This window comes from Croceitalea vernalis, from assembly GCF_031846405.1.
Lineage (GTDB): Bacteria > Bacteroidota > Bacteroidia > Flavobacteriales > Flavobacteriaceae > Croceitalea > Croceitalea vernalis.
The window spans coordinates 1-57,671 of the sequence record NZ_JAVRHU010000004.1; the positions used below are offsets into that span (position 1 = coordinate 1).

The 57,671-nt window shown below is 34.4% G+C and carries 56 protein-coding genes (1 of these 56 running past the window's edge); 32 read left to right on the plus strand and 24 right to left on the minus strand.

Going from position 1 to position 57,671, the window contains the following annotated elements:
* Positions 1–892 (plus strand): T9SS type A sorting domain-containing protein (locus RM520_RS12975; RefSeq protein ID WP_311388287.1); only part of this gene is annotated, 892 nt, incomplete at its 5' end.
* A gap of 282 nt (positions 893–1,174) precedes the next feature.
* Here RM520_RS12975 and RM520_RS12980 read toward each other — a convergent pair.
* Positions 1,175–4,597, minus strand: a complete 3,423-nt coding sequence (locus RM520_RS12980; protein ID WP_311388288.1) for a fasciclin domain-containing protein — start codon at positions 4,595–4,597, stop codon at positions 1,175–1,177.
* A gap of 87 nt (positions 4,598–4,684) precedes the next feature.
* On the minus strand, positions 4,685–6,088 hold the full coding sequence (locus RM520_RS12985) for a fasciclin domain-containing protein (RefSeq protein WP_311388289.1): 1,404 nt from the start codon (positions 6,086–6,088) through the stop codon (positions 4,685–4,687).
* Between the two features lie 361 nt (positions 6,089–6,449).
* Between RM520_RS12985 and mnmA the strand changes: the two genes are divergently transcribed.
* The 3 genes from mnmA (at position 6,450) to RM520_RS13000 (ending at position 9,179) form a co-directional block, all read left to right on the plus strand.
* Complete coding sequence (gene mnmA / locus RM520_RS12990; RefSeq protein WP_311388290.1) at positions 6,450–7,673, plus strand: tRNA 2-thiouridine(34) synthase MnmA; 1,224 nt, start codon at positions 6,450–6,452, stop codon at positions 7,671–7,673.
* A 4-nt stretch (positions 7,674–7,677) separates the two neighbouring features.
* Positions 7,678–8,619, plus strand: coding sequence for an NAD(P)H-dependent flavin oxidoreductase (locus RM520_RS12995; protein WP_311388291.1), 942 nt, complete (start codon positions 7,678–7,680; stop codon positions 8,617–8,619).
* A gap of 86 nt (positions 8,620–8,705) precedes the next feature.
* Entirely contained in the window at positions 8,706–9,179 is a 474-nt protein-coding gene (locus tag RM520_RS13000; RefSeq protein WP_311386280.1) for a hypothetical protein, read from the plus strand.
* Here the strand turns inward: RM520_RS13000 and RM520_RS13005 are convergent.
* The 6 genes from RM520_RS13005 to RM520_RS13030 are packed head-to-tail and all read right to left on the minus strand — an operon-like array spanning position 9,176 to position 15,267.
* Positions 9,176–10,507: a DUF58 domain-containing protein gene (locus tag RM520_RS13005; protein WP_311388364.1), complete on the minus strand. Its 1,332-nt coding sequence runs from the start codon at positions 10,505–10,507 to the stop codon at positions 9,176–9,178. The two genes, RM520_RS13000 and RM520_RS13005, sit on opposite strands and share 4 nt — an antisense overlap.
* 2 nt (positions 10,508–10,509) lie before the next feature.
* Positions 10,510–11,493 (minus strand): AAA family ATPase, encoded by a 984-nt coding sequence (locus tag RM520_RS13010; protein WP_311388292.1) that lies wholly within the window; start codon positions 11,491–11,493, stop codon positions 10,510–10,512.
* Positions 11,483–12,697 (minus strand): DUF4350 domain-containing protein, encoded by a 1,215-nt coding sequence (locus tag RM520_RS13015; protein ID WP_311388293.1) that lies wholly within the window; start codon positions 12,695–12,697, stop codon positions 11,483–11,485. Before RM520_RS13015 ends, RM520_RS13010 begins: the two co-directional genes overlap by 11 nt.
* Positions 12,690–13,427 (minus strand): DUF4129 domain-containing protein, encoded by a 738-nt coding sequence (locus RM520_RS13020; RefSeq protein ID WP_311386283.1) that lies wholly within the window; start codon positions 13,425–13,427, stop codon positions 12,690–12,692. The genes RM520_RS13015 and RM520_RS13020 overlap by 8 nt, the downstream gene beginning before the upstream one ends.
* 3 nt (positions 13,428–13,430) lie before the next feature.
* Positions 13,431–14,312, minus strand: a complete 882-nt coding sequence (locus RM520_RS13025) for a hypothetical protein (protein WP_311386284.1) — start codon at positions 14,310–14,312, stop codon at positions 13,431–13,433.
* Positions 14,299–15,267 carry a stage II sporulation protein M gene (locus RM520_RS13030; RefSeq protein WP_311388294.1) on the minus strand — a complete coding sequence of 323 codons (969 nt, stop codon included), beginning with the start codon at positions 15,265–15,267 and terminating at the stop codon, positions 14,299–14,301. The genes RM520_RS13025 and RM520_RS13030 overlap by 14 nt, the downstream gene beginning before the upstream one ends.
* Positions 15,268–15,302: 35 nt before the next feature.
* Between RM520_RS13030 and RM520_RS13035 the strand changes: the two genes are divergently transcribed.
* Complete coding sequence (locus tag RM520_RS13035; RefSeq protein WP_311388295.1) at positions 15,303–16,019, plus strand: RDD family protein; 717 nt, start codon at positions 15,303–15,305, stop codon at positions 16,017–16,019.
* 3 nt (positions 16,020–16,022) lie between these two features.
* Complete coding sequence (locus RM520_RS13040) at positions 16,023–16,628, plus strand: trimeric intracellular cation channel family protein (RefSeq protein WP_311386287.1); 606 nt, start codon at positions 16,023–16,025, stop codon at positions 16,626–16,628.
* Positions 16,629–16,669: 41 nt separating this feature from the next.
* Here the strand turns inward: RM520_RS13040 and RM520_RS13045 are convergent, their stop codons facing one another.
* Positions 16,670–17,389 (minus strand): peptidylprolyl isomerase, encoded by a 720-nt coding sequence (locus RM520_RS13045; protein ID WP_311388296.1) that lies wholly within the window; start codon positions 17,387–17,389, stop codon positions 16,670–16,672.
* On the opposite strand from RM520_RS13045, the gene RM520_RS13050 reads away from it, so the two are divergent.
* Complete coding sequence (locus RM520_RS13050; protein ID WP_311388297.1) at positions 17,388–18,029, plus strand: NUDIX hydrolase; 642 nt, start codon at positions 17,388–17,390, stop codon at positions 18,027–18,029. The two genes, RM520_RS13045 and RM520_RS13050, sit on opposite strands and share 2 nt — an antisense overlap.
* A 36-nt stretch (positions 18,030–18,065) precedes the next feature.
* Positions 18,066–18,881, plus strand: a complete 816-nt coding sequence (locus tag RM520_RS13055) for a lysophospholipid acyltransferase family protein (RefSeq protein ID WP_311388298.1) — start codon at positions 18,066–18,068, stop codon at positions 18,879–18,881.
* Here the strand turns inward: RM520_RS13055 and RM520_RS13060 are convergent.
* From RM520_RS13060 to RM520_RS13070, 3 genes are all read right to left on the minus strand, one after another.
* The gene (locus tag RM520_RS13060) at positions 18,878–19,516 is read right to left on the minus strand and encodes a DUF8845 family protein (RefSeq protein WP_432264901.1); all 639 of its coding nucleotides are present in this window, start codon (positions 19,514–19,516) and stop codon (positions 18,878–18,880) included. The genes RM520_RS13055 and RM520_RS13060 overlap by 4 nt on opposite strands.
* A gap of 7 nt (positions 19,517–19,523) precedes the next feature.
* On the minus strand, positions 19,524–20,018 hold the full coding sequence (locus RM520_RS13065; RefSeq protein ID WP_311386292.1) for an RNA polymerase sigma factor: 495 nt from the start codon (positions 20,016–20,018) through the stop codon (positions 19,524–19,526).
* A gap of 121 nt (positions 20,019–20,139) precedes the next feature.
* Complete coding sequence (locus tag RM520_RS13070; RefSeq protein WP_311388300.1) at positions 20,140–21,567, minus strand: amidohydrolase; 1,428 nt, start codon at positions 21,565–21,567, stop codon at positions 20,140–20,142.
* A 103-nt stretch (positions 21,568–21,670) separates the two neighbouring features.
* On the opposite strand from RM520_RS13070, the gene RM520_RS13075 reads away from it, so the two are divergent.
* On the plus strand, positions 21,671–22,960 hold the full coding sequence (locus RM520_RS13075) for an NAD(P)/FAD-dependent oxidoreductase (RefSeq protein ID WP_311388301.1): 1,290 nt from the start codon (positions 21,671–21,673) through the stop codon (positions 22,958–22,960).
* Between the two features lie 12 nt (positions 22,961–22,972).
* Here the strand turns inward: RM520_RS13075 and xerD are convergent, their stop codons facing one another.
* On the minus strand, positions 22,973–23,875 hold the full coding sequence (gene xerD, locus RM520_RS13080) for a site-specific tyrosine recombinase XerD (protein WP_311386401.1): 903 nt from the start codon (positions 23,873–23,875) through the stop codon (positions 22,973–22,975).
* Positions 23,876–24,013: 138 nt separating this feature from the next.
* Between xerD and RM520_RS13085 the strand changes: the two genes are divergently transcribed.
* The 4 genes from RM520_RS13085 to RM520_RS13100 all read left to right on the plus strand — a co-directional run bounded on the left by RM520_RS13085 (position 24,014) and on the right by RM520_RS13100 (position 26,789).
* Complete coding sequence (locus RM520_RS13085) at positions 24,014–24,526, plus strand: hypothetical protein (protein ID WP_311388302.1); 513 nt, start codon at positions 24,014–24,016, stop codon at positions 24,524–24,526.
* 82 nt (positions 24,527–24,608) lie between these two features.
* Positions 24,609–25,067: a hypothetical protein gene (locus RM520_RS13090; protein WP_311386296.1), complete on the plus strand. Its 459-nt coding sequence runs from the start codon at positions 24,609–24,611 to the stop codon at positions 25,065–25,067.
* Between the two features lie 79 nt (positions 25,068–25,146).
* Positions 25,147–25,557, plus strand: coding sequence for a type II 3-dehydroquinate dehydratase (aroQ, locus tag RM520_RS13095; RefSeq protein ID WP_311386297.1), 411 nt, complete (start codon positions 25,147–25,149; stop codon positions 25,555–25,557).
* 53 nt (positions 25,558–25,610) lie between these two features.
* Positions 25,611–26,789 (plus strand): PQQ-dependent sugar dehydrogenase, encoded by a 1,179-nt coding sequence (locus tag RM520_RS13100; RefSeq protein ID WP_311388303.1) that lies wholly within the window; start codon positions 25,611–25,613, stop codon positions 26,787–26,789.
* Here the strand turns inward: RM520_RS13100 and RM520_RS13105 are convergent.
* From RM520_RS13105 to RM520_RS13125, 5 genes are all read right to left on the minus strand, one after another.
* Positions 26,786–27,064, minus strand: a complete 279-nt coding sequence (locus RM520_RS13105; protein ID WP_311388304.1) for a DUF3817 domain-containing protein — start codon at positions 27,062–27,064, stop codon at positions 26,786–26,788. The genes RM520_RS13100 and RM520_RS13105 overlap by 4 nt on opposite strands.
* 10 nt (positions 27,065–27,074) lie before the next feature.
* A complete protein-coding gene (lpdA, locus tag RM520_RS13110; RefSeq protein WP_311386300.1) occupies positions 27,075–28,466 on the minus strand; it encodes a dihydrolipoyl dehydrogenase in 1,392 nt (463 codons plus the stop codon).
* A gap of 134 nt (positions 28,467–28,600) precedes the next feature.
* Entirely contained in the window at positions 28,601–29,008 is a 408-nt protein-coding gene (msrB, locus tag RM520_RS13115) for a peptide-methionine (R)-S-oxide reductase MsrB (RefSeq protein ID WP_311388305.1), read from the minus strand.
* Between the two features lie 14 nt (positions 29,009–29,022).
* A complete protein-coding gene (gene msrB / locus RM520_RS13120) occupies positions 29,023–29,526 on the minus strand; it encodes a peptide-methionine (R)-S-oxide reductase MsrB (RefSeq protein ID WP_311388306.1) in 504 nt (167 codons plus the stop codon).
* 108 nt (positions 29,527–29,634) lie between these two features.
* Positions 29,635–30,204 carry a collagen-like protein gene (locus RM520_RS13125; protein WP_311388307.1) on the minus strand — a complete coding sequence of 190 codons (570 nt, stop codon included), beginning with the start codon at positions 30,202–30,204 and terminating at the stop codon, positions 29,635–29,637.
* 155 nt (positions 30,205–30,359) lie between these two features.
* On the opposite strand from RM520_RS13125, the gene glgB reads away from it, so the two are divergent.
* The 4 genes from glgB to RM520_RS13145 all read left to right on the plus strand — a co-directional run bounded on the left by glgB (position 30,360) and on the right by RM520_RS13145 (position 37,004).
* Entirely contained in the window at positions 30,360–32,258 is a 1,899-nt protein-coding gene (gene glgB / locus RM520_RS13130; RefSeq protein ID WP_311388308.1) for a 1,4-alpha-glucan branching protein GlgB, read from the plus strand.
* Positions 32,259–32,375: 117 nt separating this feature from the next.
* Positions 32,376–34,775: a glycoside hydrolase family 31 protein gene (locus tag RM520_RS13135; protein ID WP_311388309.1), complete on the plus strand. Its 2,400-nt coding sequence runs from the start codon at positions 32,376–32,378 to the stop codon at positions 34,773–34,775.
* 37 nt (positions 34,776–34,812) lie between these two features.
* Positions 34,813–35,622, plus strand: a complete 810-nt coding sequence (locus RM520_RS13140) for a M48 family metallopeptidase (RefSeq protein ID WP_311388310.1) — start codon at positions 34,813–34,815, stop codon at positions 35,620–35,622.
* 62 nt (positions 35,623–35,684) lie between these two features.
* The gene (locus RM520_RS13145) at positions 35,685–37,004 is read left to right on the plus strand and encodes an MFS transporter (protein WP_311386307.1); all 1,320 of its coding nucleotides are present in this window, start codon (positions 35,685–35,687) and stop codon (positions 37,002–37,004) included.
* 62 nt (positions 37,005–37,066) lie between these two features.
* Here the strand turns inward: RM520_RS13145 and RM520_RS13150 are convergent, their stop codons facing one another.
* From RM520_RS13150 to RM520_RS13165, 4 genes are read right to left on the minus strand one after another with little or no spacing between them, the layout of a single operon-like run.
* The gene (locus RM520_RS13150) at positions 37,067–37,789 is read right to left on the minus strand and encodes a head GIN domain-containing protein (RefSeq protein WP_311386308.1); all 723 of its coding nucleotides are present in this window, start codon (positions 37,787–37,789) and stop codon (positions 37,067–37,069) included.
* Between the two features lie 49 nt (positions 37,790–37,838).
* On the minus strand, positions 37,839–38,939 hold the full coding sequence (locus tag RM520_RS13155; RefSeq protein ID WP_311388311.1) for a DUF4097 family beta strand repeat-containing protein: 1,101 nt from the start codon (positions 38,937–38,939) through the stop codon (positions 37,839–37,841).
* Positions 38,917–39,477, minus strand: coding sequence for a hypothetical protein (locus RM520_RS13160; protein WP_311386310.1), 561 nt, complete (start codon positions 39,475–39,477; stop codon positions 38,917–38,919). Before RM520_RS13160 ends, RM520_RS13155 begins: the two co-directional genes overlap by 23 nt.
* A 2-nt stretch (positions 39,478–39,479) precedes the next feature.
* Positions 39,480–40,037 carry an RNA polymerase sigma factor gene (locus RM520_RS13165; RefSeq protein WP_311386311.1) on the minus strand — a complete coding sequence of 186 codons (558 nt, stop codon included), beginning with the start codon at positions 40,035–40,037 and terminating at the stop codon, positions 39,480–39,482.
* A 222-nt stretch (positions 40,038–40,259) separates the two neighbouring features.
* On the opposite strand from RM520_RS13165, the gene lon reads away from it, so the two are divergent.
* Together lon and cmk are read left to right on the plus strand one after the other, a co-directional pair.
* Entirely contained in the window at positions 40,260–42,710 is a 2,451-nt protein-coding gene (lon, locus tag RM520_RS13170; protein WP_311386312.1) for an endopeptidase La, read from the plus strand.
* 34 nt (positions 42,711–42,744) lie between these two features.
* Positions 42,745–43,437: a (d)CMP kinase gene (gene cmk, locus RM520_RS13175; RefSeq protein WP_311388312.1), complete on the plus strand. Its 693-nt coding sequence runs from the start codon at positions 42,745–42,747 to the stop codon at positions 43,435–43,437.
* 77 nt (positions 43,438–43,514) lie between these two features.
* Here cmk and RM520_RS13180 read toward each other — a convergent pair whose 3' ends face one another.
* Positions 43,515–43,895 (minus strand): LysM peptidoglycan-binding domain-containing protein, encoded by a 381-nt coding sequence (locus RM520_RS13180; RefSeq protein WP_311386314.1) that lies wholly within the window; start codon positions 43,893–43,895, stop codon positions 43,515–43,517.
* A 261-nt stretch (positions 43,896–44,156) separates the two neighbouring features.
* Here RM520_RS13180 and rpsA point away from each other — a divergent pair, with 261 nt between their 5' ends.
* From rpsA to ppk1, 8 genes are all read left to right on the plus strand, one after another.
* Complete coding sequence (rpsA, locus tag RM520_RS13185; protein ID WP_311388313.1) at positions 44,157–46,028, plus strand: 30S ribosomal protein S1; 1,872 nt, start codon at positions 44,157–44,159, stop codon at positions 46,026–46,028.
* Positions 46,029–46,152: 124 nt separating this feature from the next.
* Positions 46,153–46,692, plus strand: coding sequence for a bifunctional pyr operon transcriptional regulator/uracil phosphoribosyltransferase PyrR (gene pyrR / locus RM520_RS13190; protein ID WP_311386316.1), 540 nt, complete (start codon positions 46,153–46,155; stop codon positions 46,690–46,692).
* Between the two features lie 3 nt (positions 46,693–46,695).
* Positions 46,696–47,622 carry an aspartate carbamoyltransferase catalytic subunit gene (locus RM520_RS13195; RefSeq protein ID WP_311388314.1) on the plus strand — a complete coding sequence of 309 codons (927 nt, stop codon included), beginning with the start codon at positions 46,696–46,698 and terminating at the stop codon, positions 47,620–47,622.
* A gap of 1 nt (position 47,623) precedes the next feature.
* Positions 47,624–47,956, plus strand: coding sequence for a ribonuclease Z (locus RM520_RS13200; protein ID WP_311388315.1), 333 nt, complete (start codon positions 47,624–47,626; stop codon positions 47,954–47,956).
* Entirely contained in the window at positions 47,953–48,858 is a 906-nt protein-coding gene (locus RM520_RS13205; protein ID WP_311388316.1) for a ribonuclease Z, read from the plus strand. The genes RM520_RS13200 and RM520_RS13205 overlap by 4 nt, the downstream gene beginning before the upstream one ends.
* 65 nt (positions 48,859–48,923) lie before the next feature.
* The gene (gene pdxH / locus RM520_RS13210; RefSeq protein ID WP_311386320.1) at positions 48,924–49,571 is read left to right on the plus strand and encodes a pyridoxamine 5'-phosphate oxidase; all 648 of its coding nucleotides are present in this window, start codon (positions 48,924–48,926) and stop codon (positions 49,569–49,571) included.
* Positions 49,572–49,576: 5 nt separating this feature from the next.
* Complete coding sequence (locus RM520_RS13215; protein WP_311386321.1) at positions 49,577–50,062, plus strand: SixA phosphatase family protein; 486 nt, start codon at positions 49,577–49,579, stop codon at positions 50,060–50,062.
* Position 50,063: 1 nt separating this feature from the next.
* On the plus strand, positions 50,064–52,142 hold the full coding sequence (gene ppk1, locus RM520_RS13220; RefSeq protein ID WP_311388317.1) for a polyphosphate kinase 1: 2,079 nt from the start codon (positions 50,064–50,066) through the stop codon (positions 52,140–52,142).
* A gap of 3 nt (positions 52,143–52,145) precedes the next feature.
* On the opposite strand, the gene RM520_RS13225 is transcribed toward ppk1, so the two are convergent.
* Positions 52,146–52,727 (minus strand): MiaE family protein, encoded by a 582-nt coding sequence (locus RM520_RS13225; RefSeq protein WP_311386323.1) that lies wholly within the window; start codon positions 52,725–52,727, stop codon positions 52,146–52,148.
* A gap of 115 nt (positions 52,728–52,842) precedes the next feature.
* On the opposite strand from RM520_RS13225, the gene RM520_RS13230 reads away from it, so the two are divergent.
* The 5 genes in view from RM520_RS13230 to eboE are tightly spaced (at most 13 nt apart) and all read left to right on the plus strand, a layout consistent with a single transcriptional unit that may run on beyond the window.
* Positions 52,843–53,700, plus strand: a complete 858-nt coding sequence (locus RM520_RS13230; protein WP_311386324.1) for an EboA domain-containing protein — start codon at positions 52,843–52,845, stop codon at positions 53,698–53,700.
* Between the two features lie 2 nt (positions 53,701–53,702).
* Positions 53,703–54,611 carry a TatD family hydrolase gene (locus tag RM520_RS13235; protein WP_311386325.1) on the plus strand — a complete coding sequence of 303 codons (909 nt, stop codon included), beginning with the start codon at positions 53,703–53,705 and terminating at the stop codon, positions 54,609–54,611.
* Positions 54,611–55,495 carry a UbiA-like protein EboC gene (gene eboC / locus RM520_RS13240; RefSeq protein WP_311386326.1) on the plus strand — a complete coding sequence of 295 codons (885 nt, stop codon included), beginning with the start codon at positions 54,611–54,613 and terminating at the stop codon, positions 55,493–55,495. The genes RM520_RS13235 and eboC overlap by 1 nt, the downstream gene beginning before the upstream one ends.
* Before the next feature lie 9 nt (positions 55,496–55,504).
* Positions 55,505–56,656: a 3-dehydroquinate synthase gene (locus RM520_RS13245; protein ID WP_311386327.1), complete on the plus strand. Its 1,152-nt coding sequence runs from the start codon at positions 55,505–55,507 to the stop codon at positions 56,654–56,656.
* A gap of 13 nt (positions 56,657–56,669) precedes the next feature.
* Positions 56,670–57,671 carry the 5' portion of a metabolite traffic protein EboE gene (gene eboE, locus RM520_RS13250; protein ID WP_311388318.1) on the plus strand. Its footprint extends 195 nt past the window's final position, so only the first 1,002 of its 1,197 coding nucleotides appear in the window; it begins with the start codon at positions 56,670–56,672; its stop codon lies off the right edge, out of view.

The following is a 57,671-nucleotide window of genomic DNA, read 5'->3' on the forward strand; positions in this document are numbered from 1 at the left end:
AGAAGAAGTAACGATATGTGAGGGCTCAAATTATGAATGGGATTTAAACGGTGAAACCTATTCTGTCTCAGATAGTCCGGTTATGATTAACTTAGAAGACAGCAATGGCTGTGAATATAAAGCTACTCTTATTATTAATGAAGAAGTATGTGGGGGAGGAAGTTGTGAAACAGCTTTTGCTAGATATGAAAATGATAATACATGTTTCATAGATGATGGTTTCCAGAGATGGGGTTGGACTAATTTATTTTCGACTAATAATGGCAGTTATACTTTAGACTTTTATGCCGGAGCTGGGCAATGCGTAATTAATGCTGATAGAAAATGGGGTGAAGTTCAGGTTGAGTTTAACAATGGAATGGCTAAAGTTACAGTTAATATGGATAATGGGTATGTATTAAATGTAGCACAGATGTATATAGGTGGGGAAAAGTATCCAACGAAAGGTAATGGTATGCCAACTGTAGCCCCAGGGCAATACCCATACAATTCAGGTGAATTGAACGAAGTAAGTTCATATGAGTTTGAGGAAGTTGATGTTAGTACTTTAGATAATGTTTATATCATTGTTCATGGTGATGTATGTGAAGGGCAAAGCCAAACTAATAGTATTCAGAATACGAAACTAAATGGTCTAGCTTCTTTTAAGACTTTTCAGAAACCATTTACTAAAACTATTACCATGGAACTGAATATGCCATATTCCAGTCATATTGATGTTGATTTTATGGATTTGTCTGGCAGAGTAATTAACAGTTCTATGACGAGAAACTTAACTAAAGGAAAGCATATGATGCATTTTGAAACTAATAACCTGGCATCGGAAGTTCATATTTTGAAAGTAAGAACGGATCGAGAAGTGATAATTAAGAAAGTTATTATTTTTAAATAGTTATTCAGGGGGAACTTTCCTTAAATAAAACTTCCCCCTTTCGGGGGAAGCTTCAACCATAAAGGTTTAGTTTGGAAAGATTCGGGACTTCAAAGATGCGGCCTAATTCCCTCTGAAAAAATTAATAGTTGTCAAGTGTCCTTTTTTGTATGGTAAGGGAGTCGCTTTTGATGTGTCATCGATGAACGGTAATTTGCTTTTAAAAAAGAAATGCCGTTGGTATCGACCAACGGCATTTATTAGTAATATTTACCTTACAAAAACTATGATTTCTATAAGTTTTTAGTGCAATACATCAATTACCTCTTGTGGTAATAGTACTTTGTCAATTATATGTACTATGCCGTTACTAGCTAAATTATCAGCACCAGTTACATTAGCGTCAATATGAGTCTTGTCTCTTATTGCCACTCCATGATTCAAGATTGCAAAAACAGATTCCCCTTGAAGAGTTTGTATTTCTTGGTGATCAGATAAATCTGTAGATGCCACTGCAACTCCGTTAACCACATGATAGGTTAAAATTTTAGCTAAAAGTTCTTTCTCAAAATCTGTATCGAAATCTTCAAGACTGTTAAAAGAATCTCCTAAGCTGTCCAATAAGTTAGCAAAGGCTTTATTTGTTGGTGCAAAAACGGTAAATGGTCCTTCACCACTTAAAGCTTCTACCAATCCAGCATCAGCTTGAATTAATGCGTCAACTAAAATGCTTAAATCATCAACCGATTGAGCCAGCTCAACAATATTTGGTGTTGATGGGAAAAGAATATCTAAAACCTCTTGTGGTAATAGCACTTTGTTGATAACATGAACTACACCGTTGCTGGCAGCAACATCAGGGATTATTACCAGTGCATCTGAATCAGTAGCATCTTTCACGAATACGCCACCATTTAAGTTGATAGTTATGTTTTCTCCTTGAACGGTTTGAATGGTTTGTCCGTCAGATAAGTCCGTTGAGAAAGCTTCTGTTCCTGCCACTACATGATAGGTCAACACTTGAATAAGAATATCAATTTCTGCTTGGGTATCAAAGTCTGAAAGACTGTTGAACTCATCTCCAAGAATATCTAACAGACCTGCAAATGCCTCATTGGTTGGGGCAAATACAGTAAATGGTCCATCACTACTCAACGTTTCAACCAATCCTGCGTTAGCAGCAATTAAAGCATCTACTAGTAAGCTTAGGTCATCCGTTGCAATTGCAGTTTCTACAATGTTCATCATATTAAGAGCAGCAACAAAATCTAATGCTTCTTGAGGTAATAGCACTTTATTAATGACGTGAACTACCCCATTACTAGCATCTACATCTGGTATCACAACTGTAGCATTGTTATCAGTTGCATCAACCACATGAACAGTTCCATCTTTCAAATTAATACGCACTGAAGCACCATTTACAGTTTCGATAGATTGTCCATCAGATAAATCCGTTGAAAAAGCTTCTGTTCCCGCAACCACATGATAGGTCAATATTTTTACTAATAAATCAAGTTCCTCATCAGTATCAAAGTCAGCTAATGAGTTGTAATCATCGCCTAAAACATCTAATAGACTTATAAAAGCTTCATTTGTCGGGGCAAATACCGTAAATGGTCCATCACCACTTAAAGTTTCAACTAGTCCAGCGTTAGCAGCAACTAGAGCGTCAACCAATAAACTCAAATCGTCCGTGGCAATTGCGGTCTCCACAATGTTCATCATGTTTAGTTCGGTAACAAAGTCTATTGCTTCTTGCGGTAACAATACTTTATTAATGACATGTACGACACCATTACTGGCATCAACATCAGGAATTACAACCTGTGCTGGAGCTTCAGAAGCATCACCTATAAATACACCACCGTCAAGACTAATAGAGACATTGGCACCGTTTACCGTTCCGATTTGTTGTCCATCAGATAAGTCTGTAGAGAAAGCTTTTGTACCCGCAACTACATGATAGGTCAATATTTTAATCAATAGGTCTAATTCTTCTTGTGTGTCAAAATCGGCTAAAGAATTATAATCATCACCAAGAACATCCAATAACGAAACAAATGCATCATTCGTTGGAGCAAAGACCGTAAATGGGCCTTCACTGCTTAAGGTTTCCACCAATCCTGCATTAGCGGCTATCAGAGCATCTACTAATAGACTTAAATCGTCTGTTGCGATGGCAGTTTCAACAATATTCATCATGTTAAGTTCTGCTACAAAATCAAGAGCCTCTTGTGGCAACAATACTTTATTGATGACATGCACCACACCGTTACTTGCATCTACATCAGGAATTATAACCTGTGCCGTGCTTTCAGAAGCATCATCAATGAATACACCGCCATCAAGACTGACAGTAACATTGGCTCCATTTACGGTTCCGATTTGTTGTCCATCAGATAGATCTGTAGAGAAAGCTTCAGTTCCGGCAATAACATGATAGGTTAGTATTTTGACCAATAAGTCTAATTCTTCTTGTGTATCGAAATCAGCTAGGGAAGTGTAGTCTTCACCTAAAACGTCCAACAAGGCAACAAAGGCGTCATTAGTTGGCGCAAAGACCGTAAATGGGCCCTCTCCGCTTAATGTTTCAACCAATCCTGCATTTGCAGCAGCTAAAGCATCTACCAATAGACTTAAATCGTCAGTTGCGATTGCAAGCTCAACAATGTTTTTCATTTCAAGAGTCGCCACAAAGTCAATTGCAGATTGTGGAAGAAGCACTTTGTCAATTACATGAGCAACACCATTCGTTGCAATCACATCGGTTAAAGCTATATTAGCATTAACTTCAGAGGCATCTCCTATCACAAAAGTCTCGGCCTCTGCAATTACCTCGATTGAATTTTCAGCTAAAGCTGTACCTACAGTTCCGGCAGCTAAATCAGCCTCTAAAACTTGAGCGGGCACTACATGATATAACAGAATGTCTCTTAGTAATGCAATTTCTTCATCTGTATCGAAATCTTCTAAAGAACTGTAGTCACTTCCTAAAGCCATCAATAATCCCATAAAAGCATCATCGGTTGGTGCAAAAACTGTAAAAGGACCTTCACTTTTTAGAGTATCAACCAAGCCTGCCTTTATAACAGCGGCCTCTAATGAAGACAAAGTCTCAGTGGCAATAACAACATCAACCAAATCTTGAGCATTTAACGCATCTAGAACAGCTTGCGGAACTAAAACTTTATTAATCACGTGAACAATACCGTTTGAGGTGGCCACATCCGGAATTATTACTTCAGAATCGTTAATGAATACTCCACCGTCTAATGAAACAGTTACCTTTTCTGATTGTACCGTAGTTATTTCTTGACCATCTGAAAGGTCATCTGAAGCAACCGCTGCTCCGACAACTACATGATATTTTAAAATGTCAGCAAGGAGAGCTTTCTCTTCTTCAGTATCAAAATCTGATAGAGAATCAAAGCCATCTAAGCCAGAAAGTAGTTCAGTAAAAGCTTCATTGGTTGGAGCAAATACAGTAAATGGACCTTCACCGCTTAAAGTTCCAACAAGGTCAGAATTTTCATTTTCATCAGCCTTAATTAAGGCAGCCACCAAAGAACTTAAATCGTCTGTACCTTGGGCAGTCTCTACAATATTTGTTGAAGAAGTTTGGTTTTCTAATACATTTTGGTCGTCATCTTTATTACATGAAAGGACGAAAAGGGTCATTGCAATAAGCAATAAGAAATTTTTGAGTTGTAAAAAATGTTTCATTTTAATATAGTTTTTAGGGTGTTAATTGAAAATTCAATCAGTTTAAAAACTAAGGATCGTAGTGTTCTGCTACGACCCTTAGGTAATTTAGTTAGAGGTATTTGGAATCATTACTTTGTTCAATACGTGAATGACACCATTGTTTGCTTGAACATCGACAACTACAATACCGATAACGGTATTACCAGACCCATCAGTTACGTCAGCAATGTTATCTCCTGTTCCAGGTAAGGAAATTGTAATCGCATCGCCTTCTAAGGTGTTAGGCGAGGTGTCACCAGGGTTCGTTAAATCACTTGAACGCACGTTACCAGGCGTTACTACATGATGTTGAAGTACACTGGTTAAAAGTGCTTCATCAATATCAGAAACACTATTCCAATCCATATTACTATCCAATAAGGCTTGAAAAGCATCAGCTGTTGGTGCGAATACTGTAAAAGGTCCTTCTCCATTAAGTATGCTGACAAAGTCAGTTGCCGGAGTTCCTTCAGTTAGTGCTGCTACTAAAGGTTCGAATGTAGCATCTGCTACTGCAAAAGTGGTCACTGTTGGTAAATCTATTACACTGCTGACAGCATGAACAACGCCGTTCGTGGCCACAATGTCTGCAAGAGCCACTTGACTTGAACCATTGATTACTACTCCATCATCTGTTGAAATATATTGACTTAGATTGTCACCGTCTGCGTTTGTCGCAGCAGTAGTTACGTACATATTCATTAAGTCATCTGAGAATGCGGCAGTACCAGGTATTACATGATAAGACAAAACAGCGTTGATGTCATTATCATTTGGATTTGTAAACGCACTAAATGCCGTATCAACTGGTGCGAATACAGTAAAATCTGTATCAGTACTTGATAATAAGTCTGTAAATGTCGTATTACCATCAGCCGTTAACGCACTAACAAGAGAAGTTAAGCTTCCGTTGGCCACGGCGTGGTCTACAATATTTGGTAAACCAATCACACTATTTACAATATGTACTACGCCATTATCGGCTTCTACATCTGGTGTGATTACAGTTGCAACACCGTTAATTATAACGCCAGAATTAGTATTGATATACATGCTTAAATTTCTTCCGCCTGCACCTGCAGTAGACAGACTAGAAACGTAACCTGTAGATAGATTTGTTGATAAATTTGTTCCACTTACAACATGATTTAATAGTACTTGAGTTAGTATATCGTCAGGTATATCTGATAAAGAGCTAAAATTATTTGCAGTCAAGAATGCAGCAAAAGCTTCATTAGTGGGTGCAAAAACTGTAAACGGGCCATCTCCTTGTAATGTTTCAACAAGATTTGCGGCAGTTAAAGCTTCTACTAAAATACTTAGGTCAGCTGTATCTACAGCTAAATCAACTATAGTTGTAGTTTCCACCATTGGAGGGTCTACCGTTTCATTATCGTCATCGGAACACGAGATGAATAGAAACATAACAAGTAGGGTACTGAGTTTGAAAAAATTTGATACGACTTTCATAATAAGGTTTTAATTAATTGTTTAACAAAAAAATAGAATGTTTGAACTTTATTTTGTTTGATAATCAGCTTGTTAAAAGTTTTTTATTGGTAAACAACTGATAATCAATATTCTATTTATTACGACAAGAAGATAGTTTGTTGAAGAAATGGTTGCTTTTGTTAAACAGTATTTAATAAATGTTTAACATTTATTAATAAAGTTGAAACAATAATAATTTCATTTAAACCTTTTTAGATAATTGATTTTCAAGGTTTAGTGTTTTGAATTTTCTCTTAGAATGAATTTTCTCGAATTTTAATAATTATAAATTCTTTGGCATTTTGTTAAGGAATTAAACAAAAGCAAGACAAAGGCTATTTTGTATTTTTGTAAGACAGTTTTTAAAGAAGTGAAAAAGAAAGTAGTTGTTGGTTTATCGGGAGGAGTAGATTCAAGCGTAACTGCATATTTGTTAAAAGAGCAAGGCTATGAAGTTATTGGTCTTTTTATGAAGAATTGGCACGACGATTCTGTTACAATTTCTGATGAATGTCCTTGGTTAGAAGATAGCAACGATGCTCTCATTGTTGCTGAAAAGCTTGGTATTCCATTTCAAACAGTTGATTTAAGTGTCGAATATAAAGAGCGAATTGTCGATTATATGTTTGATGAATATGAAAAAGGGCGTACGCCAAACCCTGATGTGCTCTGCAATCGTGAAATCAAGTTTGATGTTTTCTTAAAAATTGCATTGGATTTAGGTGCTGACTTTGTAGCCACTGGTCATTATTGTAGAAAAGGAATTATTAAAAATTCTGATGGTAGTGAAACTTATCAATTACTTTCTGGGGCTGATGAAAACAAAGATCAATCTTATTTTCTCTGTCAACTATCTCAAGAACAGCTCGCTAAAACATTATTTCCTATCGGGGAGCTTCTAAAACCTGAGGTTCGTGAAATAGCAGCGGAAAACAATTTGATTACAGCTGATAAAAAAGACTCACAAGGTCTTTGTTTCATAGGCAAGGTGCGATTACCAGATTTTCTACAACAGAAATTGAAGCCTAAGAAAGGTGTTATTGTTGAGATACCATCAGATGCACCACACTATCAAAATGGACAAGTTAATTTCTCAGAAAAGCTCTTAGAGTTAAAACATTATGCTGAAAAACCCGTGTATGATGTAGATGATGGAAAGGTAGTTGGAGAACATCAAGGGGCTCATTATTTTACAACAGGACAACGAAAAGGTTTAGATGTTGGTGGTACTCCAGAACCTTTGTTTGTAATAGAGACTGATGTTAAAAGTAATGTAATTTATACCGGGCAAGGCAAATCACATCCTGGTTTATATCGTCGAACACTGTTTATTCACGATGTTGAATTACATTGGGTACGAAAAGACTTAGAACTAGGCTTAGATGAATCACTGGAGGTCAATGCAAGAATTAGATATCGTCAATCTTTACAAAGAGCAAAACTTTATAGAGTTGAAGGGGGAGCGTACCTTGATTTTGAAGAAAAACAATCTGCAATAACCGAGGGCCAATTTGCTGCTTGGTATGTTGCTGACGAATTGATTGGTTCAGGAGTAATATCTTAGTACAATGCAAAATCAAATCATAAAACTTTTCGGAATACAATACCCTATTATTCAAGGTGGAATGATTTGGGCCAGTGGTTGGCGCTTAGCCTCGGCAGTATCTAATGCTGGCGGTTTAGGAGTCATAGGAGCTGGAAGTATGTACCCTGAGGTTTTAATTGAACATATCAAAAAATGTAAGCAAGCCACAAAGAAACCTTTTGCAGTAAATATTCCAATGCTATACCCCGATATAGATAAATTGATGGATATTATTATCAGTGAAGATGTAAAGATTGTCTTCACTTCTGCAGGAAATCCCAAAACTTGGACTTCATTTTTGAAGGAAAAAGGAATAACGGTTGTGCATGTGGTGAGCAGTATAAAATTTGCTTTAAAGGCACAGGAGGCTGGAGTTGATGCGATCGTAGCTGAGGGTTTTGAGGCTGGAGGACACAACGGGCGTGATGAAACGACAACTTTGGTCTTGATACCTGCTGTAAAAGAAAAGATTAATGTCCCATTAATAGCCGCGGGAGGAATAGCCACAGGAAAACAAATGTTGGCTGTTATGGTTTTGGGTGCCGATGGGGTGCAGGTAGGTAGCAGATTTGTTGCCAGCGAAGAAGCTTCTTCACATCAGTCTTTTAAAGATGAGGTGGTTAAAGCTAAAGAAGGTAGTACTCATTTAACATTGAAAGAATTGGCACCAGTTAGATTATTGAAAAATAAGTTCTATCAAGATGTTCAGGAAGCTTACCTTCAAGGAGCTTCTATAGAAGACCTTAAAAAGGTTTTGGGACGAGCTAGAGCTAAAAAAGGGATGTTTGAGGGTGATTTAGATGAAGGTGAACTAGAAATAGGTCAAGTTTCCGCCATTATACATGAAATAAAACCCGCTGCTGAAATTATAAAGGAGCTAGTAGAAGATTTTGAGAAATCTAAAAGTGATTTCAAAAACTTATAGCTATCCTGTAAAAGCTTTTTATTTTTTAAGTGTAATTCATCGAATTCTCTTTCAACTTTAATTTGCTTTTATACCTTTGCCGAAACATGAAAAAACTAATCTCCACCTTGGTGTTTTTATTCTTTTTAAACTCTGTTTGCGCTCAGGTAGATAGAGATAAAGTCTTGCATTATATTGGTGGAAATCTTTACGGCCTTGCAGGCGCTGGAATTGCTAAACAAATTTCTAAAGGAGATCGTTGGTGGACCTTTGCTGGGGCAATCGGGGGTAGTACTTTAATAGGATTAGGTAAAGAAGCGGTAGACGCTAGTCAAAGAGAAGACGGTTGGGATAATGAAGATTTGTTAGCCACAATTTTGGGGGGAGCAACTGTAGGAATCGTCATTGATATTGCTGGTGGTAAAAAAAGGAAGCGACTAAAAGAAAAAGCTGCAAAATCAAGCGTCTTTTTGGATAAACCATGGCCTGACAAATCAATTGTTTTTTTTAATGATTTGGAACGGCTGCCTACACTAACAGAATTAGCTATGCCAAAAAGTCTCATACTTCAAAAGTATTAAAGTAGCCCTCTTGCTTTAATTTCTAAATATTTGTTGATAGTATTAATAGTAAGGTTTTCTGGTCTTGTTAAGATGGTTTGAATTCCATATTGCTGCAAAGCCTTTTGCATCAGTCTTTTTTCCATTGAAAATTTTTCCGCAATTGTTTTATGGTAGATTGCTTGAAGGTCTTCTGCATCATTCTTAATGAGGTCTTCCAACTCGGTATTCTCGAAAAAAATAACGACGAGAACATGTTTTTTGGCAATAGCATTCAAATAGGGTAATTGTCGTTGTAAAGCTGAGATATGCTCAAAATTAGTGTAGAGTAGAATAAGACTTCTGTGGTTTACTTTTCTCTTTAAATGTGCGTATAGCAAGCCATAATCAGAGTCGGTAAAGGCTGTTTTAATATTGTATAATTTTTCAAGAATCGTATTTAAATGCGTAATTTTTTGAATGGCTGGGACAAAACTTTCTATTTGTTTTGAAAATGAAATCATACCCGTTTTATCATTCCGTTTTAAAGCCACATTTGAAAAGGCCAAAGTTGAATTTATAGCATAATCGAGCAATTTTAATCCATTAAACGGCAATTTCATTACACGACCTGTGTCAATAATAGAGTATATGGGTTGTGATTTTTCATCTTGATATTGATTAACCATTAATTGGTTCTTTTTTGCAGTCGCTTTCCAATTAATGGTTCTAATGTCGTCTCCTTCAATATATTCTTTAATTTGTTCAAACTCTTGAGTATGACCAATTCTTCTAATTTTTTTTAGACCTAATTGTGTTAAGTTATTACTGGTTGCTAAAAAATCGTACTGCTGCATTTGAATAATCGATGGGTAAACGGGTACCATTTGATCTCTTTGAAAACGGTATCGGCGTTTAACTAATTGCAACTGTGAGGAAGCAAAAATATTAAGGTTGCCAAAAATATATTCTCCCCGGTCAACGGGTCTTAGGGAATAGATATGTTGGTATTGCTGATTCTTGATTAAGACTTTAGTATGAAGAAAATCTCGTTTTTGAAATTGTTGGGGAAGCTCATCAATAACATCGATTCTTGTTTTAAAAGGATACTTTGAGGTTACTTTTACTTTTAGTTCATTAAAATCACTATTTGAAAGTTTTCTTGGTAATTCTCTCACGGCTGTAATTGCATTACCATTGCCATACATCAAATAGCAGTCGAGCAGAAAAAGTGTAATTAGCACATAAAATAATAGCCATGAGATTGGGTATAACCATTCTACCCAAAAAGAAAGCACAAAGCTAGCCGCTAGACCAGCTATATACCAGAAAAAGGTATTATGAATATAGAATGATTTGAAAAAGGAAATCATTAACGCGGAATTTCAACTGATTCTGAAATCATTTTAATAACACTTTCTGTTGTCATACCTTCCATCTCGCGTTCTGGAGTTAGTATAACTCTGTGATTCAAGATAGGGACTAATGCTTTCTTTACATCTTCCGGGGTAACAAAGTCTCTACCTTTAATAGCTGCAAAGGCCTTAGCACAATGCATGGCAGCAATTGATGCTCTCGGGGAAGCCCCTAAATACAAATGAGGGTGATTTCTCGTTTTTGCAATTATTTCAGCGATATATTTAAAAAGTTTCTCTTCAACGATTACCTCATGAATAATATTTTTAAACTCTGTAAGCTTTTTAGGAAGTAAAACTGGTTTAATGTCATCTGCAGGATTATTCGACTTACGCTCATGATGAGTTTGAATAATTTGAACCTCTTCATCTACTGATGGATAATCAACTTTTATTTTAAATAAAAACCGGTCAAGTTGAGCTTCTGGCAACGCATAGGTGCCTTCTTGTTCAATTGGATTTTGGGTGGCTAAAACCATAAATGGTGAGGCCATTTTATAAGTTTTTCCATCAACAGTCGCTTGCCTTTCTTCCATTGTTTCAAAGAGAGCCGCTTGTGTTTTTGCTGGTGCTCTATTGATTTCATCAATAAGAATTATGTTAGAAAAGATAGGTCCTTTCTTATATTCAAATTCAGATTCTTTGACATTAAAAACTGATGTCCCAAGAATATCACTGGGCATTAAATCTGGAGTAAACTGAATTCTACTAAAGTTAGTTTTAAGCGTTTTAGCAAATAACTTGGCAGTAATCGTTTTTGCAATACCCGGTACTCCTTCAATCAAAACATGACCATCAACAAATAAAGAGACTATCAACAGCTCAATAAAATTGTGCTGACCTACAATAACTTTTGACAATTCATCACTTATAGCTGTTACACTATTTTTCAGTTCCTCAAGTGGAATTCTATTGTCAAAATTCAAATTATTATTTTCCATTTGCTCTTGCTTTAAAAGTTTCTATTTTTTTACTCAAAGTTTGTAATTGCGAATTATTAAGTACAGATTGACTTTCTATATACCGAATATATTTAAACAAAGATTTTATTTCTTCTTTAGTGTGATAACTTCGAGAGGCCAAACTGGTAAAAAAATGTTCATCAAACTCATTAGTTTTCAGATAAAAGTTAGTCCTCAAATAATCTAAAAAATTAGCGATTTGATGTTTGGTTATTTCTTTTTGTTGTCCTGTCTCATAGTACATGTCGGCAATGGTCCGTGTGAAGGCTAAGGTTTGATTTTTTAAAGGTTGTATCACGGCAATTGGACGTTGCTTTCTTTTTCCTTCAAAAATCACATAAATCAAACAACCAATAAGTGCGATATAATAAGCCCATTTTAACTCCTTTGTATTCAAAAAAATATACATTGGCGAGGTGTAAAAAGACTTACCTGATTTATGATGATTGTCTACAAATATTTTATTTGTAGGTTTTAAATAGGATAGCAACCCTGCGGTATAGCTCTTATTCTCATCTTTGAGAATGAAATAGTTTGTAAAAGCCTTAGGGAATGTGGAGAGAATAATAGTGCCTTGTCCAAAAGATTGCTTGATAACGTTTACTTTTTTATCGATAATTTCAAGGCTATCTAATTTGGTGTGAACTTCACCAAGAACAACAGTTTTTAAAGTGTCAATTTTGTCAAAGACCATTGCGTAGTAATCTTTATCAAAAGAAACTTTAGTAGATTTTAGTTTTGGATTAACTAATTGGTGTTGAAAATTTGGATTGATATCAGAGCTATTGTAGAGGCTTGTTTGTTCAAGATTTAATGTGTCTAAAAGCTTATATTCAAAACCTTCAGAAGCAATAAATAGCGTATTCCCTTTTGAAGCCCAATCTAAAAGAATATTTAATTCAGTTTCTCCTAAATCTATTTTATCATTAATCAAAAGATAAGTGCCCTCAACCTCTTTGTTTTGATTTATAAATGTGAAGGGAGTTTCATAAACTTGCTCTAATTGATTTTTAAAATTAGTAGTCAAAATTTCATTAACTACCAAAGTGCCATATGGGATTTTGTGCTGTGCAACGAAGGACGTAAACCAATTAATTTTCTTTGGCTTATTGTATTGCATTAACAAGATAAGTCCCACGGTAATGACTGCAATAACAATGTAAACACCTCCTTTTTTAGTCATTATTACTTACAGTTTTTTTAAACGTATTAAAAACTTCAGAAGCTCTTTCGTAATCATTTTCTTTGATATGAAACCCCCCATACCAAACATAATCATAAAGTAACGTAGCTTTTGCAAACTGTAATTTGAGATCTGAGTTTTTTAACTCACTCAAATAGTCGTCATTAGTTTTTTGAACCTGCCAGGTAATTAACTCCTTATCACTTAAAAGTTTTAGTAAATACAAATAGTAGTATCTGATAGCCAGGCGAAAGTCTTTTTTTGCAATGGCATCTTTTATAAGTTGCTGGATATCTTCAGATTGAAGAATTTTTTCTTCTTCAGATAGCGAAACCAAATTTGCATTTTGTTGGGCTTGTATTAATGCCCTTGTGTTTGCATTGATAAAAAACTTTATAATCAAATATAACAAGAGGCCTAATAAAATATAAGGCACTATTCGAAGGAAAATGGCTAAATACCCTACGGCCTTTTCTGCCCCAAATAGCCATTCAAAAAAACTGCGAAACAGGTTATAAAACCAATTTTTCACTCCTTCCCACCATTCGTTTTTTTCTTCGATTACTTCATAGTTGAATTTTTTATCGTCACGATATTTTTGTAAATCTTCCTCTGAGATTTCAACAATTTCAATATCAGACTCATCAAATTGTACTTTTTCGCTATCAGACTGAGCTAGCCCCAAATTAAAAAAACATAAAAGAAGTAATAAAATGAACTTTTTGAACATGAATTAGTTGGTTTGTTTACCCAAATTTTCAATTGTTTCAAAAGTGCCAGTAAAATTCTTCCTCTCGTTTAAATTGAAATAAATAAATGTTATTGAAACTAATAAAATAATGTTCATTAAAAATTGTATAATCTGACTTATTAAATTTAAAATCAAATAAATAGGGTCAGAAAAAATATTCATGTTTTCCGCGTCTACTTCCCCTGAAAAAATACCCATCTTTGCCCATGTATAAATGATTGTGGGTAAACTAAATGCTAAACTTGCAATGTATATGATAATATAAATTACAAATAATGTAGCAAAGGTTATCCACCAGTTTTCTTTTACTAAGCTAAAACTCTCGGAGTAGGCATCCGAGACGTTTTTTTTCTGAAAAATTAAAATTGCAAAGGAAACAGATAAGCAAACGCCTAAATAGATACCAGGAATTAAACAAAAAATAATACCTGCCATAATAGAGAGCCCAACTAAAAATCCTAGTCCTATTAAAGACCAAAAGTTAGCATAAACTCCTTTTTTAATATCCTCAAAAAAAATCTTGCCTTTGTTTTCAGTATAAGACCTGATGTAACATAAAACCGTACCGTGTGAAACAACATAGGCCATGATTGAACTAACAAACAAAGCTAGACCAGCGAGAATCATAATTATTGGTGAAAAAATTTGATTATCAGCTTGAAGGGTAGTAATATTCATGATATCTCCTACTGTGTATATATAAAAGCCTGAAGAAATCAACATTATTAAAATGTATGGGCCAACTATCTTTAATAGTGTTCCAAAAAATGGTTTGAATTCACTTCTAATGAAGGCAAAGGTATCAGAAAGAATTTCACCTAGTTCTCGCTGTTTTTTAAATTCTATATAATTAACTGTTTGCATATAATGGTTTTTTGTTTAGTTGATATGGATATATAATGTAATAAAATACGATTAAACTTAAGGAACTTAATATGATTAGAATGGCTAACCAATCTGGCATTTCGGTATGTCTAGTTACAAAGCCTTCTAAAAAACCGGCGATTATGAAAAATGGAATTGTACTTACCATAATTTTCAAACCATTTTTTACACCTCTTTTAAATGATTCTAATCGGGAATAAGTGCCAGGAAAAAGAATTCCGTTTGCTAAAACCAATCCTGCGCAACCCGCAATTATAATTACTGAGATTTCTATAGTGCCATGTATCCAAATTGTTCTCACAGATTCCCAAAGTAAACCTTTATCATAAAAGAAGTACTGAAAACTACCTAACATAATACCGTTTCTAAGCATTATAAACAAAGTGCCTACCCCAAGAAATATTCCAAAGGCAAAAGCAAAAACAGCCACTTTAATATTGTTTATAGTTATCCCTAAAAACATATTAAATTCGCCTTGCTGTTTATAAACCGCCATCGGGTCATTGTTTTCAATGTTCTCAAGAGTCATATTTACATAACCATCGCCCAAGATTGACCGAACAAAATCACCTTCATTAGCAGAAGAGAAAGCTCCGACAATGGTAAAAAAAGTAAAAACTAAAAAAGCAATAAGTAGTTCTTTACGATGCTGAAAAAACATGAGAGGAAACTCTGTTTTCCAAAAACTTACAATACGGTTCTTTGATTCGCGTTTAGTCTTATAAATTTTTTGATGTGCTTTTGAAGCAAGCGAGTTTAAATAAAATTGAGTGTTACTGCCTTCATAAAAAGTTTTGGCATAGCTTAAATGGTCAGTAATTTCAATATAAAGACTTGAAAGTTCATCTGGTTCTAATTGCCCTTGACCATTAAGGGCATTTTCGAAAGTGACCCATTTGTCCTTATTTTGTTTTACAAAAGCTGCCTCTCGCATTAAATTTGCGCGTTTACTTGTAAAGAAACTAAAATATGAACCAATTTCAAATAGAAACTGCTCAAAATATAAGCATAACCCAAAACACATCTAATTTGGGTGAACGTATGCTCGCATATTTGATTGATAGCTTTGTAATTGGTGCCTATACCTTGCTTATGATTTTACTTTTGGTTTCTCTTGAGATTGACTTTGGAGATTTATGGGCGCTTTATTTAGTGGTTAGTTTACCCGCATTTCTATACTATGTTCTTTTAGAGACTTTTACTGATGGAAAAACTATCGGAAAAGGATTGATGAAGTTAAGGGTTGTCAAATTAGACGGATCTAAACCTAATTTTGGCAATTATTTTATTCGTTGGATGCTAAGAATAATTGATGTTGTTCTTACCTCAGGAGGTGGTGCGGTTCTTACAATTTTAATAAGAGGTAATGGACAGCGTATAGGTGATATTGCTGCAGGTACCACAGTAATAAGTGAAAAACAAAGAGTTTCATTGAGAGATACTCTTTTACGCGAAATACCTTTGGATTACATACCTACATTTGCACAAGTTACTGTTTTTGAAGACCGTGAAATGCAAACAATTAAACAATTATTTGATAAAGCACGCAGAAACGGTCATCATAATGTTATTTTGTCTTTGGACAAAAGAATAAAAGAGGTGACAGAAATTAGTACGACAATGACGCCAGTTGAGTTTGTTGATAAGGTAATAAAAGACTATAATTATTACACCCAAAAATTATAGTTAATGTTCTATTTTACAGTTGATATTTTAGGAACGATAGCTTTTGCCATTTCTGGTGTCTTGGTTGCAATGGAAAAAAAGTTAGATTTTTTTGGCGTACTTATTATTGCGTTTGTAACTGCTATAGGCGGTGGTACGTTGAGAGACCTCTTAATCGGAAATACCCCTGTTGTTTGGATGAGGGACTCAGTATATATGATAACTATCATCATTACTGTTATTCTTGCGATCCTATTTGTAAAACAGCTGAAATATTTGCGCAAATCGTTGTTTTTATTTGATACCATTGGTATTGGACTCTACACCTTAGTTGGCATAGAAAAGGGTTTAGATGCGGGTCTTTCTCCTTTGATGTGTATTGCTTTAGGCACAATAACAGCAAGTTTTGGTGGAGTTATTAGAGATATTTTATGTAATGAAATTCCAGTTATTTTTAGAAAAGAAATCTATGCAACTGCTTGTATTATTGGTGGCGCCAGTTACTTTATTTTAAATCAATTACCAATTGCGCCTAACTATGCTTTTGTCATAGCTATTTTGATAGTTATTGCGCTAAGAATTATTGCGGTAAAATTTAATATTAGATTGCCTAATATCTATAGAAGTTAAAGTTTAGACTTTGCAGAATAAAAGAGAAGTTTTCATAACAATTAAAAAACCTCGGCTTTTAAAATATAAATATTCCGCATTGGCCAATCGCCATCATCTACGTCAACTTGGTTAATTTTATCTACAACATCCATTCCTTCAATCACTCTACCAAAAGGTGTATAGCTACCATCTAAATGGTATGATCCAGGTTTCGTGACCACAATGAAAAATTCATATGGTGAGGCTAATTTATGCGGATTGTCACGTTCACTGCTAGGCATAGAAATAGTGCCTCTATGATGCTTATGTCCTTTTCTGGTATCTGGTGGGAGTAGATAACGACCTATTTTACGCCGTTTTCGACTAGTTTGCTTATCATCTGAGTTTCCACCTTGAATTATAAAATCGCCAACAATTCTATGAAATTGAGTATTGTCAAAATAGCCTTCTTTGATTAAATAGATAAAGTTGCCTTTATGATATGGAACATTATCATATAATTCTATAGTAAAGCTTCCAAGACTAGTAGTTAATTTGGCTTTAGTCTCTTTAACCTCTTTCGCATATTCAAAGAAAAAATCAATTGCGTTTTCTTCAGTTAGTACAAATTCATTTTCAATCTCTTCTGAACTTTCAATTACCGTAACAGCAGAATCTATCTCCTTGCTTTTAGAATTACTAACTTTTTTATTTGTTTTTTTTACGTTGGAGTTGTTTCCACAAGCAGTGAAAAAAAATAGTGTTATAATTGTTATAAACGAAATAGAAAGTCTCAACATGAATTTTGATGATTTTTGCAAACAGCTTATAAAAATAAAAAAACTACCCTTGCCTGGTCATGAATCTCATTATAAAATGGAACCGGCTGTTAGAAGAAAGTGGAGGGAAAATGAAAGGTTTGAAGATAGAAAACCTAAAGAAGCTGCAGTGATGGCTCTATTTTACCCTAATAGCTCTAATGAGACACAATTATTATTAATACTTAGAAAAACCTATCAAGGGGTACATTCTAATCAAATTGGTTTTCCAGGAGGTAAAGTTGAAAAGGAAGATAGAGAATTAATTCATACCGCACTAAGAGAAACTTATGAGGAAGTTGGCGTATTAGAAAATGATGTTGAGGTGGTAAAAAAGTTAACTCAAGTGTATATTCCGCCAAGTAATTTTCTCGTTCAATCGTATATTGGTTTTTACCCAAAACCAAAACCTTTTAAAATTCAGGAAGAAGAGGTTGAGGCCTTAGTTGAGGTTAAATTGACTGATTTTTTAAATAACAATAATAAAATTGAACAACAATTATCAACCTCTTATGCCAAAGATATCCTTGTACCTGCCTTTAAATTAAACGGTTATACGGTTTGGGGAGCAACTGCCATGATGTTAAATGAAATCAAAGACCTTTTAAATAAAGTGCTTTAGCTGTATTTTTCTAAATTAGCCAAGTCAAATTAACACATGGGTATATTTAAAGAGAATCCTTTTGGTCATATTTTATTTTTAAAAAAGTGGCTTATTCGCATTTTGGGTATTATGACCCATAATCGATATAAACAATTTAATACCCTACAAATTGAAGGTTCAGAAATCATAAGAAGCTTACCAGAACAAAAGGTTTTATTTGTTAGTAATCACCAGACATATTTTGCAGATGTCGTGGCAATGTTTCATGTTTTTAATGCTAGCCTTAAGGGGCGTGATGATAATATCAAAAACGTTGCATATTTATGGAACCCTAAGCTTAATTTCTATTATGTAGCGGCTGCAGAGACCATGGGTAAAAGTCTTTTGACTAAAATTTTGGCCTACGCAGGATCAATTAGTATAGAACGTACTTGGCGTGCAGATGGTGAAAATGTAAATAGAAAAGTAAAGTTTAGCGATATTTCAAACATAGGTATAGCAATAGAAGATGGCTGGGTAATAACCTTTCCGCAAGGCACCACAAAACCTTGGAAACCAATAAGAAAAGGTACTGCCCATATTATAAAAAAATATAAGCCTATTGTTGTGCCAGTGGTCATAGATGGATTTAGAAGGTCTTTTGATAAAAAAGGACTGTATATTAAGAAAAAGGGGATTTTACAATCTATGCAAATAAAAGAGCCCCTAGAAATTGATTATGAAAATGAAACAATTGAGCAGATTACTGAAAAATTAGAATATGCTATTGAACAACATCCTTCTTTTTTACATGTTATACCCGAGTCAGAACTAGCAGCTTACGAAGCTGACCATCAAAAAAGACGTTATAGTCATAAAGAGAAAAACTAAACTTCAAGCTTTTTTAGTTCTCTATAATTAACATTCAATCGTTTTAGTAATATTCCATAAAGTAGTCTATAGAATAGCCAAAGTAATAGTCCGAAAAATACAATTGCAGCGGCAAATACAATCCCCAATAATAACCAAGCAATCAGAGTAGAGTCTGCGGACGAAATTCTTTCAGTCAATTCGATGGGTGGATTAAATATTAAAACCTCTAATAACACTACAATCATTGTTACCGCAAATAGGCCAAGGTTAAACCAGACATATTGCATCACTGTTTTTCTGGTTTTAATAATTTTTTTCATCAAATCTCTAGCGGAATCTGTTGCTGAGATTTTCTTATAGTTAAGATAGAATCTATAAATAAAGTAGATGATAACGACATAAAAAATTATATCAATAGTCCAATCTGTGATCTTTGTCAATTGAGCACCTTTACCATTCAATTCCTCATTTTTAATAGGTACTAGGGATATGGCTATCCAAAAAACAAATTCAATGATACTGATATAAAAAATCCATTTAACAATAGAAGAAGATTTCTTCCAAATCATTTTATATATCTGGTCATAAGTAAGCTTTGGAAGCGAAGCCTCTTGCTTTTGCCAGTCTTTTTTTAGTAATTCTAGTTCATCCATCATAACCTTATGGGTTTAGTATGGTTCTTAGTTTATTCTTAATTCTATTCATTTTCACCCTAGCATTTACTTCAGAAATACCTAAAGTTTCCGAGATTTCAGAATAGTCTTTATCTTCTAAATATAAAAACACAAGTGCCTTGTCAATATCTCCTAATTGTTTGACCGCATCATACATTAATTTCAGCTGGCGTTCTTGTGTATCATCATATTCGTCGGCCTTTATTTTAAAAATTACCGAGTCATAATCTTGAGTTCTTATTCTTCTCTTTGATTTGCGGTACAGAGTAATAGCCGTATTAAGTGCGACTCTATACATCCAAGTACTAAATTTGGCATCTCCTCTAAATTTTGGATATGCCTTCCATAATTGAATGGTTATTTCTTGAAACAAATCATTATGAGAATCTTTGTCATTAGTGTAAAGACTACAGACCTTGTGAACAATATTTTGATTGCTCTCAAGTTCAGTAACGAATTTGTGTTCAAGTTCTTTATTCACTAATTGGTTGGTAGTTACTTTTTATAATAAGTAGTAGATGTATGGGTTTTGTTACAGTTTAACTTTGAAAAATTAAGTGGATCCCTACTTAGGTTTGTTTTTTCTATTTATAACAAAATAACTATTTTCTATAATCTAATGCAGGTGATCTATCACCAAGTAATGGTTTGTAAACAAAATCAGAACCTCTTCTTTCTTCAAATTCTATTTTTGCTTTAGCAATCAACTCTTGATTACTAAAAAGGTCCATTGCAGTAGCTGTTAATGTTTTTGCCGCTACCATCATACCTTTTTTTCCGATTGAAGTTCCTCCAGCAGCTACTGCTTGCCAGCTATGAGCAGATGTTCCAGGAACCCAAGTTGCAGTGCCAAAGCCTACTGTGGGCACCACAAAACTCACGTCACCAACATCTGTTGAACCGTAAGCGCGAGCGGTTTCTTTAAAGGGTTGAACAGTCATGGCTCTTTCAGTATTTGCAGATTCTTGTCCAAGACTTATTGCTATTTTATCTGCAAAGGCTTTTTCTTCTTCAGAGTAAGAAACACCGCCAATATTTGATAAATTATCGTGAACTAATTTTTGTAAAGTCAAATTTGGCAAGAGTTCATGAACCCCATTTACTAACTCGTATTCCATCTTAGTTCCTGTTCCCAAGGCAGCTCCTTCTCCCGCTTTCACGATTCGATTAAAAATATTTCTAACAACATCACGTCTATTATGACGAGCATAATAATATACTTCAGCAAAATCAGGCACTACATTAGGTGCTTTACCGCCATCAGTTATTACATAATGTATTCTTGCTTCTTGTGGAACGTGTTCCCGCATCATATTTACCATAGCGTTCATTGCCTCAACTCCATCTAAGGAAGATCGTCCCATCTCTGGTGCTCCAGCTGCATGAGCAGAAACCCCATAAAAGCGAAATTTAGCTGAAATATTTGCTAGAGCTGCCGCTGCACTAGCTGCATTTTGTGAACTTGGATGCCAATGTAAAGCAATATCTACATCATCAAAAACACCCTCACGAGACATATAGACTTTTGCTCCTCCACCTTCTTCCGCTGGGCATCCGTAAAAACGAATTGTACCTTCAATTTTATTTTCTTTTAACCAATTCTTAACTGAGATAGCGGCTGCTGTTGAAGCTGTTCCAAACAAATGATGTCCACAAGCATGACCTGCCACACCATCTGCAGATTTTTTTTCTGGAATCGCCTGCTGCGAAAGCCCAGGTAGCGCATCATACTCTCCTAAAATAGCAATTACTGGCCCTCCAGAACCATATTCAGCAACAAAGGCGGTAGGTATATTTGCAATTCCGCTTTTTACTGTGAAGCCTTCATCGGATAAGGTTTTTTGAAGCAAAGCCGAACTCTTTTCTTCTTGATATCCCATTTCTGCTAATCCCCATATTTCCATAGCGATATCACTAAATTTTTCACTTTGAGAATCCAGCTTTTGTAAAACGGATTTCTTAGTTTTTTGTGCGTTTAAATTGGAAAAAAAGAAAAATGAAACTGCTAAAATGCTCAAGAGATTTTTCATGTTTATTTAGATTGGTTGTAAGTCATAAATATACTAAAATCAACTAGAGAAATTAAAGATAAGCAAATTGCTTATTTGTAACTTTACATCTGATTTATTTTATATGAATATTCCGCAGTCAAGTTTCCCTAGAGTCGTTATTATTGGTGGTGGTTTTGGCGGTATTTCTTTAGCAAAAAAACTGAGCCATAAAGAATTTCAAGTAGTCCTATTAGATAAGCACAATTACCACACTTTTCAACCTTTATTATATCAGGTATCAACAGGTGGACTAGAACCTGATTCCATAGCATACCCTATCCGTAAGGTTTTACAAGGCTATCCGAATACTTATTTTAGACTAACTGAGGTTAATAAAATTGATACTAATATTAATTGTGTTGATACTTCAATTGGTTCTTTAAAATTCAATTATTTGGTAGTTGCTACGGGTTCAACTACTAATTTTTTTGGTAATAAAGCTATTGCTAAAAACAGTATGGCCATGAAATCAATTCCGCAATCATTGAATTTGAGGAGTTTGATATTAGAAAATTTTGAGCAGGCCCTATTGACAGATGATTTGCACGAAAGAGAGGCCTTAATGAATTTTGTGATTGTAGGTGGCGGTCCTACTGGTGTTGAACTGGCAGGAGCTTTAGCAGAAATTAAGAAGGGTATTTTACCTAAAGATTATCCTGATTTAGATACAAGACGTGCCCAAATAAATTTGGTACAAGGTAGTGATCGAATTTTACCCGCAATGAGCATAAAGGCTTCAGAAAAAGCAGAACAATTTTTAGAAAGTCTTGGAGTAAATGTATGGAAGAATCTTAGGGTATCAGATTACGATGGTAATATTGCTAAAACCAACACTGAAACCATTTTTGAAACAGCGACTTTAGTCTGGGCTGCTGGAGTAAAAGCCGTTGGGATTAAAGGGCTTGATGCAAAAGATTATCTCTGTCGAGGTAATCGTTTACGTGTAAATGAATTTAATCAAGTAGGTAGTTTTGAACATATATTTGCTATTGGTGATGTAGCTCAGATGGAATCAGAAGAATACCCATATGGCCACCCGATGATGGCGCAACCAGCCTTACAACAAGGTCATCATTTGGGAAAAAACCTTGTTCGCATCACTGAAGAAAAGGCTATGGTTCCTTTTACATACAATGATAAAGGCAGTATGGCAACCGTTGGCAGAAATAAAGCGGTGGCCGATTTGCCAAAATTTAAGTTCCAAGGCGTATTTGCTTGGTTTATTTGGATGTTTGTTCACCTTTACTTTTTAATAGGATTTCGAAATAGAGTAGTGGTCTTTATTAATTGGGTTTACAATTATATCAAGTTTGATAGAGAAGCTCGTCTTATAATTCGCCCTTTTAAAAAAAAGTACCAGGTAAATTCTTAAACGATAGACTTTTTATACTTCATTTCTAGGGTGAAACTCATTCAATACTTTTGCCAGGTGCTTTCTATTTACATGCATATATACTTCAGTAGTTGTAATACTTTCATGACCTAGCATTTGTTGTATTGCTCTTAAGTCGGCCCCATTTTCAAGTAAATGTGTAGCAAAGGAATGTCTAAAGGTATGTGGACTTATGTTTTTTTTAAGATGAATAACCGTAGCTAAATTTTTAACTATGGTAAAGATCATAGCCCGTGTTAATTGTTTACCTCTTCGGTTCAAAAAAAGGAAATCTTCATGACCTACTTCAATCTTTTGATGGACTCTGACCTCTTTTCTATAAATAGTAATATATTTTTTATTAACCTTACTTATTGGCACAAAACGTTGTTTATTGCCTTTCCCTGTAACTTTTATAAAATCTTCATCAAAGTAAAGATCAGAGAGTTTTAAATTTAATAATTCAGAAACGCGTAAACCACATCCATAAAGCGTTTCAAGCATTGCTCGATTGCGTTCTCCTTCTGATTTTGAAAGATCTATTGCAGCTATTAGTTGATTGATTTCATCAGTTGAAAGTGTATCAGGAAGTTTACGTCCAATTTTTGGAGATTCGATCAAATCCATGGGATTATCACTTCTATAATCTTCAAAAATCAGATAGTTAAAAAAACCCTTTAGTCCCGAAATAATTCTGGCTTGAGAGCGAGGGTTAACTGTTCTGGGTAATTCATAAACGAATTGTTGAAGCAGTCCTTTTTTAATTTTTAAAGGGCTCTCAATGCTTTCTAAATTATTCAAAAAGTTGATTAATTTTTGAATATCAAGCGCATAGTTTTTAATAGAATTTTCTGAAAGACCTCTTTCAATTTTTAAGTAGTGTTTATAGTCTTCAAGTTTTTTATCCCACATGATATGGTAAATATAGTGCAACCTTTTAAAGAATAAATAATGTATTTCAATGGTTTGACAACAAGTTTTTTATAAAACACAACTTAGAATGAAGACTTGGTTATCAAGAGTTTATGTTTGTGCAACCAAACAATCGTTATTATGAAATTCATCATTTCTTTCATTTTTATTTTCTCATTTGTCCTAACTCTTCATTCTCAAGTGGATAGAACCAATTTACGAATAGGTATCAATGCTGGAGCCGTTGTGGGCGATGCATCAGATTTTTATAGTTTTACTTTAGGTTTAGATGTGTTACATGTTTGGGGACTCTCTAGAGAGATTGATTTAGGTATAGCTACAGGTTTCTTAAATGCTTTTGGAGAACGAGACACTTTAGATGTTGACGGGCTTACTCTTGATACTCAGTTTTATAATGCCCAATTTATACCTTTTGCAACTGCATTAAGAGTTTATCCTTCATATGGTTTTAAATTCGGTGGTGATATTGGCTATGCATTAGGAGTTGACCCGGGGAATGAAGGCGGATTTTATTATCGACCAATGGTCGGAGTTGAAATTAATGGTACGACCGAATTGAATATATCTTATTCGACTATTAACAATGAAGGTTCTTTTTCTAATGTCCTATTGGGTGTATTGTTTTTGTTTTAGAACAACTTGTCTAGTTTGTTAATTTTTCTATAAAACTAAACTCGGCATTTGTATATTTGTTTTAACACTAAAAACAATCATTATGAAAAAATTATTTATCACAGGATTATTAGTAGTTCTTTTTTCGGCATTAATGAATGCCCAAAATTACACTGCCGCAGCTGGTTTAGGTTTAGATTTATTTTCTGGTGCCACTTTAGTGGGCCCTAGTGGGAAATACTTCTTTTCTGAACAAAATGCAGTGCAAGCAGAGATTATGTTTGAATCTGGTCTAACTGCAATTACTGGTTTGTATGAATATCATAGTAATTTTGAAGGTGCCGAAGGTTTGCAATGGTTTGCAGGAGCAGGTCCTTCTATATTATTTTTAAGTAGTGGACTAGGAACAGAGATTGCTCTTAGACCAACTGCAGGTCTTGATTATAAAATTAACGGTGCACCTTTGGCTGTTTCATTCGACTGGAGACCATTTATAGGGTTCGGTGATTTAAGTAATGAAATTGGAGCTTTTGGTATCGGTATTCGTTACGTTATCGAGTAATGAAAACAATATATTGATTAAACAGAGGCAATTATGTCTCTGTTTTTTTATGCCCTAATTTTATTGCTACTTTTATAAAATGAAACTTATTATCATAAACGGACCAAACCTAAATTTACTAGGTAAACGAGAACCTGAAGTATACGGTAGTACCACTTTTGAAGAATACTTTAAACAACTTCAAAATAAGTATAAAGACATTGATTTAGACTATTTTCAGTCAAATATTGAAGGGGAAATTATTGATAAGCTTCAAGAGGTTGGCTTTTCGTATGATGGTGTTATTCTTAATGCAGCAGCATATACTCATACTTCTGTTGGAATTGGTGATGCAGTTAAAGCAATTGAATCACCAGTGATAGAAGTACATATATCTAATACTTTTAAAAGGGAAGATTTTAGACACCAATCTTATATTTCTGCTGGAGCTAAAGGTGTTATTTTAGGATTTGGTCTGCAGAGCTATGATCTGGCGATACATAGTTTTTAGAAGATAAAGTCCATTTGGGTTTATTCGTGCGTATATAAATAAACCCCACTTCTATGAAAATTTTAAAATTGCTTTTAGCATTATTTCTTGTATCTATAGTTTCTTGCGATTCAGAAGCATCTAATTTTGAACTTATTGACGAGACCAATGATGAACAACCGAATGAAAATGTGTCGGTTTCTTTAGTCAATGCCTTTCCAAATCTTTCATTTAGTCAACCTCTAGATTTGCAATCTCCTAATGACGGTACTGATCGGATCTTTGTTGTTGAAAAAGGAGGACGAATACAAGTGTTCGATAATAATGATTCTGCTACTGAATCTTCTACTTTTATTGATTTAAGTAATAGTATAAATACTACGAGCGAGCAAGGTTTTTTAGGTATGGCGTTTCACCCAAATTATGAATCAAACGGTTATTTTTATTTATGTTATACCCCCACGGAAGACTTATCTGTGATTTCTAGATTTACTGTTTCAGCTGATCCTAATTTAGCTGATGTCAATAGCGAATTAGTAATTATTGAAATACCGCAACCTGAGACCAATCACAATGGAGGTCAAATAGCTTTCGGACCTGATGGTAACTTATATATTGCTAGTGGTGATGGCGGTGGGGGTGGTGACCCACAAAATAATTCGCAGAATCGGGCTAACCTTCTTGGGAATATTTTAAGAATAGATGTAGACAACCCTAGTGGAGGCTTAACTTATGGTATCCCAGGTGATAACCCTTTTATCAATGATGTAAATTCAAGAGATGAAATTTATGCATATGGTTTTCGTAATCCATGGCGTATGAGTTTTGATATTGAAACAGGAACACTTTGGACGGCTGATGTTGGGCAAAATGAAATAGAAGAAATTGATGTAGTTGTAAATGGAGGTAATTACGGTTGGAAATTATTTGAAGGTACTTCTTGCTTTTCTGGCGATTGTGATGCTACGGGTTTAACAGCTCCAATTTTTGAATATGACCAGAGCAATGGCGACCGTTCCATTACTGGAGGTTATGTTTATAGGGGAAATGATATAAGCCTTTTAGATGGAAAGTATGTATACGGTGATTTTGTTAGTGGACGTATTTGGGCACTTTCCGAAAATGAAGGTCAAAATGAACTGATTTTGGAGTCAAGACTTAGCATTTCTTCCTTCGGGACAGATAATTCGAATGAACTTTATGTATGCGCCTTTGATGGTGCTATTTATAAGTTTGTGGAAACGACCGACTAGGCTATTCTCAAATATTTTTTTTCTACATAGAAAGTTGCAAATGGCAACAAAGAGGCTATTATCAATATAAAAAGTCTCTTAATACTCCATTTTTTGAGCAACCAGAAAACAAAAGCAATGATTATATAAGCGATAAATAATATGCCATGCGCATAGCCTACAACTTTGTTAGGTTCACCTATTTCTGCCCAATATTTGAGCGGCATCGTTAGACCAAAAAGCAATAAATAGGAGATTCCTTCAAGAATAGCCGTAGCTCTAAATAGTTTTAGCAAATTTGTTTTTTTATAAGTGAATTACTTCATCGTAAGCTGCGGCAACAGCTTCCATAACAGCTTCGCTCATCGTTGGATGTGGGTGTACTGCTTTTAATACTTCATGCCCAGTTGTTTCCAATTTTCTAGCCACAACAGCCTCTGCAATCATATCAGTGACTCCAGCGCCAATCATATGACATCCTAACCATTCACCATATTTTGCATCAAAAATTACTTTGACAAAGCCATCAGAAGTACCGGATGCTTTTGCTTTACCACTTGCTGAAAATGGAAATTTACCAACTTTAATATCTAAACCTTTTTCTTTTGCTTGCTTTTCAGTTAATCCAACAGATGCGATTTCAGGGGAACAATATGTACAACCAGGAATATTTCCATAATCTAGAGCTTCAACATGCATTCCAGCAATTTTTTCGACACAAAGAATTCCCTCCGCAGAAGCTACATGTGCTAAAGCTTGCCCAGGAGTAACATCACCAATAGCATAATAGCCTGGAATATTAGTTTGATAATAATCGTTAACGAGAATTTTATCTCTATCAGTTGCCACACCTACATCTTCTAAACCTATATTTTCAATATTAGTTTTTATACCTACTGCAGAAAGTACAATATCAGCTTCAAGAACTTCTTCTCCTTTTGCAGTTTTGACAGTTGCTCTTACACCATCGCCTGAAGTATCTACATTAGTGACTTCGGCTGAGGTTTTAATTTTTATTCCTGTTTTTTTGAAGCTTCTTTCTAATTGTTTTGAAATGTCTTCGTCTTCAACTGGAACAATGTTAGGAAGGTATTCTACTACAGTAACTTCAGTACCCATACTATTGTAGAAATACGCAAATTCAATACCGATTGCACCACTACCTACCACAATCATCTTTTTTGGTTGTTTATCTAGGGTCATGGCCTCTCTGTAACCAATCACTTTTTTACCATCTTGAGGTAAACTAGGTAATTCACGACTTCGGGCGCCAGTGGCAATAATAATGTGATCAGCACTAAACTCAGTTGGTTCTCCATGTTCACCTTTGACTAAAACTTTTTTACCAGGCATAATGCGACCAAAACCATTCAACACTTCTATTTTGTTCTTTTTCATCAAGAATTGAACACCTTTGCTCATTCCATCAGCTACACCACGACTTCTCTTAACTACTGCGTCAAAATCGTGTTCCACTTTTTTAGCACTCAAGCCATAATCCTCAGCATGTTTTAAGTATTCAAAAACTTGGGCAGATTTTAATAAGGCTTTGGTTGGAATACAACCCCAATTCAAGCATACACCACCTAGATTTTCTTTTTCGACAATCGCGGTTTTAAATCCTAATTGAGATGCTCTAATAGCCGTAACATAACCACCAGGTCCACTACCTAAAACGATAATATCAAACTTGCTCATTAACCTAAATTTTAGTTGTTAAAAATGGAAACTCACTTAGTTGTGAGAGGGTGCAAAAATACGGAATTCATATAGCATATTCCAAACCTCAATAGCAAGTTCATTTGAGTTTTAGAAATTTTATAACAAAAGGTCTACTTATTGTCTTTTGGGTCAAAGCCAATACTCAAAGAATTGATACAATAACGTTGCCCAGTAGTTTCTCTTGGCCCGTCATTAAAGACATGGCCTAAGTGGCTTCCGCAATTAGAACAAACTGTTTCCGTTCTAATCATTCCGTGTGAAGTATCTCTAATATATTCAATTGCGCCTTCAACGGCTTTATCAAATGAAGGCCAACCGCAGCCACTCTCAAATTTGTGTTCACTTTCAAATAGTTTTGCGTTGCAGGCTTTGCAATGGTAGTCACCATTTTTAAAATTGAGATTTAATTCGCCTGTATGAGGTCTTTCGGTACCTTTTTGACGCAATACATAATATTCTTCAGGAGAAAGTTCGTTTCTCCATTCTTCTTCGGTTTTATTTACTCCGTACTTACTCATTTATCTTTTGATTTTTATCCTTCGTCTGGAACGAAGTTCAAAGCAGCCCCATTGATGCAATGTCTTTTGCCGGTAGTGGCACTAGGCCCATCATTAAATACATGTCCTAAATGTCCACCGCAATTTGCACAGTGTTCTTCAGTTCTGGCATACCCAATTTTGTAGTCGGTATCAAAACCTATGCTCCCTGCTATTTCTTGGTCAAATGAAGGCCAGCCAGTTCCTGATTTGTATTTATTTTCACTTCTAAAGAGTGCTGTTCCACAGCCAGCACATGTGTAAGTGCCTGCTTCTTTATTTTCCAATAATTCACTCGAAAATGCATTCTCTGTAGCCGCTTTTCTGAGCACATAATACTCCATGTCAGTAAGTTCTGAACGCCATTCAGAATCTGTTTTGGAAACTTTAAAGGTTACATTTTCCGCAACCTCCTTTTTTACTTCTTTCTTTTCTGTTTGTGAAATACCTATGCAAGAACTCATCAAAGATAAAATCACCATAGCAATACTTTTTCCCATCTTATTTTTTTGGATTGGACGAAATTAAACCATAATCCTTTCAAAATTAAGCTAAAAAGAAAGCCCACTTCATTTTTGAAATGGGCTTTTAACAAAATTTAATAGTTTTTAGTCTAAACTTACTTTGTCAATACTATTAACGTCTAATTCAAGAGCACTCATAACAGCGTTTAAGTTTGATGTGTCTACACCATTGTCAGTGCCAAATTCTGCAGGTACTACGGCAATTCTGAATATTTGATTATCAGTGTCACCTGCCGGTAAAGTTGATAAGTCAAAATCTGATTCTAAGAAGATGCTAACATCTAAAAAGGTATGATCATAATTGTATTGTAATAAACCTTGGTCTAGAATTCTAGTTTGAGGTAAAAGTCGCCATACATCAATCGGGTCACCACCATCTGGGTCATCTGTTTGTTCAAAGAGAATGTATACCAGAACTAAATCTGATTCAAAAACTTCTATACTTTGAGGAAACTCGAAGAATATGGAATAGTCGTTCGCTGCCTCAAAAGTACCCTCAACTTCTAGAACTTGACCTAAAATATTTATGCCGTCTTGTCCATCTAGTCCATCAAGACCGTCAAATCCATTAAGTCCTGGAGGTCCTTGAGGTCCTTCACATGAAATGGCAAAAGCCACAACTAAAATCCCTAAAAATGTCTTAATTCTATTCATAATATTTTATTTGAAATGGTTTTTATTTTTTCCAAAAACTAATAAATCAAAAAGCGTTCCACTTTTTAATTTCACTTATTAAATAAAGTAACCAACACAATTTTAGTATCTTGAGAAAAGATGCCTAGTTTTGCATTTATATTATTGAAATAGATATGACCAACGTTATAGTACATAGCTTATTTACAGATTTTGACATTGATCTTTTTAAGTCAGGAAAACACTTTCGTTTATATGAAAAATTAGGATCACATCTTGTTGAAGTAGATGGTCAAAAAGGAACCTATTTTGCGGTTTGGGCACCATCGGCAAAGAATGTTTCTGTAGTAGGTAATTTTAATCATTGGAATAAAGAAGAACATCAGCTTAATGTAAGATGGGATTCCAGTGGAATATGGGAAGGATTTATTCCCAATATTCAGCATGGCGAGGTCTATAAATATAGTATTGTAAGCAACAACAATGACTTGGTGACCGAGAAGGCTGATCCTTTTGGTCGTTTTTGTGAACATCCACCCAAAACAGCCTCAATAGTATGGGATGCTAAATATAAATGGCAAGATAAAAAATGGATGGATATAAGAGAAAATCATAATAATCTTGACAAACCGTATTCTGTATATGAAGTTCATTTAGGTTCTTGGAAAAGAAAGAATGATAATGAATTCATGTCTTACATCGAGCTTGCAGATGATTTAGTTAGCTATGTAAAACAAATGGGTTTTACACATGTAGAGCTTATGCCGGTAATGGAATACCCTTACGACCCTTCATGGGGTTATCAGTTAACAGGCTATTTTGCTCCTACTTCTCGTTTTGGAAAACCTGAAGATTTTAAGCTTTTGGTGGATAAAATGCATCAAGCTGGAATAGGCGTTATATTAGATTGGGTGCCTTCACATTTTCCAGAAGACGCTCACGGACTTGGCTTTTTTGATGGTTCAAATCTTTATGAACATCCTGATAGAAAAAGAGGTTATCACCCTGATTGGAAGAGTTTAATTTTCAATTACGGAAGAAATGAGATTCGAGCATTTTTAATTAGTAATGCAATTTTTTGGTTAGACCAGTATCATGTGGATGGATTGCGTGTTGATGCTGTTGCATCAATGCTTTATTTAGACTATTCTAGAGAAGAAGGAGAATGGGAGCCTAATATGTATGGCAATAATGAAAATTTAGAAGCCATGTCTTTTATAAGAGAAATGAATGAAGCTGTCTATGGTAGTTTCAAAGGTGTACAAACTATTGCTGAAGAATCTACTGCTTTTTCAGGAGTATCTAAACCGGTTAATTTTGGTGGTCTTGGTTTTGGTATGAAGTGGATGATGGGTTGGATGCATGACACTTTAGAATACTTTAAAAAAGAACCTGTTTACCGAAAGCACCACCAAAATGATTTGACCTTTAGTATGACTTATGCTTTTACTGAAAATTTTATGCTTCCTTTTTCACATGATGAGGTAGTATATGGCAAACAATCTTTAGTTTATCGAATGCCTGGTGATGAGTGGCAACGTTTTGCCAATTTAAGATTGTTGTTCGGTTACATGTTTACCCACCCAGGAGCAAATTTGATTTTTATGGGAGGTGAATTTGGTCAAACTGCTGAATGGAATTTTCAACAAAGCCTTGATTGGCATTTAACGGAGTATGATTTTCATTCTGGAATTCAAAAGGTTATTCAAGATTTAAACAAAGTATATAAGCAACAACCAGCTTTACATGAAAAACAGTTTAGCCCTGAAGGTTTTGAATGGATAGAGTACAATGACCATGAAAATTCTGTGATGACTTATATAAGAAAAGGTCATGACTCTAAAGATGATTTAATTGTTATCGGAAATTTCACACCTGTACCAAGAGAAAACTATCGTATTGGAGTGCCCGATTCAAAATCACTAAAATTAATTTTTAATAGTGACGATGTTAAATACAGTGGAAGCGGAATGGGCAATAAAACAGCTAAAGTTACTAAAGAGCCTTGGAATGGTAGAGAACATTCTATTGAGATTACAATTCCTCCATTAAGTGTGTTAATTTATAAAAAATAGCATCCTTTTAATGCTAAAAAGAGTGCTATAACGTTGTAGTAGCTTATTTGTTAAAAAGAACTTTTCATAATCTCGAACTATTATCCTTTTTTTGTTAGTTCGATAAATCATTCATTTATGATTACCAATACTGAAATAGAGAAAAGGGGTAATTTATACCCCAACCATATAGTAGATTTTAGGCAAGATAATGACAAGTTGTACTTTACTACACAGAATGGTGTAATATTAGAATTAACCGTTTTAAGAGATAGTGCTATTAGATTTAGATATGCAACTGAGCATGCTTTTGAGCCTGACTTTTCATACGCTATTAGCGAAGATGCAAGTAAAGGCTATAATGAACTTGAAGTCTTAGACGAAATACCCGAATTTGTTATTATCACCTCAAAAATTAAAATCCATATCAATAAAACCAACCTTAAAGTTGAAATTACCGATTTAAATGATTTGGTGATTAATGAAGATGAGTTCGGTTTTCATTGGGAAGAGAATTATGATTATGGAGGTAATATTGTTAAGATGACTAAGGTCACACAATCAGCCGAAAGTTTTTATGGTATGGGTGACAAGGCCTCCCATACTAATTTAAAGGGTAAACGAATTAACAATTGGGTTACAGATTCTTACGCTTACGGCAAAGATCAAGAACCGCTTTATAAGTCGATTCCCTTTTATGTGGGCTTGCATAGTGATGCAGCTTATGGAATATTTTTTGACAATTCTTTCAGTACTTATTTTGATTTTGCACATGAGCGTCGAAATGTTACAAGCTTTTGGGCTGATGGTGGTGAAATGAATTACTATTTCTTTTATGGGCCAAAAATTTCACAAGTTGTAGAAGCTTATACTGATTTAACGGGGGTACCCGAACTACCACCCTTATGGGCTTTGGGATTTCACCAATCAAAATGGAGTTATTATCCTGAGAAAAAAGTAAAAAAGATTGCATCAACCTTCAGAGAGCTTAAAATTCCTTGCGATGCCATTTACTTGGATATCGATTATATGGAAGGTTTTCGTTGTTTTACTTGGAATAATCGTCGTTTTCCGAATCCTAAAAAGATGGTTGATGATCTTTATGAAGATGGGTTTAAAACGGTTACGATGATAGACCCTGGAATTAAAATTGATCGTGATTATTGGGTTTATAAACAAGCAATGGATAATGGTTACTTCTGTCGAAGAGCTGATGGGCCACATTTTAAGGGTAAAGTTTGGCCTGGAGAATGTAAGTTTCCAGACTTCACTAATCCTGAAGTAAGAGAATGGTGGGCTGGTCTATATAAAGAGATGATTGCTGAAGTTGGAGTTCATGGGGTTTGGAACGATATGAATGAACCTGCAATTATGGAAGTACCTACAAAAACAGCTAATCTTGATGTACGCCATGACTATGATGGTCACCCTTGTAGTCATAGAAAAGCACACAATATATATGGCATGCAAATGGTTCGTGCCACTTTTGAAGGAATAAAGAAATATACTTTTCCAAAAAGGCCTTTTGTTCTTACACGTGCTGGATACTCTGGCACTCAACGATATTGTGCAACTTGGACAGGTGATAACGTTGCTACATGGGAGCATCTATGGATTGCTAATGTGCAAATGCAACGTATGTGTATGAGCGGCTATTCTTTCGTTGGTTCAGATATTGGTGGTTTTGCTGAACAACCTAACGGCGAACTTTTTGCACGTTGGATTCAACTGGGTGTTTTTCACCCTTTCTGCAGAGTACATTCAAGTGGAGATCATGGAGAGCAAGAACCTTGGTCTTTTGGTGATGAAGTTACGGATATTACTAGAAAATTTATTGAACTACGTTATCAACTATTACCTTACTTGTATACTATGTTTTATAAGTATGTAAAAGAAGGGGTACCAATGTTACAATCTTTAGTCTATTATGACCAAGAAGACACGCAGACGCATTTTAGAACAGATGAGTTTTTATTCGGAGAACAAATACTAGTCTGTCCGGTGCAAGAGGCCAATGCAAAAGGAAGAAGGATGTATATTCCCAAAGGAAAATGGTACAACTATTGGACTGAAGAAGTTGTTGATGGAGGCATAGAAAAATGGGTTTCTGCTGATATTGACAAGATTCCTTTATTTATCAAAGCCGGTGCAATTATTCCAAAATATCCGATACAGCAATATGTTGGTGAAAAAGAGATTAGAGAATTAAAGCTTGATGTTTATTATAAAGAAGGAGTTGAAACATCAACGGTTTATGAAGATCAACAAGAAGGTTATGACTATAAAAAAGGTCGTTTTAGTCTTAGAAAATTTCGTCAACGAGGTAAAGAGAATGAATTGATTATGCAACAGTTTAAAGATGGTAGTTATATTACTACCTATGAAACCTTTAAGCTTCAATTTCATGGATTACCTTTCAAGATAGAGAATATAGAAGTGGATAATGAAATGGTAGATTTAAAATCAATCAACTTTGACGGAGGTAATAGTATAGAAGTCAGTAAAGACTTTACCGAATTACATATTTTTGGACAATAATTTTTTTCGTAATTTGAAGCTATAAACACTATACATTATGAGAAAATTATTTTTAACAATTGCTATTTTTTTTGCTGTTGTAGCTTGTAAAACAAATCCCTTTACAGGTAAAAAAATGTTGAATTTTTACGGAAATCAGCAAATATTCCCCATGGCCTTTGCACAGTATGACCAGTTTTTAACGGAGAATAAAGTAATTACAGGTACTAAAGATGCTCAAATGATCACAAATGTTGGGCAACGTATTGCAAAAGCGGCTGAAACTTGGTTAAACGCCAATGGTCACCCCGGTTATTTAAAAGATTATAAATGGGAGTATAACTTGGTAAATGATGAAACAGTAAATGCCTGGTGCATGCCAGGTGGAAAAATTGTTTTTTATACCGGAATATTACCAATCACTCAAACTGAAACCGGTGTTGCAGTTGTAATGGGACATGAAGTTGCCCATGCACTTGCAGACCATGGTGCTCAGCGTATGAGTGCCGGTACATTGCAACAGATTGGAGCAGTAGCAGGTAATGTAGCAATTCAGGATCCTGAAAAACGTAATATGTTTAATCAAGCATATGGGGTTGGTTCACAATTAGGCGTTATGCTACCTTTTAGTCGTAGTCATGAAACTGAAGCCGATAATATTGGATTACATATCATGGCAATTGCTGGGTATGATCCTTATGAAGCTGCCGAGCTATGGAAACGAATGAAAGCTAATAGCGGGGGAGAAGCCCCACCAGAATTCATGAGTACTCACCCATCAAATGATACGAGAATAAATAATTTGACTGCATGGGCTCCGCTTGCTAAAGAAGAGGCTACTAAGTTTGGAGTTACATCTTTTAGATAAACTGCAATCAATTAATAATAATAAAAGCTGTTCTTTTCGAACAGCTTTTCTATTTTTAGGGTATGGCAAAAGCATTGGAGTTAAAAGGAACTAAGAAGTTATTAAACGCATGGGCCTTTTATGATTGGGCTAATTCTGTATACAGCTTAGTAATTTCGTCAGCTATTTTCCCAATTTTTTATGGGGCACTATTTCGAGTTGCTGAGATTGAAAAAGTAACTATTTTTGGAGGAGAAATAGCACGGGCTCCTTTAATTAGTTATGTCACTTCAGCCGCTTTCGTATTTATTGCAATAGTTACTCCTTTAGTTTCTGGTATTGCAGATTACTTAGGAAACAAAAGAATTTTTTTAAAATTCTTTTGTTATCTCGGTGCAATTTCTTGTGTTGGTTTATACTGGTTTTCTCTAGAGAACATCTATTTTGGTTTGCTGTGTTATTTCTTTGGATTGGTTGGGTTTTGGGTAAGTTTTGCAATTAATAATTCATATTTACCAGATATTGCCTACCCTGAACAGCAAGATGGAATTAGTGCAAAAGGATTTTCGCTGGGTTATATAGGAAGTGTGATTTTACTTGTTTTTAACCTAGCTATGGTTATGAAGCCAGATGTTTTTGGTATTACAAATGAAGGTCAAGTGGCCGAAGTTAAAGCAATGAAGTATTCATTTGTAACCGTTGGAATTTGGTGGGCGCTTTTTAGTCAATATACTTTTGCTCATTTGCCAAAAGGCTATAAACGCGAAGGAGAACGAAAGAATGTGGTGTTAAATGGATTTAAAGAGCTTAAAAGTGTATGGAAGCAATTAGGTGGTCAATTACAACTTAAGCGTTATTTGGGTGCATTTTTTGTTTACAGCATGGCGGTTCAGACCATAATGCTAATTGCTACTTATTTTGGCGAGGAAGAAATTAATTGGGGTACAGATAATGAAAGGACTACAGGTTTAATTGTAAGTATTTTGGTAATTCAAGTAGTGGCAATTTTTGGAGCAACCATAACTGCAAAAGCTTCAGATAAATTTGGTAATATCAAAACTCTTGTTGTCATTAATATTTTATGGCTTCTACTATGTATTTATGCCTATTTCTTGATAACCCCAACGGATTTTTATATTGCTGCCGGACTTGTTGGTTTAGTTATGGGCGGAATTCAGGCACTTTCTAGGTCGACCTACTCAAAATTTTTACCTGATACTACTGATACTACATCTTTCTTTAGTTTTTATGATGTTGCAGAAAAAATAGGAATTGTAATTGGTACTTTAATGTATGGGTTAATTGCACAACTAACTGGCAGTATGAGAAGCAGCACTATTTTTTTAGGAATATTCTTTTTAATAGGTGCTTTTCTATTAACTAGAGTACATAAAAAGCCCTAACTATTCAGTTAGGGCTTTCAACGTTAATTGATTGAAATGATCGTCTTTTGATTATTTTAGTTTTAATAACTCGATATATCACCAGAACCAGAAGTTTTGGTGTCAATCTTCTTTGGATTTCCTTTATAACTTATATCACCAGATCCAGAAACTCTTGCTTTTATCATTTCCGTTGCAGTAACTTTAATGTCGGCAGATCCAGAAACTTGCGCATAAACATTTGCGGCTTTTAAATCATACGCTTTGATATCGCCAGAACCAGAAATTGTAGCTTCAAAGTCTTGAACAGTACCTGATAAGTTGATATCTCCAGAACCAGACATAGAGGCGTCTATGGAGTTAGCCTCAACAGATAAAGTAATATCACCAGAACCAGACATTGCTGTTTTAAAATCATTAGATTTAATTGTAGTTTCTCCTACAATATCACCAGAACCTGATAAGGCAACCATATCAACGGATTCTACAGGAACAGTGACATAAATACCTGAATTCCAATTTGAAGGTTTTAAATTCACACCCTTTTCAGTTTTAATTACAAGTTTTCCGTCTTTAACTTCTGTCTTTATGTACTCTAGTAGATTTTCTTCGCCTTTAAGGGTAAGTTCACCCTCATTGCCCGCTACCAGATTTACATCAAACCATCCTGATACCGCAATTGCATCATATTCCCCAACAGACCGTTCAATAGTCACAGTTTTTCCGTTTCCTTTTACTCTTTTTCCCCATTGGGCACTAGCAGCAATGGTAAATAATACTAAACTTAATGTTATTACTTTTTTCATGATTGTGTTTTTTTACCCAGTTTGACCGAGCTTTTGTTATTGATTGATATTAATTTTTATAAAATGATACACCACCGTAATCGGTTGTAATATTTAAGGTATTCCCTGAATTGGGTTCACCGTAATATCCTTTATAATATTTGTCTCCAGATTTTTCTTTGCTAATATTAATCGTGAAATCATCTTTTCCGCTAACACCAGCATATTCGGCTGATATTTCAAAATCAAAATGATAGCCTGGGTCGTATCCAATTTTGATACCTGTATAATCAGATTTAATAGACAAGTCTCCAGCTTCAGCGGTCATTTTATCAATCTTAATTGATCCGTAATCAGCAGTAATACTTAGGTCTCCATAAACTCTGCCTAGTTTAACACCAAAATAATCACCATTACCTGAAATACTTTGAACACTGCCGACCTCCATTGAGCCATAATCCGAAGTATAGGAGAGGTCGCCCATCTCTTTAATAACTGCATTAGTATAATCGGCATTTATCTTTAAGTCACCGGCTTTTTCAATTGTAAAGCCAGAATAGTCCGCAATTATTTCTGCGCTATTTACATATTCAAAAGTGGATCTTGATGTGTAGTCAAATCGCAGTTCATTATTTCTTCCTCTGAGTTCTCCTATTTCCATTTTACCATAGTCACAATTGATTTTAGCATGCCCATCAATACGATCCAGGTAAATATTACCGTAATCGTTATTTAAATGAACACTGTTCTTTACTGGTAATTTAATCGTATAGTTTACTTGCACACTTACATTATTTCGTTTACCCCAGTTCCAACCCCAATTATTGTTTCGTTCTCCAAATCTGGTCATAGCAGCAACAAGGCTGGCACTATTTTCAAAATCAATATCAATTTCATTCAAACGTTCCGCAACTTTTTCCTCGTTATTACCATTTGTTTTTATGTTCACTTCAATAACAACTCTGTTTTCATTCCATGAGGTTATATTAAGGTTCCCATAACTGTTTTTAACTTTGAAAAGAGCATCAGAATTCACGCTAAATTCTTTGTTAATCTTTTTTTCTTTGGTGTACTTACCTTTCATTCCACCACCATAGGCAGCCGAAACAGTAAAAGAGGATACCAATAAAAATGTTAGGCTTATGTATTTAAATAGTAAAGTTCGTTTCATCTTGATAATTTAAATTTTTTATAGATTCAATTGTGGTTAGTACTTCTTTTAGCAAATCAATTCTTGTTTGAAAATTGTTAATCATAGCATTCAAAATTAGCTTGCTATCTCCACCGTCTACAAGTTCTTGCTCAAGGTTGTTGTAATCAATTTCTAACCGTTTTAGTTGTTTTAAAGTGTCATCTACTAGCTGCTCATTTTGAGGAGTTTTTAATGTTCTTAGCTCTTGTACTTGTTCTTCAATTAGGCTGGCAAAATAAAATTCAGTATCTGAAACTTCAGGTGAAATTTCAACTACTTGTTCTTTAAGACTTGTTTGATTATTGTTCAGGGTTAATGCCAAAACACAAACGACAATTATTGAAGCAGCAATTGAAAGAGGTTTCCACCAAGTTGTCTTCTTTTTACTTAATTGAACAACACCGTTTGATTGATTCAGTTTTTCTAAAAAACGTGCTTCGTGCCCGTTACTTGGGTTTTCTGTATCAAAATTATTCTCCAGGTTTTCAAAAAGTAGTTTTATATCATCCTTTTCCATAATTAGGCATTTACTGTCAATTTTTTTCTTAGACTTTCTTTAGCTCGCGAAATTGTTGTTCTGCAATTAGCATAGCTGATATCCATTATTTCACTTATCTCTTCATAATCATAACCTTCGATTAAATGTAAGGTCAAAGAAACTCTGTAATTGTTTTTTAAACTTTTCATGGTTTCCATCACTTTTTGAGCCTTCAGTTCTGTTATACCATTACTCGTAATCCCAACTGCATCATTATCTTCGACCTTGTACATAACTTCTTCTAAATCAACAGCACTATTTTTTTGCTGCTTTCTGTAATGATATATACTGTTGTTAACTACAATTCGTTTTAACCAAGCTCCGAAAGTAACTTTGCCTTGGAAAGTATGCAGTTTCGTAAACGCGTTTAAAAACGACTCTTGCATAATGTCTTCGGCTTCGGCAGTATGTTTTACAATTCGTAAAGCTGTGTTATACATGGCTTTGTAATACTTATTGTAAAGTGCCAACTGCGCACTTTGTTTTCCTTCGAGACACCCTTGTACTAATGGGTCAGTATGTTCATATTGTTGGCTCAAAAAGTTGAATGGTTTGTATTATAGATGATTCAATTTAGTGATTGTTACAGTTTCTGTTAAAAATTATTCTTAACCATGGCATACCAATTGCAATATGATAATGAGTTTATGTTTTTTATTGAACTGAAATCGCTGTTTTAAAGCGGTTTGAGTGAAAAAGCGAAAAAAGAATAATTTTCAGAAAGCTGTCTATTGGTGACAGAATGACCGATACAATATATTATGGGAGAAGTAAAGTTCACAAATTTTGACAATATGTCTTTACAAGGAATTGATGAAGAAGCAGAATTAATACCACTATTGACGCCAGAAGATGAAGAAGAAATGAATAACGAGGTTTTACCTGAGACTTTGCCGGTACTGCCTTTAAAAAATACGGTTTTATTTCCAGGGGTAGTAATTCCGATTACTGCAGGGCGTGATAAGTCTATCAATTTAATAAAGGATGCTAATAACGGCAATAAAACTATTGGTGTTGTATCTCAAAAGGATGAAGAGACTGAAGACCCAAAGGCAAAAGATATCAATACACTTGGTACCGTTGCTCGAATATTAAGAGTACTTCAAATGCCTGATGGAAATACTACAGTTATCATTCAAGGAAAGAAAAGATTTGAGGTTGCTGAAGTGCTTACCGAAGATCCTTACATGACTGCGACTATTAGGGAAGCAGAGGAGACAAGACCTGATCAAAATGATAAAGAATTCTTAGCCATTATTGACTCAATTAAGGAGTTGGCTTATAAAATAATTAAGGATAATCCTAATATCCCTAGTGAAGCCACTTTCGCTATTAAAAACATACAGAGTAATTCTTTCTTAATCAATTTTGTTTCTTCTAACCTTAATCTAGGCGTCACAGAAAAACAACATTTATTAGAAATTCCGGATTTACAAGAAAGGGCTTTAGCTACATTAAAGTATATGAACATTGAACTTCAGAAATTAGAATTGAAAAATGATATTCAATCTAAAGTTCGAAGTGATATGGACCAGCAACAGCGAGAGTATTTTTTACATCAACAAATGAAGACGATTCAAGAAGAATTGGGTGGTCTCTCTTATGAAGAAGAAGTTGATGAAATGAAGGCCAAAGCAAAAAAGAAAAAATGGAACAAAAAGATTAAAGACCATTTTGAAAAAGAATTGTCTAAAATGCAACGTATGAACCCACAGGTTGCAGAATATTCTATTCAAAGAAATTATTTAGATTTATTTCTTGAGTTGCCTTGGGAGGAGTTTTCTAAAGATAAATTCGATTTAAAGAGAGCCCAAAAAATATTAGATCGGGACCATTACGGTCTAGAAGATGTTAAAAAAAGAATCATTGAGTATTTAGCGGTTTTAAAATTACGAAATGATATGAAATCGCCGATTCTTTGTTTGTACGGCCCTCCAGGAGTTGGTAAAACCTCTTTAGGAAAATCTGTCGCTGAAGCTTTAGGACGTGAATATGTGCGAATTTCATTAGGTGGTTTGCGTGATGAGGCTGAAATAAGAGGACATCGTAAAACCTATATTGGTGCAATGCCAGGTCGTATTATTCAAAGTCTTAAAAAGGCTGGAACATCTAATCCAGTTTTTATTTTAGATGAAATTGACAAACTATCTAATAGCCATCAAGGAGATCCATCTTCTGCCATGCTTGAAGTTCTTGATCCAGAACAGAATAGTGAGTTTTACGATAATTTTTTAGAGATGGGCTATGACTTATCTAAGGTAATGTTCATTGCTACAGCAAACAATTTAGGAACCATTCAGCCTGCTTTGCGCGATAGAATGGAGATTATTAATGTTACTGGCTATACTATTGAAGAAAAAGTTGAAATAGGAAAAAAGCATTTATTACCAAAACAATTAAAAGAACATGGTTTAGCAACTGAGCATTTAAAAATCGCAAAGCCTCAATTAGAAAGAATTGTTGAAGGCTATACTAGAGAATCAGGTGTAAGGTCTTTAGAAAAACAGTTGGCAAAAATGGTGCGCTACGCTGCTAAAAATATTGCTACTGAAGAAAAATATGATGTTAAAGCCACTAATGAAACAGTAGGAAAAGTTCTTGGCGCGGCTCGTTTAGAACGTGACAAGTACGAAAATAATGATGTTGCAGGGGTTGTTACAGGTTTGGCGTGGACCAGCGTTGGAGGAGATATTCTGTTTATTGAATCTATTTTATCTAAAGGAAAAGGAACACTCAATATTACCGGTAATCTTGGTAAAGTTATGAAAGAATCAGCCACGATTGCGATGGAATATATAAAATCAAATGCCGAAGTTTTTGGAATAGCTACCGACGTTTTCGATAACTATAATGTACATATTCATGTACCGGAAGGTGCCACTCCAAAAGATGGGCCAAGTGCGGGTATAACAATGTTAACTTCTTTGATATCATTATTTACTCAGCGCAAAGTCAAGAAAAATCTCGCTATGACCGGTGAAATTACTTTAAGGGGAAAAGTACTCCCTGTTGGAGGAATTAAAGAAAAGATTCTGGCAGCTAAAAGAGCAAAAATTAAAGAAATAATTCTTTGTGAAGAGAATAGAAAAGACATTCAAGAAATTAAAGAAGATTATCTAAAAGGGTTGACCTTTCATTATGTCAGAGATATGAGCGAAGTAATTGATTTGGCTATTACGAAGCAGAAAGTGAAGAATGCAAAGAAATTATAAATTTTGTTATCACATTTTCTAGGTATTTTTATATATGGGTAAAATCACAATAGCCATTGACGGCTTCTCATCAACGGGTAAAAGCACTATAGCCAAACAATTGTCGAAAGCCTTAAATTATATTTACGTAGATACAGGTGCAATGTATCGGGCGGTGGCGCTTTACGCATTAAATTACGATTTGGTTGATGATGTAAAACTTAAAACTGATGATTTGGTGAATGCGCTTTCAAAGGTTAATATCAAGTTTGTTCCTAATAATCAAACTGGAAAGTCTGATATGTTTTTAAATGGTAAGAATGTAGAGCAAGAAATTCGGACCATGAGGGTATCTCGTCAAGTAAGTAAGATAGCGACAATCAAAGAAGTAAGAGAAAAGTTAGTAGCTATCCAACAAAAAATGGGAACAGAGAAAGGTATTGTTATGGATGGTCGTGATATTGGCACTGTTGTCTTTCCTGATGCTGAACTTAAGATTTTTATGACAGCTTCACCTGAAGCTCGAGCAAATAGACGCTATAAAGAATTGTTAGATAGGGGTGATAAAGTTACTTTTGATGAAGTTTTAAAAAATGTCCAAGAGCGCGATTATATTGATTCTAATCGCAAGGAATCCCCACTTAAAAAAGCGGACGGAGCTATTGAAATTGATAATAGTGATATGGGGTTAAAAGAACAACTAGAACGGATTCATAATTATGCTTTAAGACTAATTAAAAGCCATTAGTTGATGACAAGTGTGCTACTGAATATAAAAAATGCCGTTGATTTATCAACGGCATTTTTATTTAATAATCTTTAATTCTAGATGTTTGGAATGACCAATACTTGATCAGGGTGAATCACATCTGGGTTTTTCAAGATATTCGTGTTAGCTTCGAAAATTTTTGTGTATTTCATCGCGTCTCCGTAATAGTGTTTTGCTATTTTACTCAAAGACTCGCCACTTGCAACCGTATGTCTATGATAGACAGAATCATCAGAAACCGAAATATTGGCTTTAACATCTGACGCACCTTCTCCACCTAATTCTTTAATTTTATCCCAAAGGAGATTTTTTTCGTAAGGTGTGTTTGCCTCACCTTTTATTTTTAAAACACCTGCTTCTTCAGAAACGTCACCGTTCTTTATTCCTAATTGTTGCCCTAAATCTAGAACCCCTTGATATTTTGCTTTTACACTCATGTTGTTGCTATTAATTTATTGATTACTTATTAGACCCAATATACTTATAAAAGTCACATTTTTAGAGCTTTTTTAATTAATATTAGAATGTTCTTATGTAAGTGTAGTAGAAAGGTTTGTTTTACAAGTAATTAATTGTACTTTTGCACTCCTTTTTAGCAAAAACAAGAGAGAAAGGAACATTTATAATTTAAGTCTAAACTACTTCTACAATAATTGCTTTACTCTTGTGAAACTGTAGAATACAAATTTTATCAGCAAATGGCTGAAGATAAAAAACCAGCTGAGGCAGCAGAAACTGTTGAGGCAATAAAAGAAACTACCGAAACACTTCAAGAGGTAGTTGAAACCAAAAAAGAAGAAACTCCAAAACAAGATCCAGCAGAATTCTTAGAAAATTTTGATTGGGAGAAGTATGAAGAAGGAATCGAACGTGTTGATGATACTAAGCTACAAGAATTTGAATCGCTTGTAGAGGAAAACTTCGTCGATACTGCTGATGCTGAAGTAGTTGAAGGTCATGTTGTGCATATGACTGATCGTGAGGCTATTATTGATATCAATGCGAAGTCTGAAGGTGTTATTTCTTTAAATGAATTTAGGTATAATCCTGATTTAAAGGTTGGTGATAAAGTAGAAGTACTTATTGACATCCGTGAAGATAAAACAGGTCAGTTAGTTCTTTCTCATAGAAAGGCACGAACTATTATGGCTTGGGATCGTGTAAATGCAGCTCATGATAAAGAAGAGATTGTAACAGGTTTTGTGAAATGCAGAACTAAGGGAGGTATGATTGTAGATGTTTTCGGTATCGAAGCATTCTTGCCAGGTTCGCAGATTGATGTGAAACCTATTCGTGATTACGATCAGTATGTTGGTAAAACAATGGAATTTAAAGTAGTTAAAATCAATCACGAATTCAAAAACGTTGTAGTATCACATAAAGCTTTAATCGAGGCTGATATTGAAGAACAGAAGAAAGAAATAATCGGTCAACTTGAAAAAGGACAGGTATTAGAAGGGGTTGTTAAAAATGTAACTTCTTACGGGGTCTTTATTGATTTAGGTGGTGTAGATGGTCTTATTCACATTACTGACCTTTCTTGGAGTAGAATTAATCACCCGAATGAGGTTGTTGAGCTTGATCAGAAATTAAATGTTGTTATCCTTGATTTTGATGATAATAAATCGAGAATTCAATTAGGTCTTAAACAATTAGAAAAGCACCCTTGGGATGCTTTAGGTGATGAAATTAAGATTGGTGACAAAGTAAAAGGTAAAGTTGTTGTTATAGCTGATTACGGAGCCTTTATCGAAGTTGCTGAAGGAGTAGAAGGATTGATTCATGTTTCTGAAATGTCATGGTCAACACACCTACGTTCAGCACAAGACTTTGTTAAAGTTGGTGATGAAGTCGAGGCAGTTGTTCTTACATTAGACAGGGAGGATAGAAAAATGTCATTAGGTATTAAACAAATGACACCAGATCCATGGACGGATATCACCTCTAAATATCCTGTAGGTTCAAGACATAAAGGTATTGTAAGAAACTTTACAAACTTTGGTGTATTTGTTGAAATGGAAGAAGGGATTGATGGTTTAATTTATATCTCAGATTTATCTTGGACTAAGAAAATCAAACATCCTTCTGAATTTGTTAATGTAAGTGACACTTTAGAAGTTGAGGTATTGGAGTTGGATGTTGAAGGCAGAAAGTTAAGCCTTGGACATAAACAAACCACGGAAAACCCTTGGGATAAATATGAAACAGAATTTGCTGAAGGGACCTTGCATAAGGCGGCAGTATCTGATATCGTAGATAAAGGTGCAACCGTTGTCTTCAATGACGATATTACAGGATTCATTCCTTCTCGTCATATGGAAAAAGAAGATGGTAAGAAAATTACAAAAGGAGAAGAAGTTGAATTTAAGATTATTGAATTTAACAAAGACTTCAAAAGAGTTGTCGCAAGTCATACAGCTTTATTTAGAGAGCAAGAAGAACGCAATGTAAAAGCTGCCAAAAAGAAAATGGCTGCTTCAGCTGATGCTGCAGCAACTACTTTAGGTGATGCTAACTCTGCTCTTCAGGCCTTGAAAGAAAAAATGGAAGCAGGTTCTAAGAAAAAGTAACCAATTTCATTTCATCTGAAAACAAGCCCTTGATGACATCATCAAGGGCTTTTTGTTTAGATTCAAAATGCTTCTTTTATAATTTCTTATTTTTGTAACCCAATATGCATTGGTTGTAGAGCCTATGAGTCAAAAAGTACTGCTTTCCGCAAAAGAAATTCATATCATACTTCATCGTTTGGCTTGCCAATTATTGGAAAATCATCTTGACTTTTCTAACACAATTTTAATAGGAATTCAACCGAGGGGAGGTTTTTTGGCGAAAAGGCTAACAAAGATTTTAAAAGAGGATTATGGAATCAAGAACATTAATCTTGGTTTTTTAGACATTACTTTTTATCGAGACGATTTTAGACGAGGGGATAAAACGTTGGAGGCCAGCAGCACGAATATTGATTTTATTGTCGAAGACAAAAAAGTAGTATTTATTGATGATGTTCTATACACTGGACGAAGTATTAGAGCGGCTTTAACAGCAATGCAATCATTTGGGAGACCTTTAGAGATTGAGTTATTAACTCTAATTGATAGAAGATTTAGTCGTCATCTACCTATTCAACCTAATTATCGTGGCAGACAAGTAGATGCAATAAATAATGAAAAGGTAAAGGTTATGTGGGAAGAAAATGAAGGAGAAGATACCGTTTATTTAGTAAGTAGATAGTTTATGAGTGAATTGAGCGTCAACCATTTATTGGGAATTAAATATCTAAACGAACTGGATATTGACCTCATTTTTGAAACTGCAGATCATTTTAAGGAGGTAATCAATCGCTCTATTAAAAAAGTACCGACACTTCGCGATATTACAATTGCAAATATATTTTTTGAGAATAGCACTCGAACTAAGTTGTCTTTTGAATTGGCAGAAAAAAGGCTTTCAGCTGATGTGATTAATTTCTCCGCTTCTCAATCTTCTGTAAAAAAAGGTGAAACGCTTATTGATACGGTCAATAACATTTTATCAATGAAAGTTGATATGGTGGTAATGCGTCATCCTAACCCAGGTGCAGGTATTTTTCTATCTAAACATGTAAATGCATCAATAATTAATGCAGGCGACGGTGCACATGAACACCCTACCCAAGCACTTTTAGATTCTTATTCAATTAGGGAAAAGTTGGGTGATGTTGGAGGTAAAAATGTTGTTATAGTAGGGGATATATTGCATTCAAGGGTAGCCTTATCAAATATTTTTGCTTTGAAACTACAAGGAGCTAATGTCAAAGTATGTGGCCCTAAAACATTAATTCCAAAGTATATTACTACATTAGGTGTAGCGGTCGAAACAAATTTAATTCAAGCATTGGAATGGTGCGATGTGGCTAATATGCTTCGTGTCCAAAATGAACGAATGGATATTAGCTATTTTCCGACAACACGAGAATACACTAAGCAATTTGGAGTTAATAGAAAAATTTTGGAAAATCTAAATAAGGAAATAGTAATCATGCATCCAGGGCCTATTAATCGTGGAGTTGAAATTACTAGCGATGTAGCGGATTCTGGACAGTCTATAATTCTTGATCAAGTAGAAAATGGCGTTGCAGTTCGTATGGCGGTTATTTATTTACTTGCATCTAAAATTAAATAATATGGTTTTCGATAAGATGGGAACAACCATAATAGTTTCTCAAAAGGAATCGTCTATAAGTGTTTTTTTTGATAATTTCAAAGAAAAATATGAGACTATTAATAGTGATAATGTAATCGTAGATCTTACTTTTTTTAAAGAATTGAAGACAACCCAAATTTTAAAGTTTTTAGATATTTCAAATGAACATCGGAATTCAAATAAATCATTTGTTTTGGTCAGCGATGTTGTCTCTTTCGAAGACATACCAGAAGAAATATGCTTAGTACCGACCATTCAAGAGGCGAAAGACATCATTGAAATGGAAGAGATAGAACGAGATTTAGGTTTATGAAATTAAATATTCTCGGTTGTTATTCCGCAACACCACGAACTCTTAATAATCCTACTGCTCAAATACTTGAAATAAAGAATCATTTGTTTTTAATCGACTGTGGAGAAGGAACACAAGTCCAATTAAGAAAGAGCAAACTTAAATTTTCTCGTATCAAGCGTATTTTTATTTCGCATCTTCATGGGGACCATTTTTTTGGCTTACCAGGATTAATTTCAACATTCAGGTTATTAGGAAGAGAAGCAGATTTGCATATTTATGGTCCAAAAGGGATTAAAGAAGCAATAACTTTGTTATTGAAGCTTGGAGATTCTTGGACTAATTATCGATTGTTCTTTCATGAATTAAATTCAAAAGATTCTGAACTAATTTTTGAAGACGATAAAGTTACAGTACATACAATTCCTTTAACACACCGCGTTTACACTAATGGGTTTTTATTTAGAGAAAAACCTGCCTCTAGATCTCTTAATGTTGTAGCGGTTGATAAATACGCAATCGATAAAAGTCAATTTACTAATATCAAGAAAGGTAAGGATGTAACTTTGGATGATGGTTCAAAAATCTCTAATGCAGAATTAACATTTAATCCACCAAAAACAAAAAGTTATGCTTTTTGCAGTGACACCATGTATCAAGAAAGTATTGTCCCTCAGATAAAAGAAGTTGATCTTTTATATCATGAGGCTACGTTTTTAGATACGGAACAACATCTATGCTTAAAAACTAAACATTCTACAGCGAAAGAAGCAGCTACCATTGCTAAGAAAGCTAATGTTGGACAACTGGTATTAGGTCATTATTCCACCCGTTATAAATCACTGGAGATGTTTAAAGAAGAAGCCCAAATGATTTTTGACAACGTTCTTTTAGCGGAAGACGGACGAACTTTTGAAGTATAGCCTTGTAGCAACTAATTCAACATAGATTTTATCTTCTCCCTTCTTTTGTTGAACTTTGTTGGACTATGCAAAAAGATTTAAGCGACTACAGAAAATCATACGAAAAAAGCGAATTAACTGAAGATTCTATTGTTGAAAATCCTATAGAATTATTTCAAAAATGGTTTTTTCAAGTGGAAGCCGCCGGGGGTTCTGACGAGCCAAATGCAATGACAATCTCAACTATTGGATTAGATGGTTTTCCCAAGAACCGAGTTGTGTTAATGAAGAAGTTCACTCATGAAGGTTTTATTTTTTATACAAATTACCATAGCGAAAAGGGAAAAGCCATAGCAAATAATCCATCTGTTTGTTTATCATTTTTTTGGCCAAATTTAGAAAGACAAGTTATTATTAAGGGAAAAGCAGGCAAGATAGCGAAGAATTTATCTGATGGTTATTTTGATTCAAGACCACTAGGAAGTCGTTTGGGTGCAATGGCATCTAATCAAAGTGAAGTAGTAGCCTCTAGAGAAGTTCTCGAAAATCGATTAAAAGAATTAGAAGAAGAATATGCTAATAAAGAGCTAGAGCGACCAGATTTTTGGGGTGGATATATAGTGAAACCAGAATCTATTGAATTTTGGCAAGGTAGACCAAATAGATTACATGATAGATTGCGATATAAACTACAAAAAGATTTTAATTGGAAGATTGAACGCCTGCAACCCTAAGTATTATGAAAACAATTACGTTTATTCGTCACGGTAAATCTTCTTGGGATTATCAGGTTAGCGATTTGGATAGACCTCTAAAAGAACGAGGTATAAATGATACTAAATTAGTTGCTGAGGAATTTAAAAATTCCGGATACACAGTAGATTTTATTTACTCAAGTCCTGCAAATCGGGCCTTACATACTAGTATGATTTTTACAAGAGTACTTGATTTTGAGCTTAATAACTTCAAAGTTCGTAAAATGCTTTATGATTTTTCCGGAGAAAGTGTTTTGAAGTTTATAAAGTCCATTGAAGATAAGTATCATCATATTTTGATATTTGGTCATAATTACGCCTTCACAACACTTGTAAATACGCTTGGAGATACCTATATTGAAAATGTTCCAACTGCCGGTTTAATTCAAATAGAATTTGATATTCATAATTGGTATGCTCTGCAAAAAGGAAAAACTATAAAGACGATACTTCCAAAAGAATTAAGATAATATGATAAAACCTAAAAACGATTATATAAATAGGGAAATCAGCTGGTTGCATTTTAATGATCGCGTACTGCAAGAAAGCGCTGATAAAGATGTTCCATTAATTGAGAGATTACGTTTTTTAGGAATTTTCAGTAATAATTTAGATGAGTTCTTTAAAGTTCGATATGCCACCGTAAAACGTATTGTTGATGTTGGTAAATCTGGTAAAAGCGTTCTAGGTGGTGAAAAAGCTAAGGACTTACTTGAAGAAATAACCAAAAATGTCATTCAATTACAAGCTAAAAGCGGTAAAATTCTGCAGCAAATTGAGAAAGAATTAGCCACTGAACATATTTATATAATTGATGAAGGAGAGGTAAATGAGTCTCAGGCCGCGTTCGTTAAAGACTATTTTTTAAAAGAAGTTAACCCTGAGTTAATCACGATTATTTTAAATAACCTCAATGAATTTCCAACTTTAAAAGATACAGCGGCCTATTTAGCGGTTCGAATGGTCTTGAAAGGAGATGATAAGTTAGAAATTACTGAGAATGGAATGCAATATGCACTTATCGAAATTCCTAAACGTCTACAACGTTTTGTAGTGCTATCTGAAGATAATGGAAAAAATTACATTATGATGGTTGATGATGTAATTCGTTTTTGTTTAGATCAAATTTTTACCATGTTTGAGTTTGATGATATTTCGGCTCATATGATAAAAATAACACGTGATGCAGAACTTGATATGGATAACGATTTAAGCAAAAGTTTTATTGATAAAATCTCGTCAAGTGTTGAACATAGAAAGATTAGTGATCCAGTTCGATTTGTATATGATAAGGGAATAAAAATGGATACCCTTCGATTTTTGAAGGGTAAAATGAATATTGAGGAGACCGATAGTGTAATTCCTGGTGGCAGATATCATAATCGAAGAGATTATATGGGTTTTCCTAGCCTCGGTAGGTCAGATTTGCAGTATAAAAAAATAAAACCTCTTTTAGTAGAAGATTTTCATTTAAATGAGAGTATTCTAGGTCAGATTGCGGTTAAGGACTATATGGTTTATACACCATATCAGAATTATTCTTACGTCGTGAACTTTTTGAAAGAGGCTGCTTTAGATCCACAGGTTAAAAAAATAAAACTAACCATTTATAGACTTGCTAATAATTCTCAAATTGCCGCTGCTCTCATTAATGCCGCCAAGAATGGGAAAGAAGTAACAGTGCAAATTGAATTACAGGCAAGATTTGATGAACAGGCCAATATTAAATATGCTAATCAGTTTCAAGAGGAAGGGATTAAGTTGATTTTTGGTATTCCTGGATTAAAAGTACATACAAAAGTTTGCTTTATAGAGCGGGAAGAAGAGAATGGAATTAAACGTTACGGCTTTATTAGCACAGGTAATTTTAATGAATCTACTGCTAAAATATATACAGATTATACTTTGTTTACAGCTCATGATGCAATCCTAAAAGAAGTAAATAAAGTATTTGATTTCTTTGAAGTTCCTTACAAAATAAATAAATACAAGCATTTAATTGTATCTCCACATTATACAAAAAACGTATTTTCTAAATTGATTGATAATGAAATTGCTAACGCTTTGGTTGGTAAAGACGCATTTATCAAAATTAAGATGAATAGTTTTACTTCGTATAAAATGGTGGACAAATTGTACGAAGCTAGTAGAGCTGGTGTAAAGGTTCAATTAATTATAAGGGGCATTTGTTGTTTAATTCCAGGTGTTGAGGGAATGAGTGAAAATATTGAAGCAATAAGTGTGGTAGATAAATTCTTAGAGCATCCTAGAGTATTTATTTTCGGTAACGATGGCAATCCCAAGGTATATATTTCTTCTGCAGATTGGATGACAAGAAATCTTGACTATAGAGTAGAAGTAGGTTGTCCAATTTATGATAAGGATATCAAACAAGAAGTTTTAGATACCTTTCAAATTTCTTGGGACGATAATATCAAGGCTAGAGTTTTTTCTTCAAAACACGATAATGCATATAAAGATGATAATAAAGCTAAGGTGCGCTCTCAATTTGCTATATATGATTACTATAAGAAAAAAGTTGAAGCTTAGTTTTTAACCATGAACGGATTCACCTTTACCAAGATTTTTCATAATCTTGGCTTCATACTTTAGCAGTTCTTGCCATTTTTCATCTACTTCTTTTCGGTCTCCGTATTGTCTTGCAAATTTTAAAAACATTGTATAATGGCCGGCTTCACTTACCATTAGTCTATGATAGAAATCTGCTAATTTTTTATCTTCTAATTCTTCAGATAATAATCTAAAACGCTCACAACTACGAGCTTCGATTAAAGCAGCATATAACAAACGGTGGATTAATTGAGTTGTTCGACTACCTCCTTTCGGGAAAAACTTGAGTAACTCAATTACATAAAAATCTTTTCTATCACGACCTAATGTATTACCACGTTCAAGTATTAAGTCGTGAACCATTTTAAAATGTCCCATTTCTTCTCTAGAAAGAGCTATCATTTCTTTAGTCAATTCGGTGTACTCTGGGAATGAAACTATTAGGGAAATAGCTGTACTTGCCGCCTTCTGTTCACAATAAGCATGATCAGTTAAAATCTCATCAATATTTTTTTCAACAATATTGACCCATCTTGGGTCAGTAGGTAATTTGAGTCCGAGCATTTATTATTGTGTTTTTTCTAAACCAAATATACATGTTATAGCTGTTTTACGGCAATATATAGCAGTAACTATAGTTATCTTTGTATTGCGTAGTACTTAATAACAAGGTTTTAAAATGCCCTATTCAAATTCAATAAAATCTCTTTCAAAAATATTTGAAGCAAGTATTAATAGCAATTCAAAAAACTGGTTAAAAACCAGGTTAAATGAGACTATTAAAGAATGCTCTACTAAAAAGCTCTACTTAACATATACCTTGTGCAGTTCAAATATTGAGCAAGGAGATATTGATTTTAATGAAAATAGCGATGATGAAATCGAAAATTATCTTAAGAGTAAAAAAGCAAATACTCTAGAGTTAGCACGAATCTTTTTGTTGGTAAAAGTATTGGAAGCTAATGACACTTTTTTTAAAGATAAAGTAATCAATTTAATACAAGTTGCTGATATTTCTGAGCTCGTAACTTTTTTGAATTATTTGGTGTTGTTACCTAATGCCGAAAATTTCAAATTTGTAGGTGTTGAAGCTTTGAGAACAAACATAGCAACCGTTTTTGATGCCATAGCGATGGACAATCCATATCCAAGTTTATATTTTAATGAACAACAATGGAATCAAATGTATTTGAAGGCAGCATTTATGCAGCGTGATTTATCTAAAATATTGGGTATTGACATCCGTGCTAACAAAGAATTAGCAAGAATTATTTCTGATTATGCCCATGAGCGTTGGGCAGCATCACGTGATATTGACCCTCTATTTTGGAGACCAGTTTCTAACTACATTCAGGGCCAATTATTAAGCGATATCGAGCGTCTATTTAAAAGTGATAATCATCTTGAAAATAAAGCGGCAGCATTAGTTTGCTTTAAATCTAAAGATGAAAAAATTCAACAAATGTTAGTAGATTACCCCAAGTTTGAAAAACAATTAAAAAATGGCATCCTAACCTGGGATGATTTGAGAAATTGATTATGGAAGAAAAATTACATTTTATTGACCCACATATTCATATGACATCACGAACTACGGATGACTATGAGGCTATGGCGAAAGCTGGAATTGTCGCAGTTATTGAGCCATCTTTCTGGATGGGTCAACCCAGAACCCAGGTAGGTTCTTTTCAAGATTATTTTAGCAGCTTGGTCGGTTGGGAAGCTTTTAGAGCCAGTCAATTCGGAATTAGGCATTATTGTACAATTGGGCTAAACTCAAAAGAGGCCAATAATGAAGCTTTAGCGGAACAAGTGATGGAATTATTACCACTTTATTTGCATAAAGACAATGTTGTGGCAGTTGGTGAAATAGGTTATGATGATCAGACACCAGCTGAGGATAAATATTTTCGCGAACAACTTGAACTAGCAAAGGAGTTCAATATGATGGTGCAAGTACATACACCACACAGAGATAAAAAGGCAGGTACCATAAAAAGTATGGAAGTATGTTTAGAGCATGGTCTTGATCCAAGTACGGTAATTATTGATCACAACAATGAAGAAACGGTTCAAGAAGTATTAGACAGAGGTTTTATTGCTGCCTTTACAATTTACCCTAAAACAAAAATGGGAAATGAAAGAATGGTAGAAGTTGTAAGAAAGTTTGGTAGCACAAATATCATTGTAGATAGCTCAGCTGATTGGGGTGTAAGTGACCCTCTTGCAGTACCTAAAACCGCAAACCTTATGTTACAAAGGGGAATTAATAAAGAAGATGTTATCAAAACTTGTTATCAGAATGCGCTCAATACTTTTGGCAGGTCTGGTAAAATGAAAGAAGAGCATTGGCTTAACCCTATCTCTATTGACCAGAGAAAACTTTATAATGATAATAGCGTACTTCGTGGGCAAGAACCAAAAGTAGAGGATGATAAAATTGTTTAATGAATTCTAGAATAAAAGGATTCTTACAGTTATGTAGACCTGCTAATTTACCAACGGCTGCTGCGGATATTTTAGCGGGACTTACCCTTGCAGGTTTTTTTGTAAATGATCAGTTTTTGACTCTTAATAAGTCTTGGTTATTAATACTTTCATCGATACTTCTTTATGCTGGTGGTGTTGTATTTAATGATGTTTTTGATTTCGAGTTAGATAAAATAGAGCGTGCTGAACGTCCACTTCCTAGTGGGTTAGTAAAGTATAAAGAAGCCGTGTGCTTTGGATTGATTTTAATAATCATTGGAATTAGTACTTCCTTTTTAGTTGGGGTTATTTGCGGTTATATTGCTTTAGTTTTAACGCTGCTGATTTTAGTTTATGATAGCTATTCAAAGAAATTCAGTTTTTTAGGTCCATTGAATATGGGTTTATGCAGAGGTTGCAACCTTTTATTAGGGATTTCTATTTTTGGAGAGTTTAATAATATTGAGTATGTGATAATTCCAATCATTTATATAGCTGCCATTACAATGGTGAGTCAAGGTGAAGTTCATGGAAAAAATAAAAGGAATATTTTACTGGCAGGAGGCCTATATAGTACTGTTATTTTGTTGCTAGTTTACTTTAATACTACGAAGGCAATTATGACTTTGACAAGTTATTTATTTTTAGTGATTTTTGTTTTAGCAATAGGTATTCCTTTGTTGAGAGCTTATCGACATAATATACCAGTAAACATTATGAAGGCTGTAAAAGCTGGAGTTATTTCCATAATTTTATTAGATGCTGTCATTGCAGTTACATTTTCAAATGTAATTATTGGGCTTTTAGTATTATTACTTTTGCCAATTTCAATGGGGTTGTCAAAAGCTTTTGCTGTTACTTAATTAAGATTTATGAACCTTAGTACTATTTCGCAGACTTTCTCGGTCAACTACGACTACAAGCTATATTTTACCAATGGTCTTTTTAACCCTGAAAACTCTTTATTTATAAATATTCTAAAGAATTATCAAAAAGGGGGTTTAGTGAAAATGATATTTGTAGTTGATCAACAGGTAATTGCTACTAATGAGTATTTGTTGGATAATATAAAAAAGTATGGTAAAAAACATCAAGCGCATATTAATATCAAAGATATAATCCCTGTAATTGGTGGCGAGGCTAGTAAAAATGATAAATCAAATGTTGAACGTATATGGAATTCAATCAATAAAAAAAGCATTTGTAGACATTCGTTTGTAGTGGTTATAGGTGGTGGCGCAGTAATAGACATGGCTGGATATGCTGCTGCAACAGCTCACAGAGGGGTGAGACTAATTCGAATACCTACAACCGTATTAGCTCAAAACGATGCAGCAGTTGGAGTTAAGAATAGTATTAATGCTTTTGAAAAAAAGAATTTTTTAGGAACGTTTGCACTTCCTTACGCTATTATTAATGATCTTGATTTTTTAAATACTTTGGAAAAACGCGATTGGATTGCTGGAATCGCTGAGGCGTTAAAAGTAGCACTAATCAAAGACGAAGACTTTTTTAAGTCTATTGAAAAAAATGCTGAACGTTTAGCGAACAGAGAAATTAAAGCAATGGCACCTTTAATTCATAAATGTGCAGAAATTCATATGCGGCACATTAGTGAAGGTGGAGATCCTTTTGAGAATGGTTCATCTAGGCCGTTAGATTTTGGGCATTGGGCGGCTCATAAGTTAGAGCAAATAACTAACTATGAGCTTAGACATGGAGAGGCTGTAGCTATGGGTATTGCTCTTGATCTAACTTATGCTGAGCTGATTGGTTTAATTGATAAAAATGATTTAGAGAGAATTTTACAAGTATTCAAAACAGTTGGTTTTAACCTAATAATGCCGATCAGTACTATTGATGAAGTAGACAACTTGCTTAGAGGAATTGAAGAGTTTAGGGAACACCTAGGTGGTGAACTAACAATTACCCTAATTTCAGCAATTGGTATAAAATGTGATGTTCATGAGGTAGATAGAGATAAAATGAGAGAAGCTATTACATTACGAAGTTTAAAATCATAAGTAACTTGTCGGTATGTTGATTTCTAATTTATACTATTTAACCTATTGTACAAACATTCATCCTGGTGAGAATTGGAATGTAACCTTTGCAAGTTTAAAAACTAACCTTCCAACGATTAAACAAAGAGTTTCGCATAATCAAGATTTTGGGATTGGTTTGCGCTTGTCAAATAAGGCTAGTGAAGAACTGGGTTTAGAAGAAAACTTAACCGAGTTTAAGAATTGGTTAGCGGAACATAAACTTTATGTTTTTACCATGAACGGTTTTCCTTATGGTAACTTTCATGGTGAGGTAGTTAAAGATAACGTTCATGAACCCGATTGGACAACAAAAGATCGTGTAAACTACACTTCAAGACTATTTAACCAACTCAATCTTTTAGTGCCAAAAGGCGTTTCTGGAGGAATATCCACATCACCTATATCTTATAAGCATTGGTTTAAAACACCATCAGAATTGACAGAAGCCAAAAGAATAGGAGCAGAGAACATGCTTTCAATAGCATTACAATTGTTTAAAAATGAAGAGGACCATGGTAATTATTTACATCTTGACATTGAACCAGAACCAGATGGTATATTAGAAAACAGTAGTGAAGTACTTGATTTTTTTAATGAGTTTTTGCTACCACAAGGTGTGGTTATGTTTAAGAACGAATTTGGTTTTGAAAAACAAAAAGCAATTGATCTTATTAAAAGATATATAACCGTTTGTTATGATATTTGCCACTTTTCATTGGCCTATGAAGAGCCTTCTGAAACTTTTCAGAAATTTAAAAAAGCTGGAATTTTGGTTGGTAAAATTCAAGTAAGTGCAGCTTTAAAGATCTTATTTGATAACGAAAATGATGATATGGTATGGGATGAACTCGCTAAGTTTAATGAGCCAACTTATTTACATCAGGTTACGGAATATAATGAGGGGGTGGTTAAAACCCATTCTGATTTACCTATTGTATTAGAAAACAAAAAATCGGTTAAGGAGTTAAGAGCTCATTTTCATGTTCCAATTTTC

Excerpts from the sequence above, each read along its gene's own strand:
- RM520_RS12980 (WP_311388288.1), bottom strand. The coding sequence starts at position 4,597 with ATGAAACATTTTTTACAACTCAAAAATTTCTTATTGCTTATTGCAATG.
- RM520_RS12985 (WP_311388289.1), bottom strand. The coding sequence starts at position 6,088 with ATGAAAGTCGTATCAAATTTTTTCAAACTCAGTACCCTACTTGTTATG.
- RM520_RS12995 (WP_311388291.1), top strand. The coding sequence starts at position 7,678 with ATGCAAAATCAAATCATAAAACTTTTCGGAATACAATACCCTATTATT.
- RM520_RS13000 (WP_311386280.1), top strand. The coding sequence starts at position 8,706 with ATGAAAAAACTAATCTCCACCTTGGTGTTTTTATTCTTTTTAAACTCT.
- RM520_RS13010 (WP_311388292.1), bottom strand. The coding sequence starts at position 11,493 with ATGGAAAATAATAATTTGAATTTTGACAATAGAATTCCACTTGAGGAA.
- RM520_RS13015 (WP_311388293.1), bottom strand. The coding sequence starts at position 12,697 with ATGACTAAAAAAGGAGGTGTTTACATTGTTATTGCAGTCATTACCGTG.
- RM520_RS13020 (WP_311386283.1), bottom strand. The coding sequence starts at position 13,427 with ATGTTCAAAAAGTTCATTTTATTACTTCTTTTATGTTTTTTTAATTTG.
- RM520_RS13025 (WP_311386284.1), bottom strand. The coding sequence starts at position 14,312 with ATGCAAACAGTTAATTATATAGAATTTAAAAAACAGCGAGAACTAGGT.
- RM520_RS13030 (WP_311388294.1), bottom strand. The coding sequence starts at position 15,267 with ATGCGAGAGGCAGCTTTTGTAAAACAAAATAAGGACAAATGGGTCACT.
- RM520_RS13035 (WP_311388295.1), top strand. The coding sequence starts at position 15,303 with ATGAACCAATTTCAAATAGAAACTGCTCAAAATATAAGCATAACCCAA.
- RM520_RS13040 (WP_311386287.1), top strand. The coding sequence starts at position 16,023 with ATGTTCTATTTTACAGTTGATATTTTAGGAACGATAGCTTTTGCCATT.
- RM520_RS13050 (WP_311388297.1), top strand. The coding sequence starts at position 17,388 with ATGAATTTTGATGATTTTTGCAAACAGCTTATAAAAATAAAAAAACTA.
- RM520_RS13045 (WP_311388296.1), bottom strand. The coding sequence starts at position 17,389 with ATGTTGAGACTTTCTATTTCGTTTATAACAATTATAACACTATTTTTT.
- RM520_RS13055 (WP_311388298.1), top strand. The coding sequence starts at position 18,066 with ATGGGTATATTTAAAGAGAATCCTTTTGGTCATATTTTATTTTTAAAA.
- RM520_RS13060 (WP_432264901.1), bottom strand. The coding sequence starts at position 19,516 with ATGGATGAACTAGAATTACTAAAAAAAGACTGGCAAAAGCAAGAGGCT.
- RM520_RS13070 (WP_311388300.1), bottom strand. The coding sequence starts at position 21,567 with ATGAAAAATCTCTTGAGCATTTTAGCAGTTTCATTTTTCTTTTTTTCC.
- RM520_RS13075 (WP_311388301.1), top strand. The coding sequence starts at position 21,671 with ATGAATATTCCGCAGTCAAGTTTCCCTAGAGTCGTTATTATTGGTGGT.
- RM520_RS13085 (WP_311388302.1), top strand. The coding sequence starts at position 24,014 with ATGAAATTCATCATTTCTTTCATTTTTATTTTCTCATTTGTCCTAACT.
- RM520_RS13090 (WP_311386296.1), top strand. The coding sequence starts at position 24,609 with ATGAAAAAATTATTTATCACAGGATTATTAGTAGTTCTTTTTTCGGCA.
- aroQ (WP_311386297.1), top strand. The coding sequence starts at position 25,147 with ATGAAACTTATTATCATAAACGGACCAAACCTAAATTTACTAGGTAAA.
- RM520_RS13100 (WP_311388303.1), top strand. The coding sequence starts at position 25,611 with ATGAAAATTTTAAAATTGCTTTTAGCATTATTTCTTGTATCTATAGTT.
- lpdA (WP_311386300.1), bottom strand. The coding sequence starts at position 28,466 with ATGAGCAAGTTTGATATTATCGTTTTAGGTAGTGGACCTGGTGGTTAT.
- msrB (WP_311388305.1), bottom strand. The coding sequence starts at position 29,008 with ATGAGTAAGTACGGAGTAAATAAAACCGAAGAAGAATGGAGAAACGAA.
- msrB (WP_311388306.1), bottom strand. The coding sequence starts at position 29,526 with ATGGGAAAAAGTATTGCTATGGTGATTTTATCTTTGATGAGTTCTTGC.
- RM520_RS13125 (WP_311388307.1), bottom strand. The coding sequence starts at position 30,204 with ATGAATAGAATTAAGACATTTTTAGGGATTTTAGTTGTGGCTTTTGCC.
- glgB (WP_311388308.1), top strand. The coding sequence starts at position 30,360 with ATGACCAACGTTATAGTACATAGCTTATTTACAGATTTTGACATTGAT.
- RM520_RS13135 (WP_311388309.1), top strand. The coding sequence starts at position 32,376 with ATGATTACCAATACTGAAATAGAGAAAAGGGGTAATTTATACCCCAAC.
- RM520_RS13140 (WP_311388310.1), top strand. The coding sequence starts at position 34,813 with ATGAGAAAATTATTTTTAACAATTGCTATTTTTTTTGCTGTTGTAGCT.
- RM520_RS13145 (WP_311386307.1), top strand. The coding sequence starts at position 35,685 with ATGGCAAAAGCATTGGAGTTAAAAGGAACTAAGAAGTTATTAAACGCA.
- RM520_RS13150 (WP_311386308.1), bottom strand. The coding sequence starts at position 37,789 with ATGAAAAAAGTAATAACATTAAGTTTAGTATTATTTACCATTGCTGCT.
- RM520_RS13155 (WP_311388311.1), bottom strand. The coding sequence starts at position 38,939 with ATGAAACGAACTTTACTATTTAAATACATAAGCCTAACATTTTTATTG.
- RM520_RS13160 (WP_311386310.1), bottom strand. The coding sequence starts at position 39,477 with ATGGAAAAGGATGATATAAAACTACTTTTTGAAAACCTGGAGAATAAT.
- lon (WP_311386312.1), top strand. The coding sequence starts at position 40,260 with ATGGGAGAAGTAAAGTTCACAAATTTTGACAATATGTCTTTACAAGGA.
- cmk (WP_311388312.1), top strand. The coding sequence starts at position 42,745 with ATGGGTAAAATCACAATAGCCATTGACGGCTTCTCATCAACGGGTAAA.
- RM520_RS13180 (WP_311386314.1), bottom strand. The coding sequence starts at position 43,895 with ATGAGTGTAAAAGCAAAATATCAAGGGGTTCTAGATTTAGGGCAACAA.
- rpsA (WP_311388313.1), top strand. The coding sequence starts at position 44,157 with ATGGCTGAAGATAAAAAACCAGCTGAGGCAGCAGAAACTGTTGAGGCA.
- pyrR (WP_311386316.1), top strand. The coding sequence starts at position 46,153 with ATGAGTCAAAAAGTACTGCTTTCCGCAAAAGAAATTCATATCATACTT.
- RM520_RS13195 (WP_311388314.1), top strand. The coding sequence starts at position 46,696 with ATGAGTGAATTGAGCGTCAACCATTTATTGGGAATTAAATATCTAAAC.
- RM520_RS13200 (WP_311388315.1), top strand. The coding sequence starts at position 47,624 with ATGGTTTTCGATAAGATGGGAACAACCATAATAGTTTCTCAAAAGGAA.
- RM520_RS13205 (WP_311388316.1), top strand. The coding sequence starts at position 47,953 with ATGAAATTAAATATTCTCGGTTGTTATTCCGCAACACCACGAACTCTT.
- pdxH (WP_311386320.1), top strand. The coding sequence starts at position 48,924 with ATGCAAAAAGATTTAAGCGACTACAGAAAATCATACGAAAAAAGCGAA.
- RM520_RS13215 (WP_311386321.1), top strand. The coding sequence starts at position 49,577 with ATGAAAACAATTACGTTTATTCGTCACGGTAAATCTTCTTGGGATTAT.
- ppk1 (WP_311388317.1), top strand. The coding sequence starts at position 50,064 with ATGATAAAACCTAAAAACGATTATATAAATAGGGAAATCAGCTGGTTG.
- RM520_RS13225 (WP_311386323.1), bottom strand. The coding sequence starts at position 52,727 with ATGCTCGGACTCAAATTACCTACTGACCCAAGATGGGTCAATATTGTT.
- RM520_RS13230 (WP_311386324.1), top strand. The coding sequence starts at position 52,843 with ATGCCCTATTCAAATTCAATAAAATCTCTTTCAAAAATATTTGAAGCA.
- RM520_RS13235 (WP_311386325.1), top strand. The coding sequence starts at position 53,703 with ATGGAAGAAAAATTACATTTTATTGACCCACATATTCATATGACATCA.
- eboC (WP_311386326.1), top strand. The coding sequence starts at position 54,611 with ATGAATTCTAGAATAAAAGGATTCTTACAGTTATGTAGACCTGCTAAT.
- RM520_RS13245 (WP_311386327.1), top strand. The coding sequence starts at position 55,505 with ATGAACCTTAGTACTATTTCGCAGACTTTCTCGGTCAACTACGACTAC.